General features: G+C 70.8%; 51 protein-coding genes, 1 tRNA gene and 2 pseudogenes (1 of these 54 running past the window's edge). 26 read left to right on the forward strand and 28 right to left on the reverse strand.

The window, feature by feature from the left end; translation table 11 throughout:
• The 4 genes and pseudogenes from F8566_RS37830 to egtD form a co-directional block, all read left to right on the forward strand.
• Positions 1 to 189: pseudogene (locus tag F8566_RS37830) on the forward strand (hypothetical protein); the annotation flags it as partial.
• Between the two features lie 149 nt (positions 190 to 338).
• Positions 339 to 1,646, forward strand: a complete 1,308-nt coding sequence (egtB, locus tag F8566_RS37835; protein WP_151567332.1) for an ergothioneine biosynthesis protein EgtB — start codon at positions 339 to 341, stop codon at positions 1,644 to 1,646.
• Positions 1,646 to 2,383 carry an ergothioneine biosynthesis protein EgtC gene (gene egtC, locus F8566_RS37840; RefSeq protein WP_151566988.1) on the forward strand — a complete coding sequence of 246 codons (738 nt, stop codon included), beginning with the start codon at positions 1,646 to 1,648 and terminating at the stop codon, positions 2,381 to 2,383. The genes egtB and egtC overlap by 1 nt, the downstream gene beginning before the upstream one ends.
• Before the next feature lie 9 nt (positions 2,384 to 2,392).
• Entirely contained in the window at positions 2,393 to 3,343 is a 951-nt protein-coding gene (egtD, locus tag F8566_RS37845) for an L-histidine N(alpha)-methyltransferase (protein ID WP_151566990.1), read from the forward strand.
• A 13-nt stretch (positions 3,344 to 3,356) separates the two neighbouring features.
• Here egtD and F8566_RS37850 read toward each other — a convergent pair whose 3' ends face one another.
• Positions 3,357 to 4,190: an SGNH/GDSL hydrolase family protein gene (locus tag F8566_RS37850; protein ID WP_151566992.1), complete on the reverse strand. Its 834-nt coding sequence runs from the start codon at positions 4,188 to 4,190 to the stop codon at positions 3,357 to 3,359.
• 248 nt (positions 4,191 to 4,438) lie between these two features.
• On the opposite strand from F8566_RS37850, the gene F8566_RS37855 reads away from it, so the two are divergent.
• Positions 4,439 to 5,152, forward strand: coding sequence for a TetR/AcrR family transcriptional regulator (locus tag F8566_RS37855; protein WP_151566994.1), 714 nt, complete (start codon positions 4,439 to 4,441; stop codon positions 5,150 to 5,152).
• On the opposite strand, the gene F8566_RS37860 is transcribed toward F8566_RS37855, so the two are convergent.
• The 3 genes from F8566_RS37860 to F8566_RS37870 all read right to left on the reverse strand — a co-directional run bounded on the left by F8566_RS37860 (position 5,073) and on the right by F8566_RS37870 (position 7,270).
• Entirely contained in the window at positions 5,073 to 5,714 is a 642-nt protein-coding gene (locus tag F8566_RS37860) for a hypothetical protein (RefSeq protein WP_151566996.1), read from the reverse strand. The two genes, F8566_RS37855 and F8566_RS37860, sit on opposite strands and share 80 nt — an antisense overlap.
• An 82-nt stretch (positions 5,715 to 5,796) precedes the next feature.
• Complete coding sequence (locus F8566_RS37865) at positions 5,797 to 6,360, reverse strand: cysteine dioxygenase (protein WP_151566998.1); 564 nt, start codon at positions 6,358 to 6,360, stop codon at positions 5,797 to 5,799.
• Positions 6,350 to 7,270, reverse strand: a complete 921-nt coding sequence (locus F8566_RS37870; protein WP_151567000.1) for an amidohydrolase family protein — start codon at positions 7,268 to 7,270, stop codon at positions 6,350 to 6,352. Before F8566_RS37870 ends, F8566_RS37865 begins: the two co-directional genes overlap by 11 nt.
• A 118-nt stretch (positions 7,271 to 7,388) precedes the next feature.
• On the opposite strand from F8566_RS37870, the gene F8566_RS37875 reads away from it, so the two are divergent.
• The gene (locus tag F8566_RS37875) at positions 7,389 to 8,384 is read left to right on the forward strand and encodes a LacI family DNA-binding transcriptional regulator (RefSeq protein WP_151567002.1); all 996 of its coding nucleotides are present in this window, start codon (positions 7,389 to 7,391) and stop codon (positions 8,382 to 8,384) included.
• Positions 8,385 to 8,418: 34 nt separating this feature from the next.
• On the opposite strand, the gene F8566_RS37880 is transcribed toward F8566_RS37875, so the two are convergent.
• Positions 8,419 to 9,882: an aromatic amino acid ammonia-lyase gene (locus F8566_RS37880; protein WP_151567004.1), complete on the reverse strand. Its 1,464-nt coding sequence runs from the start codon at positions 9,880 to 9,882 to the stop codon at positions 8,419 to 8,421.
• A 190-nt stretch (positions 9,883 to 10,072) separates the two neighbouring features.
• Here F8566_RS37880 and F8566_RS37885 point away from each other — a divergent pair.
• The 4 genes and pseudogenes from F8566_RS37885 to F8566_RS37900 all read left to right on the forward strand — a co-directional run.
• A pseudogene (locus tag F8566_RS37885) lies at positions 10,073 to 10,876 on the forward strand (ABC transporter ATP-binding protein); the annotation flags it as partial.
• A 56-nt stretch (positions 10,877 to 10,932) separates the two neighbouring features.
• Positions 10,933 to 11,655, forward strand: a complete 723-nt coding sequence (locus F8566_RS37890; RefSeq protein WP_192810070.1) for an ABC transporter permease — start codon at positions 10,933 to 10,935, stop codon at positions 11,653 to 11,655.
• On the forward strand, positions 11,652 to 12,350 hold the full coding sequence (locus F8566_RS37895; RefSeq protein WP_192810071.1) for an ABC transporter permease: 699 nt from the start codon (positions 11,652 to 11,654) through the stop codon (positions 12,348 to 12,350). Before F8566_RS37890 ends, F8566_RS37895 begins: the two co-directional genes overlap by 4 nt.
• A gap of 49 nt (positions 12,351 to 12,399) precedes the next feature.
• Positions 12,400 to 13,314 (forward strand): ABC transporter substrate-binding protein, encoded by a 915-nt coding sequence (locus F8566_RS37900; RefSeq protein WP_151567008.1) that lies wholly within the window; start codon positions 12,400 to 12,402, stop codon positions 13,312 to 13,314.
• 68 nt (positions 13,315 to 13,382) lie between these two features.
• Here F8566_RS37900 and F8566_RS37905 read toward each other — a convergent pair whose 3' ends face one another.
• Entirely contained in the window at positions 13,383 to 14,147 is a 765-nt protein-coding gene (locus tag F8566_RS37905) for an IclR family transcriptional regulator (protein ID WP_151567010.1), read from the reverse strand.
• A gap of 99 nt (positions 14,148 to 14,246) precedes the next feature.
• On the opposite strand from F8566_RS37905, the gene hutH reads away from it, so the two are divergent.
• Genes hutH through F8566_RS37925 form a run of 4 tightly spaced genes read left to right on the forward strand, consistent with a single transcriptional unit; the run spans position 14,247 to position 20,155 of the window.
• Positions 14,247 to 15,803 (forward strand): histidine ammonia-lyase, encoded by a 1,557-nt coding sequence (gene hutH / locus F8566_RS37910; protein WP_404800383.1) that lies wholly within the window; start codon positions 14,247 to 14,249, stop codon positions 15,801 to 15,803.
• 44 nt (positions 15,804 to 15,847) lie between these two features.
• Positions 15,848 to 17,506, forward strand: a complete 1,659-nt coding sequence (gene hutU / locus F8566_RS37915) for a urocanate hydratase (protein ID WP_151567012.1) — start codon at positions 15,848 to 15,850, stop codon at positions 17,504 to 17,506.
• Positions 17,507 to 17,556: 50 nt separating this feature from the next.
• On the forward strand, positions 17,557 to 18,759 hold the full coding sequence (locus tag F8566_RS37920; protein WP_225993876.1) for an allantoate amidohydrolase: 1,203 nt from the start codon (positions 17,557 to 17,559) through the stop codon (positions 18,757 to 18,759).
• A gap of 10 nt (positions 18,760 to 18,769) precedes the next feature.
• The gene (locus tag F8566_RS37925; protein WP_151567014.1) at positions 18,770 to 20,155 is read left to right on the forward strand and encodes a formimidoylglutamate deiminase; all 1,386 of its coding nucleotides are present in this window, start codon (positions 18,770 to 18,772) and stop codon (positions 20,153 to 20,155) included.
• Here F8566_RS37925 and aztA read toward each other — a convergent pair whose 3' ends face one another.
• Positions 20,156 to 20,833, reverse strand: coding sequence for a zinc ABC transporter ATP-binding protein AztA (gene aztA, locus F8566_RS37930; protein WP_225993877.1), 678 nt, complete (start codon positions 20,831 to 20,833; stop codon positions 20,156 to 20,158).
• A 56-nt stretch (positions 20,834 to 20,889) separates the two neighbouring features.
• On the opposite strand from aztA, the gene aztB reads away from it, so the two are divergent.
• The 4 genes from aztB to aztD are packed head-to-tail and all read left to right on the forward strand — an operon-like array spanning position 20,890 to position 24,984.
• Complete coding sequence (gene aztB, locus F8566_RS37935) at positions 20,890 to 21,762, forward strand: zinc ABC transporter permease AztB (protein ID WP_151567018.1); 873 nt, start codon at positions 20,890 to 20,892, stop codon at positions 21,760 to 21,762.
• The gene (locus tag F8566_RS37940) at positions 21,759 to 22,922 is read left to right on the forward strand and encodes a hypothetical protein (protein WP_151567020.1); all 1,164 of its coding nucleotides are present in this window, start codon (positions 21,759 to 21,761) and stop codon (positions 22,920 to 22,922) included. The genes aztB and F8566_RS37940 overlap by 4 nt, the downstream gene beginning before the upstream one ends.
• Positions 22,916 to 23,839 (forward strand): zinc ABC transporter substrate-binding protein AztC, encoded by a 924-nt coding sequence (gene aztC, locus F8566_RS37945; protein WP_151567022.1) that lies wholly within the window; start codon positions 22,916 to 22,918, stop codon positions 23,837 to 23,839. Before F8566_RS37940 ends, aztC begins: the two co-directional genes overlap by 7 nt.
• Positions 23,836 to 24,984, forward strand: coding sequence for a zinc metallochaperone AztD (gene aztD, locus F8566_RS37950; protein WP_151567024.1), 1,149 nt, complete (start codon positions 23,836 to 23,838; stop codon positions 24,982 to 24,984). Before aztC ends, aztD begins: the two co-directional genes overlap by 4 nt.
• Here the strand turns inward: aztD and F8566_RS37955 are convergent.
• A complete protein-coding gene (locus tag F8566_RS37955) occupies positions 24,971 to 26,077 on the reverse strand; it encodes an NAD(P)/FAD-dependent oxidoreductase (RefSeq protein ID WP_151567026.1) in 1,107 nt (368 codons plus the stop codon). The genes aztD and F8566_RS37955 overlap by 14 nt on opposite strands.
• A 103-nt stretch (positions 26,078 to 26,180) precedes the next feature.
• Positions 26,181 to 26,276, reverse strand: a tRNA-Sec gene (locus F8566_RS37960).
• A 97-nt stretch (positions 26,277 to 26,373) separates the two neighbouring features.
• Between F8566_RS37960 and hutI the strand changes: the two genes are divergently transcribed.
• The gene (gene hutI, locus F8566_RS37965) at positions 26,374 to 27,537 is read left to right on the forward strand and encodes an imidazolonepropionase (RefSeq protein WP_151567028.1); all 1,164 of its coding nucleotides are present in this window, start codon (positions 26,374 to 26,376) and stop codon (positions 27,535 to 27,537) included.
• 3 nt (positions 27,538 to 27,540) lie between these two features.
• Entirely contained in the window at positions 27,541 to 28,098 is a 558-nt protein-coding gene (locus F8566_RS37970) for a hypothetical protein (RefSeq protein WP_151567030.1), read from the forward strand.
• Here the strand turns inward: F8566_RS37970 and F8566_RS37975 are convergent.
• From F8566_RS37975 to F8566_RS37985, 3 genes are read right to left on the reverse strand one after another with little or no spacing between them, the layout of a single operon-like run.
• Positions 28,083 to 28,565 (reverse strand): flavin reductase family protein, encoded by a 483-nt coding sequence (locus F8566_RS37975; protein ID WP_151567342.1) that lies wholly within the window; start codon positions 28,563 to 28,565, stop codon positions 28,083 to 28,085. The two genes, F8566_RS37970 and F8566_RS37975, sit on opposite strands and share 16 nt — an antisense overlap.
• A gap of 8 nt (positions 28,566 to 28,573) precedes the next feature.
• Positions 28,574 to 30,277, reverse strand: coding sequence for a signal peptide peptidase SppA (gene sppA / locus F8566_RS37980; protein ID WP_151567032.1), 1,704 nt, complete (start codon positions 30,275 to 30,277; stop codon positions 28,574 to 28,576).
• Positions 30,278 to 30,294: 17 nt separating this feature from the next.
• Complete coding sequence (locus F8566_RS37985; protein WP_225993878.1) at positions 30,295 to 30,765, reverse strand: PaaI family thioesterase; 471 nt, start codon at positions 30,763 to 30,765, stop codon at positions 30,295 to 30,297.
• Positions 30,766 to 30,930: 165 nt separating this feature from the next.
• Between F8566_RS37985 and F8566_RS37990 the strand changes: the two genes are divergently transcribed.
• Entirely contained in the window at positions 30,931 to 31,806 is an 876-nt protein-coding gene (locus tag F8566_RS37990; RefSeq protein WP_151567035.1) for an NUDIX domain-containing protein, read from the forward strand.
• Between the two features lie 16 nt (positions 31,807 to 31,822).
• Here the strand turns inward: F8566_RS37990 and F8566_RS37995 are convergent, their stop codons facing one another.
• Both F8566_RS37995 and glgB read right to left on the reverse strand, forming a co-directional pair.
• A complete protein-coding gene (locus F8566_RS37995; RefSeq protein WP_151567037.1) occupies positions 31,823 to 32,203 on the reverse strand; it encodes an ACT domain-containing protein in 381 nt (126 codons plus the stop codon).
• Complete coding sequence (gene glgB / locus F8566_RS38000) at positions 32,200 to 34,755, reverse strand: 1,4-alpha-glucan branching protein GlgB (RefSeq protein ID WP_151567039.1); 2,556 nt, start codon at positions 34,753 to 34,755, stop codon at positions 32,200 to 32,202. Before glgB ends, F8566_RS37995 begins: the two co-directional genes overlap by 4 nt.
• A 167-nt stretch (positions 34,756 to 34,922) precedes the next feature.
• Here glgB and F8566_RS38005 point away from each other — a divergent pair, with 167 nt between their 5' ends.
• On the forward strand, positions 34,923 to 35,405 hold the full coding sequence (locus tag F8566_RS38005; protein WP_151567041.1) for a SigE family RNA polymerase sigma factor: 483 nt from the start codon (positions 34,923 to 34,925) through the stop codon (positions 35,403 to 35,405).
• On the forward strand, positions 35,402 to 36,565 hold the full coding sequence (locus F8566_RS38010) for an NHL repeat-containing protein (RefSeq protein WP_151567043.1): 1,164 nt from the start codon (positions 35,402 to 35,404) through the stop codon (positions 36,563 to 36,565). The genes F8566_RS38005 and F8566_RS38010 overlap by 4 nt, the downstream gene beginning before the upstream one ends.
• Here the strand turns inward: F8566_RS38010 and F8566_RS38015 are convergent.
• The 4 genes from F8566_RS38015 to F8566_RS38030 all read right to left on the reverse strand — a co-directional run bounded on the left by F8566_RS38015 (position 36,562) and on the right by F8566_RS38030 (position 41,180).
• The gene (locus F8566_RS38015; RefSeq protein ID WP_151567045.1) at positions 36,562 to 37,725 is read right to left on the reverse strand and encodes a GNAT family N-acetyltransferase; all 1,164 of its coding nucleotides are present in this window, start codon (positions 37,723 to 37,725) and stop codon (positions 36,562 to 36,564) included. The two genes, F8566_RS38010 and F8566_RS38015, sit on opposite strands and share 4 nt — an antisense overlap.
• Positions 37,726 to 37,758: 33 nt before the next feature.
• On the reverse strand, positions 37,759 to 39,039 hold the full coding sequence (locus F8566_RS38020) for a cytochrome P450 (protein ID WP_151567047.1): 1,281 nt from the start codon (positions 39,037 to 39,039) through the stop codon (positions 37,759 to 37,761).
• The gene (locus F8566_RS38025; RefSeq protein ID WP_151567049.1) at positions 39,036 to 40,415 is read right to left on the reverse strand and encodes a glycoside hydrolase family protein; all 1,380 of its coding nucleotides are present in this window, start codon (positions 40,413 to 40,415) and stop codon (positions 39,036 to 39,038) included. The genes F8566_RS38020 and F8566_RS38025 overlap by 4 nt, the downstream gene beginning before the upstream one ends.
• A 546-nt stretch (positions 40,416 to 40,961) precedes the next feature.
• Positions 40,962 to 41,180 (reverse strand): hypothetical protein, encoded by a 219-nt coding sequence (locus tag F8566_RS38030; protein ID WP_151567051.1) that lies wholly within the window; start codon positions 41,178 to 41,180, stop codon positions 40,962 to 40,964.
• Between the two features lie 148 nt (positions 41,181 to 41,328).
• On the opposite strand from F8566_RS38030, the gene F8566_RS38035 reads away from it, so the two are divergent.
• Positions 41,329 to 42,087 (forward strand): GntR family transcriptional regulator, encoded by a 759-nt coding sequence (locus F8566_RS38035; RefSeq protein WP_151567053.1) that lies wholly within the window; start codon positions 41,329 to 41,331, stop codon positions 42,085 to 42,087.
• A 24-nt stretch (positions 42,088 to 42,111) separates the two neighbouring features.
• On the opposite strand, the gene F8566_RS38040 is transcribed toward F8566_RS38035, so the two are convergent.
• The 10 genes from F8566_RS38040 to F8566_RS38085 form a co-directional block, all read right to left on the reverse strand.
• Entirely contained in the window at positions 42,112 to 42,495 is a 384-nt protein-coding gene (locus F8566_RS38040) for a hypothetical protein (RefSeq protein WP_151567055.1), read from the reverse strand.
• Entirely contained in the window at positions 42,492 to 44,690 is a 2,199-nt protein-coding gene (locus F8566_RS38045; RefSeq protein ID WP_151567057.1) for a hypothetical protein, read from the reverse strand. Before F8566_RS38045 ends, F8566_RS38040 begins: the two co-directional genes overlap by 4 nt.
• A 7-nt stretch (positions 44,691 to 44,697) precedes the next feature.
• Positions 44,698 to 46,056 (reverse strand): lipopolysaccharide biosynthesis protein, encoded by a 1,359-nt coding sequence (locus F8566_RS38050; RefSeq protein WP_151567059.1) that lies wholly within the window; start codon positions 46,054 to 46,056, stop codon positions 44,698 to 44,700.
• Positions 46,049 to 46,885, reverse strand: coding sequence for a polysaccharide deacetylase family protein (locus tag F8566_RS38055; protein WP_151567062.1), 837 nt, complete (start codon positions 46,883 to 46,885; stop codon positions 46,049 to 46,051). The genes F8566_RS38050 and F8566_RS38055 overlap by 8 nt, the downstream gene beginning before the upstream one ends.
• Complete coding sequence (locus F8566_RS38060; RefSeq protein WP_225993879.1) at positions 46,885 to 47,985, reverse strand: glycosyltransferase family 2 protein; 1,101 nt, start codon at positions 47,983 to 47,985, stop codon at positions 46,885 to 46,887. The genes F8566_RS38055 and F8566_RS38060 overlap by 1 nt, the downstream gene beginning before the upstream one ends.
• Complete coding sequence (locus tag F8566_RS38065) at positions 47,982 to 49,076, reverse strand: GNAT family N-acetyltransferase (RefSeq protein WP_151567064.1); 1,095 nt, start codon at positions 49,074 to 49,076, stop codon at positions 47,982 to 47,984. Before F8566_RS38065 ends, F8566_RS38060 begins: the two co-directional genes overlap by 4 nt.
• 14 nt (positions 49,077 to 49,090) lie before the next feature.
• On the reverse strand, positions 49,091 to 49,972 hold the full coding sequence (locus F8566_RS38070; RefSeq protein WP_151567066.1) for a glycosyltransferase family 2 protein: 882 nt from the start codon (positions 49,970 to 49,972) through the stop codon (positions 49,091 to 49,093).
• A 501-nt stretch (positions 49,973 to 50,473) separates the two neighbouring features.
• Entirely contained in the window at positions 50,474 to 51,892 is a 1,419-nt protein-coding gene (locus F8566_RS38075) for a maltokinase N-terminal cap-like domain-containing protein (protein WP_151567068.1), read from the reverse strand.
• Positions 51,893 to 51,894: 2 nt separating this feature from the next.
• Complete coding sequence (treS, locus tag F8566_RS38080) at positions 51,895 to 53,634, reverse strand: maltose alpha-D-glucosyltransferase (protein ID WP_151567070.1); 1,740 nt, start codon at positions 53,632 to 53,634, stop codon at positions 51,895 to 51,897.
• A gap of 74 nt (positions 53,635 to 53,708) precedes the next feature.
• The gene (locus F8566_RS38085) at positions 53,709 to 55,715 is read right to left on the reverse strand and encodes an alpha-1,4-glucan--maltose-1-phosphate maltosyltransferase (protein WP_151567072.1); all 2,007 of its coding nucleotides are present in this window, start codon (positions 55,713 to 55,715) and stop codon (positions 53,709 to 53,711) included.
• 190 nt (positions 55,716 to 55,905) lie between these two features.
• Between F8566_RS38085 and F8566_RS38090 the strand changes: the two genes are divergently transcribed.
• Complete coding sequence (locus F8566_RS38090) at positions 55,906 to 56,463, forward strand: VanZ family protein (protein ID WP_151567074.1); 558 nt, start codon at positions 55,906 to 55,908, stop codon at positions 56,461 to 56,463.
• 69 nt (positions 56,464 to 56,532) lie between these two features.
• A protein-coding gene (gene glgP, locus F8566_RS38095) for an alpha-glucan family phosphorylase (protein WP_151567076.1) crosses the window boundary here: on the forward strand, positions 56,533 to 57,047 show its start. Its footprint extends 2,080 nt past the window's final position; the window shows 515 of its 2,595 coding nt (coding positions 1-515); the start codon lies at positions 56,533 to 56,535; its stop codon lies off the right edge, out of view.

Raw genomic sequence — 57,047 nt, forward strand, 5'->3', positions numbered from 1 at the left:
CGGGCCGCCCGCGCGTGCGTCGCCGCCGCGCTGGAGGCGCTGCCCCGGCTGGGCGCGGCCGGGCTGGTCCCGCTGGTGGGCGCGTACGCCGACCGCTACGTCGACCAGGGCCGCACCCCCGCCGACGATCACATGTCCCGAGCGGATGACATTTCCCGAGCCAAGGAGAACCTGACGTGGCCCCGATGAAGCCACTGGACACCACGCCACCGGACACCACGCCACCGGACACCGTGCCACCGGACACCGTGCCACCGGACACCGTGCCACCGGACACCGTGCCACCGGACACCGTGCCACCGGACACCGTGCCACCGGACACCGTGCCACCGGACGCCATGGACGAGCACGCGCTCAAGGAGCTGATCGCCGACGAGCTGGGGCGGGTCCGGGACCGCAGCCTGGGACTGACCACCGAGGTGCTGGACGAGGCCGAGCTGACCAGCCAGGTCTCGCCGCTGATGTCGCCGCTGGTGTGGGACTTGGCGCACGTCGGCAACTACGAGGAGCTGTGGTTGCTGCGCGAGGCCGCGGGCATCGAGCCGATGCGGCCCGAGATCGACACGCTGTACGACGCGTTCGAGCACCCGCGCGCGGAACGCCCTTCGCTCCCGCTGCTGCCGCCGGGCGAGGCGCGCGCGTACATCGAGACCGTGCGCGCCAAGGTGCTCGACTCCCTGTCGTCGGTGCGCTTCGACACCGACGCGCCGCTCACGTCGGGCGGTTTCGTGTACGGGATGGTCGTCCAGCACGAGCACATGCACGACGAGACCATGCTCGCCACCCATCAGCTCCGCAAGGGCGCCCCGGCCCTGCTCGAACCACCCGGCGAGGCAGTGCGGACATCGCCCGCCGGGGGTGAGGTGCTGATCGAGGCAGGACCGTTCCAGATGGGCACCTCCGGCGACCCCTGGGCCTACGACAACGAACGCCCTGGGCACATCGTCGATCTGCCGTCGTACTACATCGACGCCGAGCCGGTGACGAACGCCGCGTACCTCGCCTTCATGGAGGCGGGCGGCTACGACGACCCGCGCTGGTGGGACCCGAAGGGCTGGGAGTGGCGGACCGCCGGAGGCAAGCAGGCCCCCGCGTTCTGGACCCGCGAGGGGACGGGATGGGTGCGGCGCCGCTTCGGCCGTACCGAGCCGGTGCCGCAGGCTGAGCCGGTTCAGCACGTGTCCTGGTACGAGGCGGACGCGTACGCCCGGTGGGCGGGCAAGCGCCTGCCGACCGAGGCCGAGTGGGAGAAGGCGGCGCGCTGGGATCCTGCCGCCGGCCGTTCCCGCCGCTACCCGTGGGGCGACGTGTACGAGGACGGCCGGGCCAACCTCGGGCAGCGCATGCTCAGGCCGTCGGAGGCCGGCTCGTACGAGAAGGGCGCCTCCGCGTACGGCGTCCGGCAGATGATCGGCGACGTGTGGGAGTGGACGTCCTCGGACTTCCACGGCTACCCGGGGTTCCGCTCGTTCCCGTACAAGGAGTACTCGGAGGTCTTCTTCGGCCCTGACTACAAGGTGCTGCGCGGCGGGTCGTGGGCGACCCATCCGCTGGCCGTCCGGGGCACGTTCCGCAACTGGGACTATCCGATCCGGCGGCAGATCTTCACGGGCTTCCGCTGTGCCCGGTCGGCGGGTGGGAGCTGATGTGCCGTCACCTTGGTTACCTCGGACCGGCACGCACGCTGGCCTCGCTCCTCTACGAGGGGGAGCACTCGATGGAGCGCCAGTCGTACGCGCCGCGCATGACCCAGGGCAACCTGCTCAACGCCGACGGCTACGGCATCGGCTGGTACGAGGGCGACGGCGGGGCCAGGAGATTCCGGAGGGCGCAGCCCATCTGGACGGACGTCTCGTTCCGCGAGGTCGCCGGGGTCGTCCGGGCGAGCTGCGCGATGGCCGCGCTCCGGTCGGCGACCACGGGGTTCCCGGTGGACGAGTCGTGCGCCCAGCCGTTCCGGGCCGGGGCACGGCTGTTCAGCCACAACGGCAAGGTCGAGGGATTCGCCGGAGTCGAGAGCAAGCTCCGGGAACTGGCGGGTGATCTCGCGGAGGTGCCCGACGCGCGGGCGCCGGTCGACTCGGCGCTGCTGTTCGCCTTCGCCGCCCGGCTGTGGCGCGAGGGCGCGTCCCTCGGCGACGGCATCGCCGACGTGGTCCGTTCGGTGTCCGGGCTGGCCCCGGGCCGCTACAACCTGCTCGCCTCCGACGGCACCGCGCTGGCGGCCACCACCTGGGGCGACTCGCTGTTCGTCAGGACGGCCGGAGAGGCGATCTGGCTCGCCTCCGAACCCGTCACCGAGGAGCCCGGCTGGGAGGCCGTGCCCGAACGTTCGCTCGTGACCGCCGACCTCGCGTCCGGCGTGCATGTCTACCCGCTCTGAGAGGGATTCGTGGATCAGTATCTGACCGCTGACGACCTTGCCAAGACGCTTCGCCAGGACGTACGGGAAGGCCTCACCGGCACGCCGAAGACGCTGCCGCCCAAGTGGTTCTACGACGAACGGGGCAGCGCGCTCTTCGAGGAGATCACCCGGCTCGGCGAGTACTACCCGACCAGGCGCGAGCGCGAGATCCTCATCACGCGGGCACCGGAGATCGCCGCAGTGACGGGCGCGGAGACGCTGCTGGAGCTGGGCGCGGGCTCTGGGGAGAAGACCCGGCTGCTCCTGGCCGCGCTGAGTCCCACGCTCCGCTCGTACGTGCCGGTGGACGTGAGCGGGGACTTCCTGACCGAGGCCGCCGGGCAGATCGCCGCCGACCATCCGGGGCTGACCGTCCGGCCCGTCGTCGCCGACTACGAGCAGCACCTGCATCTGCTGCCCGGAGGAGACCGGCGGCTGATCGCGTTCCTGGGCGGCACGATCGGCAACATGGCGCCGGCGACCCGGATCGGGTTCCTCGGCGGCGTGCGCGCCACGATGGGGCCGGACGACGCGCTGCTGCTCGGCGCCGACCTGGTCAAGGACGAGGAACGGCTCGTCCGCGCCTACGACGACGCGGCGGGGGTCACCGCCGAGTTCAACCGCAACGTGCTGCGCGTGATCAACCGTGAGCTCGACGCCGACTTCGTGCCGGAGTCCTTCGAGCACGTCGCGCTCTGGAACGCCGGCGACGAGTGGATCGAGATGCGGCTCCGCGCCACGCGAGACCAGACCGTCCGGGTGGGCGGGCTCGACCTGGAGGTCGCGTTCGCCGCCGGGGAGGAGATGCGGACGGAGATCTCCGCGAAGTTCCGTCCCGAACGCCTGGAGGCCGAGCTGGACGCGGCCGGGCTCAAGCTCGCCGAGCTGTGGACCGACGACGCCGGGGACTTCTCGCTCTCCCTCGCCCGTCCCGCCTAGGGCGCCTTGCGAGTCAGCCCTTACGCACGGGGTGCTCCAGGCCGAGGCGCTTGATGTCGGCCACCAGCCGGGTGGCCAGGTAACGATGGCCCTCGATGGTCGGATGCACCCCGTCCGGGCGGATGTAGCCCGGCGCGTTGCCCGTGCCGGTGGCGCGGTTGCCGGTGATCCAGCGTTCGGCGATCGGGTCGATGAACGGGATCTTCAGCTCCTGGGCCACGCCGCGCAGGACGTCGCGGATGGCGAGGGTGGTCGGCAGGGGCGTGTCGTTCCCCCAGATGGGGCCGATCAGCACGATCGGCGTGCCCGGCCAGCGCTGCTTGGCCCGGGTGAGCAGCTCCCGGGCGGCCTGGCCGGTCTGCACGGCGGGGTACTTGCGGTCGTTGTGGCCGCCGGAGACGATCAGCAGATCGGGGGCCGGGCGCCAGCCGAGCTGGCTCTCGAACAGGCCCATGAACGTCTGGCCCGCGGTCCTGGCCCCGCCCTGGGTGGTGCTGCGGCGGCGCGTGCCGGTGGCGACGAAGCCGGTGCCGGCCTTGCCCGCCGCGACGACCTGCCAGCCCAGCAGCCGTGCCGCCGCCGGGGCATAGGTGGTCTCCGGCTGGCTGCCGCGTTCGCCGACCGTGTAGCTGTCGCCGAGGATCATCACGACCGGGGCGGCCGCGGCGGCGGGCGCGCCCGCGCCGGCCCCGTCCCGCGCCTGCCCGTTGCGTGCCTGGCCCTTCTGCGCCTGGGACGCCTCCCGCCTGACGGCGTCGCCGCCGAACTCGCCGCACGCGGTCGCCGGGAGGAGACCGAGGCACAGCGACAGGATCGCCGCGCCGCGGCGGGCGCGGCGAGATGACATGGAAGGACCACCAAATGATTCCGGGAAGGCGTCGCCGCATCTTACCGAGGAGCCGCATAACGCGGGCCTAACGTTGCGAGCGCGGACCCAGGAAACCTTGCCGGTGGCGTCGTCGTCAAAGAACGTTCGCCTGCCGCGTTCACCGACTCGTAAGCGGCCATACCCGGACTTTCCGGTGGTGGTGGCCTGGTCCGGTCGCGGATGACCGGCGTACTGCCTGGTCCCCGTCATAGGCTGGATCGAGGCCCATGATGAACCACCCACCGGAGGCCGCCATAGCGGATGTGATGCTGCCCGGGTCCCGTTCGGCCCGTGAACCCGACCGGGGCATCAAGCGAGGCCGTCATGGCCTGGCGCCGGAGACGGTGGCGGAGAACCAGCGCGACCGGCTGGTCGACGCCTTCGTGGAGGTCGTGGCGGAGCACGGCTACCCCCAGGCCACCATCAGCCGGATCACCCACGCGGCCGGGGTGACCAAGAAGGCGTTCTACGACCATTTCGCGGACCGGGAGGAGTGCTTCCGCACCGCCTACGAACAGGGCACCGACCTGATCGTGGCCCGGGTGGAGGAGGCCCGGAAGGGGGCCGCGTCGTGGACCGAGGGCGTGCTGGCGGCGATGCGGACGTTGCTGGAGATGCTGGCCGGGCAGCCGCGGTTCGCACGGGTGTCGGTGGTCGAGATCAACTCGGCGCCGCCCGGGGTGCGGCGCGGGCGCACGCGCTCCCTGGAGGGCTTCCGCGCCCTGCTGACCGCTCCCGAGCCTGGCGTGGCGGGGGTCCCTGACGCGGTGGCGGACGCGGTCGTCGGCGGGGTCTACAGCGCCATCTACCTGAAGGTCGACGCGGGCCGGGCGGCGGAGCTGCCGGAGCTGGTCTCCTCCCTCACCTATTTCGTGCTGCTTCCCCTGCTGGGGAAGGAAGGGGCCGCTCGGGAGCTGGCGCGGATGGGCCGAGCTCCCTGAGGGCCTCCCCGTGGTCGGTGTAGGGGAGCAGCGTGAAGTAGGTCATCGCCGGGAGCAGTTCGGGCAGCTCCGTGGTCCGGCCGGCTTCCACGTAGTCGTAGATCGTTCCGTAGACCCCGCCGATGATCGCGTCGCGGACCGCGTCCGGGATGCGCGGATGCCCCGGGCAGGCCAGGAACGCCCGGTAACCCGACATCACCCGGAGCCGGGCACGCCGGACCCGGGGGCCGGCCGAGGTGGCCTCGACCACGGACATCCGCGTGAACGCAGGGGCGTCCGCCATGACCTCGAACATGACCCGCAGGCCGGCCCGGATCCCGTCGGGCCAGGACGGCTCCGCCTGGTAGGCGCGGCTGACGCGGGTGTGGAGGACGCCGCAGCCGTGCTCGTACGCCGCGAGGAAGCAGTCCTCCACGTCGGTGAAGCAAGCGTGGAAGTCCTCCTCGGGGAGCCGCGCCTCGGCCGCCACGGCGGCGGCGGTGGTCCGGGCGAAACCCTGCTCGGCGGCCACCTCCACGAAGGCGTTGATGAGGCGAACGCGCCGGTCCGGCTCTTCCGGCATCCGGGCCTCCCGTCTGGCCGACCCCCAGTCCGATCATCCCGCCTACTCAAGCTAGCGGTCGGTGCTCGGTTGTGGCCAGGCGCTAGGCGGGCTCCGGTTCCGCCAGGGGACGCAGTTCGTCGGCGTAGCTGACCGACACGCGGCGCATCACGCCGTCGTCGTCGATCGAGTACTGCCCGAGCCGCCAGAGCGGCGGCGAGTAGGCGTGGATCGAGACGCTCGCCGCGTCCAGGCCGACGAGCCGGTGGATGTGGTCGGCGCTGAACGAGAAGGACGTCCCTGCGGGGATGACCGTCTTGACGTGGGCGCCGCCGATCCGCGGGTTGCACTCCTCAAGCGCGCCCGCGACGACCCGTACGGCTCCCGAGGAGATGTCGTGGTCGTGCCAGCCGGTGTCGTTCTCCGGCGTCCAGCAGAGCAACCACACGTCCACGTACTCGTCGCGGTGCAGTGAGGCGTAGTGCCGCTGCCCGTCGGAGAAGGCGACGTGCTGCCGCCAGAGTTCGGGTTGTTCGGCAAGCCTGTCGACGAGGGCGCGCAGCTCGCGGCGGTCGAGCGGGCGGTCGGGCAGATCGTCGATGCCCGAGCCGGAATCGTCGAGACGCGGGGCGGTGCCCTGGACGCAGGTCGTGACCTCAGGCGGCATTGGTCGGCTCCTTTCCTGTGAGCAGACGGTGTGGGTTGGTCACGCGGAACGCGTGGTGTGCGGCCTCGCCGAGCGCGAGGTCGGTGGGACCGGCGTACGGCCGGTCGGTGCCATGGACGATCACGTCGATGCCGAGCGCGCGGACGGCGGCGTCGACGGCGCGCGGCCCGTATGACGAGGTCTCGACGAACGCGCCGGGGTCGACCTCGCCACGGCCGCCGCCCCGGGCCGCCAGGCGCTCGCCATGCAGGGGCGCGAGCCCGGCGAGCAGCGCGAAGCACACGCGCAGGCGTGGATGGCGCGGCCGGCCGAACGCGCGGAACGCGAACCAGGCGGCGTGCATCTGCTGGACGTACGGCACCAGGGCCGGCCACCATGCCGGGCCGCCGCCTCCAGACGGAACATCGAGGCCGGATGCGGGGCCGGGGTGGACGAAGAGGGGCAGACCGCGCTCGTCGAGGAGGTCGAGCAGCGGGCCGCAACGTTCGTATCCGGCGGCGTCGGCCAGCGCGGCGGCGGGCAACTGGAGCCCGGCGAACCCCTCGTCGAGGACCTCGGCGAGGTGCCCGGCGTCGATGTCCCGTACGGAGGCGGCGGCCCAGGACCCGAACGGGTCGGGCAGCGTCAGGGCCCCGGCGTGGTAGGCGTCCAGCAGCGGCCGGGCCTCGGCGGCGGGGAGCCATTCGATGCCGAGCGGCGACGAGAGCGAGACCAGCGCGAGGTCGAGCCCGTCGGCCTCGGCCTGCCCGGCCCGGACGGCGACGTCATGGTCCAGCGGATCGACCTCGTAGGGCGGCTCTCCCGCCAGGTGCAGCGTCCACCCGTCGAGGTACGGAGGCGTGCGGCGATCGCGGAGGGCCTCGACGAAGGGGGCGCTCCACAGATGCTGGTGCACGTCGACGTGTCGCATATTTCCTGGAAGTGGGTACTGAACCGCATCAGTTAACCGTTTCAGTGAACCGGTTCAGCCGTCGCCGCGTCAAGTCGGATACCGTGGAATCGTCGGCCCGACCCCCTAGGGTTGTGGGGTGCCGAACAGGCGCAAGCGCGCGACGATCAGGGAAGTGGCGCAGGCGACGGGGCTGTCGCCTGCGGCCGTGTCATACGCGCTGCGCGGCATCCAGACCTCCGAGGAGACCCAGGAACGGGTCCGCGCGGCGGCCGAGGAGCTCGGCTACGAGGCACACCCGATCGCCCGGGCCCTCGCCAGCGGGCGCACCGGCATGGTGGGCCTGCTCTGCGGCTCGCTGGGCGACTACTGGCAGCAGTCGCTGGCCGTGGGCATCGGCCGCGAGCTCCTCGCCCGCGACCGCTACGCGCTGATCGTCGACGCGGGCAACGACCCCGGCCGCGAGCTGGCCCTGGCCCGCCAGCTGCGCGACCAGCGGGTGGACGGGCTGATCGTGCAGCCGCTCGACCCGTCCGCCGAGCTCTGGGCCGAGCTGGCCGAGTCGACCCCGGTCGTGTCGATCGGCGACGCGCTCCGCGGCGACCACTCCCAGGGCGAGGTCGTCTTCGACAACCGGCGGGGTGTCACGCTCGCCCTGGAGCACCTCCACTCACTCGGCCACCGCCGCGTCGCCGTGTTCAGCCCCACCCTCGCCGGCACCCCCGACCGCCCCGCCGACGTGCACGTGAACGCCGAGGCCGAACGGCTGGGCCTGGAGGTCGACCTCATCGTCGCCCCGCAGAGCCTGCCGGAGGCGACCGAGGTGGCGACCCGGGTGCTGGCCGACCGCGACCGGCCCTCCGCGGTCTTCTGCTTCTCCGACTCGATCGCCTACGGGGTCTACGCGGCGACCCGCGAGCTCGGTCTGGCCGTTCCCGGCGACGTGGCGGTCTGCGGTTACGACAACCATCCGATGTCGGCCCTGCTCACACCGCCGCTCACCACCGTCGACTGGGACATCGACGGCATCGTGGCCGCCGCCGTCCGGCTGGTCGTCGAGGTCATCGACGGCACCCCGCGCCGCCGCCGGGTCGTCCGCGAGCCCAACCTCCGCGTCCGCGCCTCCACCGGCTGATCACCGCGCCGGGGCCTAGGCGCTGGACGAGGGCCTAGGCGAGGAGCCGGGCCAGGTGGGGGAGAAGGTCGGCGGCCATGGCGATGTCGGCGTCCAGCGGGCGGTCCTCCATCCGCGGATCGAGGATTCCGGTGGCCAGGTCGTGGGCCGCCTTCAACGGCCCTCCCGAGGGGATCCTGCCCTGCATGCGCAAGGCACGGGTGGCGGCGACGAGTTCGCAGCCAAGCCCGATGCGGTACGCGGCGAGCGCGTCGGTCGTGGCGCGGGCCGACTGGGTGGAGAAACCCGCGTGCTCCTCCACGCCCCGCGACAGCACGGCGCCGCCGAGGGCGGCCGGGGTCGCGTAGCGGCGGACGTCGGCCAGGGCCGAGTGCGCCACGTACTCCAGGACCATGATCCCGGAGGAGGCCTCGGTGGCCGCCTGGAAGGGCGGCAGGCCGGTGAAGGACGGCTCGGTGAGGGTGCCGAGGCGTGCCGTGGAGAGCGCCATGGTCTGGAAGAGCGCCGCGCGGGACGAGTCGAGCGCCAGGCCGACGTAGGCGGTGTGGAAGTTGCCGTTGTGCCAGACCGTGCGGCCCGCCCGGTCGATCAGGGGGTTCTCCGCCGCGGCGTTGATCTCGCGGGTGATCACGTCCTCGGCGTACAGGGCGCTCTCCCGGGCCGGGCCGTGGACCTGGGGGAACGCGCGGTAGCCGTACGGGTCCTGGATCCGGGCGGGTTCGGCGTGGTCGAAGGCCAGCAGCATGCGCATCGTCGCGGCCACCTCGGCCTGGCCCGGATGCGGGCACGCCTCGTGCACGTACGGCGCGTACGGCTCCTCCGACCCGCGTACGGCGAACAGTGAGAGCGCCGCGACGACCGTCGAGGCGTCGAGCAGCATGCGCAGGTCGGTCGCCGCCAGCGCCGCCTCGCCCAGCGTGGCCGCGTTCGAGCTGATGAACGCCAGCGCGTCGGCCGACCGGAGCCGGAACCCCGGCCCGCGTTCCTGCCCGCCGTCCGGGCCGGACAGCCAGGAGCGCTCGCCGAGCAGGCACAGCGCGGTGGAGGCGAGCGCGGTGAGGTCGCCGGTGCCGATCGCCCCGTAGACGGGGACGGGCGGCAGCAGCCCGAGGTTGAGCACGTCCGCCAGCGGCTGGAGGACGCCGGGGTCCACGCCGGAGCCGCCGGCCGAGATCTGGTTGAGCCTGATGAGCACCATCGCCCGGACGATCTCGGGCGAGACCAGGGGGCCCGCGCCCGCGGCGTGGCTGCGGAGCAGGCGGAGGCCGTGCGCGTCGGCGTCCTCCCACTCGACGTCGACGACGCGGTTGGCGCCGACGCCGGTGGTCCGGCCGTACACGGGGCGCGCCTCGGCCACCTCACCGGCGATCCGCCAGGCCTCCCGCGCGCGCTCGACGCCCTCGGTGGCCACGGCGACCGTCACGTCGCCGCGCGCGACACGGGCCACCGTGGGGCAGGTCAGGGTGGTGCCGTCGATAACGATTCGGCTGTCGTCCACGGACAAACGTTACTTTCCGTAGTAATCAGATCGATATGCTTTGGAAGCGATGTCCGGGCACGGACGGGGCATTGGGCCGAGGATAACGATTGACTACTGTGGGGTACGAGGCCGAACCCGATCTTCTTGCATCCCTGACCACGAGCGGAATGACGGCGTTGCACCGACGCCCGGCGAGGACGTGAACCGTTTGATCACCTTTGAGGGCGTGACCAAGCGCTATCCGGACGGCACCGTCGCCGTCGACACCCTGGACCTGGAGATCCCCGCCGGGCGGATCACCGTGCTGGTCGGCCCGTCCGGCTGTGGCAAGACCACCTCCCTCCGCATGATCAACCGGATGGTCGACGCCACCGAGGGCGTCGTCGCCGTGGACGGGAAGAACGTGCGCGAGATCGACCCGCCCACGCTCCGCCGCGGTATCGGCTACGTCATCCAGCAGGCCGGGCTCTTCCCGCACCGCACGATCGTCGACAACATTGCGACCGTGCCGTTCCTGCTCGGCTGGGACAAGAAGAAGGCCCGCGCCAGGTCGCACGAGCTGATGGAGCGCGTCGGGCTCGATCCCAAACTGGCCAAGCGCTATCCGGCCCAGCTGTCGGGCGGGCAGCAGCAACGCGTCGGCGTGGCCCGGGCCCTCGCGGCCGACCCGCCGATCATGCTGATGGACGAGCCGTTCAGCGCGGTCGACCCGATCGTGCGGGCCAGCCTCCAGGACGAGTTCCTCCGGCTGCAGAACGATCTGGAGAAGACGATCGTCTTCGTCACCCACGACATCGACGAGGCGATCAAGCTCGGGCACAAGATCGCGGTCTTCCAGGTGGGCGGCAAGCTCGCGCAGTACGCCACCCCGGAGGAGATCCTGGACGCCCCGGCGGACGATTTCGTCAGGGACTTCCTCGGCGGCGAGCGCGGCATCAAGCGGCTGCGTTTCTTCCAGGAACTGGACGCCGAGGAGGCCGCCGAGCAGGCTACGGAGCAGGCCGCTGAGCAGCGTGCCGCTGCCGACCGGCCCGAGGCGGGCTCGACGGCGGCGGAGCGGTGAGCCCGATGTACGCGGCCCTGGCGATCGGGGACGGCGAGCCGCTGATCCGGTGGGACTGGATCGCGCGCAACTGGGACGACGACATCCTCGAGTCGCTCAAGGAACACCTGATCCTGTCGTTCACGCCCATCCTGCTCGGCTTTCTCATCGCGCTCCCGCTGGGCATCGCGTGCGCCCGGTGGCGGCGGTTCTACCCGCCGGTGCTGGCGGTCACCAGCGTGCTGTACGCGCTGCCCGCGATCGCGCTCTTCGTGGTGCTGGTCGCGTTCACCGGGCTGACGTACACGACGGTGATCATCCCGCTGACCCTCTACACCCTGTCGGTGCTGGTGCCGAGCGTCGTGGACGGCCTCGGCTCGGTGCCCGACCACGTGCGCAAGTCCGCCACCGCCATGGGCTTCGGCGAGACGCGCCGGATGGTGCAGGTCGAGCTGCCGATCGCCGTGCCGGTCGTGATGGCCGGGCTGCGGGTGGCCACGGTCTCCAACATCAGCCTGGTCAGCGTCGGGGCGATGATCGGGATCGGCGGGCTGGGTGAGCTGTTCACCGACGGCCTGCGGCGCGACTTCCCGACGCCGCTCGTCGTGGGGATCGTGCTCATCATCGCGCTGGCGTTCGTCTCCGACATGGTGCTCCTGCTGATCCAGCGCCTGCTCACCCCATGGGAACGCACCCGCGGCGCGAGCAAACGGGAGAAGGAAGTGCTCGCGACAGGAGGTGCCGCGTGAACGCGATCCTCAACGCGCTGGAGTGGTTCGGCCGGTCCGAGCAGTGGAGCGGCGTCGACGGCATCCCGAACCGGCTGCTCGAACACCTCTGGTACTCGCTGCTCGCGTTCGCCCTCACCGTCCTGATCGCGCTGCCGCTCGGCCTGCTGCTGGGCCACGTGCGCCAGGGCCGGCTGGCGGCGGTCAGCGGCTTCGTGGTGACCTCCTCGGCCAACGCGGCGCGGGCCCTGCCCACGCTCGGCCTGCTCATCCTGGCGGTGATCCTCACCTCCGCGGGCGATCTGGTCCCCATCCTGATCCCGCTGGTCGTGCTGGCGGTCCCACCGGTCCTGGTGAACGCCTACGCGGGCGTCCAGCAGGTCGAACCCGGGCTGCGCGACGCGGCGGAGGGCATGGGCATGACCGCGCCGCAGGTCATCCTGCGGCTGGAGCTGCCGGTGGCGCTCCCGCTCGTCCTGCTGGGGCTGCGCACGGCCGCGATCCAGATCGTCTCCACCGCCACGCTGGCGGCGTACGTCGGCCTGGGCGGCTTCGGCCGCTACATCGTCGACGGCTACGCCCGCCAGGAGTACGACCGAATGGCCGGCGGCGCCATCCTGGTCGCCGTGCTCGCGGTGGTCATCCAGCTCGTCTTCACGGCGCTACGCCGCTTCGTCGTCTCGCCGGGGACCCGGCTCCAGTACGCCGGGTCCTGACCACGGCATCGAACGGGCTCTCCACAGGCCCTTGAGGAAGGAACGAGATATGTCCCGGTTCATTCGAGGCGCCGCGCTCGCGCTGGCCGCCACGCTGGCGCTCGCCGCGTGCGGCGGCGACGACGGCGGCGATCCGCTCAAGGGCGGCGACAAGGGCGGTGCCGGGGGGACCATCACGGTCGGCTCCGCCGACTTCGCCGAGAGCGAGGTCATCATGGAGATCTACGCGCAGGCCATGGAGGCCAAGGGCATCAAGGTCGAGCGCAAGCCCAAGATCGGTGCCCGTGAGGTCTACTACGGCCAGGTCGAGAGCGGCGCGATCCAGGTCTTCCCCGAGTACAACGGCGCGCTCCTGGCGCGGGTCGACAAGACCAGCACCGCCTCCACGACGCAGGAGGTGGACGCCGCGCTCAAGGCCAAGCTGCCGGCCGCGCTGGAGATCCTCCCCGCGTCCAAGGCGGAGGACAAGGACGCCCTCGTGGTGACCTCGGACACCGCGACCAAGAACAACCTCAAGACCATCGAGGACCTCAAGGCGGTCGCCAAGGACATGGTCGTCGGCGGCCCGCCGGAGTTCAAGACGCGCCAGCAGGGCATGGTCGGGCTGGAGAAGGTCTACGGCCTGAAGTTCAAGGAGTTCAAGTCCCTGGACACCGGGCCGATCACCCTGTCCAACCTGACCAAGGGGCAGATCCAGGCCGCCAACCTCTTCACGACCAACCCGGCGATCGCCAAGGAGAAGCTGGTCGCGCTGGAGGACCCCAAGAACGTCTTCGGCGCCCAGAACGTCCTGCCGCTCGTCTACAAGTCCAAGGTGAACGAGACCGCCCGTGCCGCGCTCAACGCGGTCTCGGCCAAGCTCACCACCCAGGACCTCATCGACATGAACGGCAAGATGAAGACCGAGAAGGCCGACCCCGAGGACGTCGCCAAGGAGTGGCTCCAGAAGTCGGGCCTCGTCTGATCCTCGGTCTGATCCTGGCAACACTCGCAGCGCCCTGAACGGCCGTGCTCCACCGGGAGCGCGGCCGTTCATCTTTCGGGGATGTGACCGCCGAGGCGGGTGGTGAGGTCGGCGGCGGCGGCGCGTACGTGGGTGGCGAGCTGGGGCCAGGTGTCCTGGGGGCGCTTCTCCCGGCGGAACGTGACCGTGATGGCCGCGGTGGGGTGACCGGTGTGGTCGAACGAGCAGGCGGCGATGCTCGCGAAGCCCTCGGTGACGTAGCCGTCCTCGATCGACCAGCCGCGCCGGGCTTCTTCGGCCAGTTCACGGCGAAGCTCCCGCAGGGATGAGGGTCCATGGCCCGTCCGGTCGACGAACGGGCCCGGGAAGATCGCGCGGACCTGGGCCGCCGGCAGGTGGGCCAGCATCGAGCGGCCGCTCGCCGTGAGCTGCGCGGGGATCCGGACCCCGACGTCCGTCACGAGGGTGGCGTGCCGCCGCGGTTGTTCCTTCAGCAGGTAGAGGGTCTCGGCGCCGTGCAGGACGCCGAGCTGGGCGATCTCCCCGACGCGGTCGACCAGCCGCCGCAGCAGGGGGCGTGCGAGGCGTTCGAGCGGGCCGTGCCGCAGGTAGGCCGAGCCGATCTCGAACGCGCCGACGCCCAGGCCCCAGCGGCGTTCCTCCGGCAGGTAGGCCACGAAGCCGTCCTCGGCCATGGCCGTGAGCAGGTGATACGTGCTCGACCGGGGCAGGTCGAGGGACCGCGCGATCGTCGAGGCGGGGAGAGGACCGGCGGAGCCGGCCAGCAGCCGCAGCACGGCGAGGGCACGGCGGGCGGCAGGAACCTGACCCATGCTCCCCTCCTTCCGTATTCAACCCATTGTCTCGTATTTCAGACACAACGGCCGCCCGAGGTCTACGGCGGAGCCGCTCTGGGCGATCCAATGGTGGGTATGAGTTTCGGCATGGTGGACACGAACATCGAGGTCGGACCGGAACCTCTGACCTTCGATCAGGTCGTCGCGGTGGCCCGCGACGGCGCAACGATCACGCTCACCGGTGAGGCGCTCAAGGGGATGGCGGCCACCCGGGCGCACATCGACGAGCTGTCCGCCCGGCCGACGCCCGTCTACGGCGTCTCCACCGGCTTCGGCGCGCTGGCGACCCGGCACATCGCCCCCGAGCTGCGCGCCAAGCTGCAGCTCAACATCGTCCGCTCGCACGCGGCGGGATCGGGTCCGGAGGTCGAGCGCGAGGTCGTCCGGGCGATGATGTTGCTGCGCCTGCGCACGCTGGCGTCCGGCCGGACCGGCGTGCAGCCGGTGACCGCGCAGACCCTCGCGGCGCTGCTGAACGCGGGCATCACGCCGGTCGTCCACGAGCACGGCAGCCTGGGCTGCTCCGGTGACCTGGCGCCGCTCGCGCACGTCGCGCTGGCGCTGATCGGCGAGGGGTTCGTCCGGGACGCCGCGGGTGAGCTGAAGCCCACGGCCGACGCCCTGGCCGAGGCCGGGATCTCGCCGGTCGCGCTCGGCGAGAAGGAGGGGCTCGCGCTCCTCAACGGCACCGACGGCATGCTCGGCATGCTGGTGCTGGCGATCCGCGACCTGCACCGGCTGCTCACCGCCGCCGACGTGGCGGCCGCGATGACCGTCGAGGCCCTGCTGGGCACCGACCGGGTCTTCGCCGCCGACCTGCAGGACCTGCGCCCCCACCCGGGCCAGGCCACCTCGGCCGCCAACCTGCGTGCTCTGCTCGACGACTCGGAGATCATGGAGTCGCACCGCGGCCCGGACTGCACCCGCGTCCAGGACGCGTACTCGCTGCGCTGCTCCCCCCAGGTCAACGGCGCCGCCCGCGACACCCTCGCGCACGCCGAGCTGGTCGCCTCCCGCGAGCTGGCCTCCGCCGTGGACAACCCGGTCGTGCTCCCCGACGGCCGCGTGGAGTCCAACGGCAACTTCCACGGCGCCCCCGTGGCGTACGTGCTGGACTTCCTGGCCATCCCGGCGGCCGACGTGGCGTCGATGTCCGAGCGCCGCACCGACCGCATGCTCGACAAGGCCCGCTCGTTCGGGCTGCCGCCGTTCCTGGCCGACGACCCGGGCGTAGACTCCGGCCACATGATCGCCCAGTACACGCAGGCCGCGATCGTCTCGGAGCTGAAGCGTTTGGCCGCTCCCGCCAGCGCGGACTCGATCCCCAGCTCGGCCATGCAGGAGGACCACGTCTCGATGGGCTGGAACGCGGCGCGCAAGCTGCGCAGGACCGTGGACGGGCTCGCCCAGGTCGTTGCCATCGAGATCCTCACCGCCGCCCGCGCCCTCGACCTGCGGACGCCGCTGCGGCCCGGCCCGGCCACCGGCGCGGTGGTCGCCAAGCTGCGCGAACGGGTCCCCGGCCCCGGCCCCGACCGTTACCTGGCGCCGGAGATCGCGGCCGCCACCGAACTCGTCCGGAACGGCGATCTTGTCGCCGCCGCCGAAAGCGTCATCGGCCCGCTCTCCTGAGTCGGCCTCTTCACCCTGAGCCTCCATCTGAGAAGGAGCACCCCATGTCTGGTCCCCGCCCCGTGCGCGCGCCACGCGGCACCTCGCTGACCGCCGCGAAGGGCTGGCCGCAGGAGGCCGCGCTGCGAATGATCCAGAACAACCTCGATCCCGAGGTGGCCGAGCATCCCGACGAGCTCGTCGTCTACGGCGGGACCGGCAAGGCGGCCCGCAACTGGGACTCGTTCGACGGCATCGTCCGTTCGCTGAGCGGCCTGGAGGGCGACGAGACGCTGCTCGTCCAGTCCGGCAAGCCGGTCGGGATCTTCCGTACGCACGAGTGGGCGCCGCGCGTGCTCATCGCCAACTCCAACGTGGTGCCGCAGTGGGCGAGCTGGGAGGAGTTCCGGCGGCTGGAGTCGCTCGGGCTCACGATGTACGGCCAGATGACCGCCGGGTCGTGGATCTACATCGGCACCCAGGGCATCCTGCAGGGCACGTACGAGACGTTCGCCGCGGTGGCCGAGAAGCGCTTCGGCGGCTCCCTCGCCGGGACGATCACGTTGACCGCCGGGCTCGGCGGCATGGGCGGCGCCCAGCCGCTCGCCGTCACCATGAACGGCGGCGTCGCGATCTGCATCGAGTGCGACCCGTCCCGCATCGACCGCCGCGTCGCGCACCGCTACTGCGACGTCCGCGCCGACTCGCTGGACGAAGCACTCCGCCTGGCCGAGGAGGCCAAGGCGGCCCGCCGCCCGCTCTCGATCGGCGTGCTCGGCAACGCCGCCGACCTCGTGCCGGAGCTGCTGCGCCGGGGTGCCCCGATCGACATCGTCACCGACCAGACCAGCGCGCACGACCCGCTGATGTACCTGCCGCGCGGGGTGGCGTTCGAGGACATGGCGGCCGAACGCGACAAGGACCGCGAGGGCTTCATCGCCAAGGCCCGCGAGTCGATGGCCGCGCACGTCGAGGCCATGGTCGGCTTCCAGGACGCGGGCGCCGAGGTCTTCGACTACGGCAACTCGATCCGCGGCGAGGCACAGCTCCACGGCTACAGCCGGGCCTTCGACTTCCCGGGCTTCGTACCCGCGTACATCCGGCCGTTGTTCTGCGAGGGCAAGGGCCCGTTCCGCTGGGCCGCCCTGTCCGGCGACCCCAAGGACATCGCCCGCACCGACCAGGCGATCCTCGACCTGTTCCCGGACAACGAGCCGCTGACCCGGTGGATCAAGATGGCGGGGGAGCGGGTGCACTTCCAGGGCCTGCCGTCCCGTATCTGCTGGCTCGGCTACGGCGAGCGCGACAAGGCGGGCGCCCTCTTCAACGACCTCGTCGCGCGCGGCGAGATCAGCGCGCCGATCGTGCTCGGCCGCGACCACCTCGACACCGGCTCGGTCGCCTCGCCCTACCGCGAGACCGAAGGCATGCTCGACGGCTCCGACGCGATCGCCGACTGGCCGCTGCTGAACGCGATGCTGAACACCTCGTCCGGCGCCACGTGGGTGTCGATCCACCACGGGGGCGGCGTCGGCATCGGCCGTTCCATCCACTCCGGGCAGGTCTGCGTCGCCGACGGCACGGCGCTGGCGGGCGAGAAGCTCCAGCGCGTCCTGACCAACGACCCGGGCTCCGGCGTCATGCGGCACGCCGACGCGGGCTACGAGCGGGCGAACGAGGTCGCGGCCGAACGCGGCGTCCGCATCCCGATGTCCGAGCGCTGATCGACGCAGGAATCTGATCGACGCAGGAATCTGATCCAGCAGGGAGAGCCGTGGGCTTCGAGGAGATGTGGGCGTCGCTGCTGCCGGTCGGGCGCGATCCCGAGAGCGGGGGTTACCGCAGGTTCGTGTGGACCGCGCCCGAACTGGAGTGCCGTGCCTGGTTCCTCGACGAGGCGCGGCGGCGTGACCTGGAGGTCGAACGCGACCGCAACGGGAACCTCTTCGCGTGGTGGTATCCGGAGGGCATCGACCCGTCGGTGAAGGGCGTGCTGACGGGCAGCCATCTGGATTCGGTGCCGGGCGGGGGCGCGTTCGACGGCCCGCTCGGCGTCGTGTCCGCGTTCGCCGCGATCGACCTGCTGCGCGAACGCCGCGTACGGCCGGACCGGCCGATCGGGATCGGGGCCTTCGCTGAAGAGGAGGGCGCCCGGTTCGGCGTCGCCTGCCTTGGCTCGCGGCTCCTCAGCGGTGCCATCGACCCCGGCCGTGCCCGGGGACTCACCGATGGGGACGGCCGGTCGTTCGCCGAGGTGGCGGCCGAGAACGGCATCGACCCGGACACGATCGGGCCGGACGAGGAGTTGCTGGGCCGGATCGGCTGCTACGTCGAGCTCCACGTCGAGCAGGGACGGGCCCTGACCGATCCGGTCGGGGTGGCGAGCTCGATCGTGCCGCACGGGCGATGGCGGTTCGACTTCGCCGGGGAGGGCAACCACGCGGGCACGACCCGGCTGGCCGACCGGCGCGACCCGATGCTCGCGTTCGCCCGGATGGTGCTCGCCGCCCGCGAGGCCGCCGAGCGCAACGAGACCGTGGCGACGGTCGGGAAGGTGCACGTGACGCCGGGCGGGGTGAACGCCATCCCGTCCAGCGTCGCCGCCTGGCTCGACAGCCGGGGCCCCGTCGATGACGCCGTCCGGCGCACGGTGGCGGAGATCCACGAGGCCGCGCGGGCCGGCGCCGGGGCGCACGGGGTGACCGTCGACCTGGCCGAGGAGTCCTACACCGAGGTCGTCGACTTCAATCTCGATCTCCGCGACCGGGTGGTCAAGGCGCTCGGCGGCGTGCCCGTCCTGCCGACCGGCGCCGGTCACGACGCGGGCATCCTCGCCTCCCGCATGCCGACCGCGATGGTGTTCGTGCGCAATCCGACCGGCGTCTCGCATGCCCCCTCGGAGTTCGCGGAAGAGGACGACTGCCTGGCCGGAGTTGAGGCCCTCGCGACCGTACTCAACGACCTTGCTTGCGGGTAGGTGTCTCAGTATGCGATGGCATGCCGAGTTCGCCTGGCTCGGAGACGGAGTGGCCGCCGATGTGCTCATCGAGGCCGACGGAGAACGTTTCACCAGCGTCACGCCTGGTGTCCCGGCCCCGCCGGACGCCGCACGGCTCCCCGGCCTGACCCTCCCGGGCCTGGCCAACGCCCATTCACACGCCTTCCACCGCGCGCTCCGCGGCCGCGTTCAGGCCGATCGGGGCACGTTCTGGACCTGGCGCGAGCAGATGTACAAGATCGCGGAACGGCTCGATCCCGTGTCGTACCGTGCCCTGGCCACCGCCGTGTACGCGGAGATGGCGCTCGCCGGGATCAGCTGTGTCGGCGAGTTCCACTACTTGCACCACGGCCCCGGCGGTGAGCCCTACGGCGAGCCGAACGCCATGGGCGAGGCGCTGATCGCCGCCGCCGCCGACGCGGGCATCCGGATCACGCTCCTGGACGCCTGCTACCTGGCGGGCGGGATCGGGCAGCCGCTCAAGGGGCCTCAACTGCGCTTCGGCGACGGCACGGCCGGCAACTGGGCGAGCCGCGTCGACAGCCTCTATGAGTCGACCGGCAAGACCGCACGACCGCACGCCCGGGTGGGCGCCGCGATCCACTCCGTGCGCGCCGTGCCGCGCGAGCAGATCGCCGCGGTCGCGAGCTGGGCCAAGGAGCACCGGGCGCCGCTGCACGTCCACCTCTCTGAGCAGCCCGCGGAGAACGAGGAGTGCCTGGCGGAGTACGAGATGACGCCGACCCGCCTGCTCGCCGACTGCGGCGCGCTCGGCGCCCTCACCGTCGCGGTGCACGCCACCCATCTCACCGAGGAGGACATCGGGCTGCTCGGCACCACGACGACGGGCGTGTGCATGTGCCCGACGACCGAGCGGGACCTCGCCGACGGCATCGGGCCCGCCCGTGACCTCTGCGACGCGGGTTCGCCGATCTGCCTTGGCTCGGACCAGCACGCGGTGATCGATCTCTTCGAGGAGGCGCGCGCGGTCGAGCTGGACGAACGGCTGCGCACGCGGCAGCGCGGGCACTGGAGCTCCGGCGAGCTTCTCGCCGCCGCCACGTCCAGCGGCCACTACGGCCTGGGCTGGCCGGAGGCGGGGCGTTTGGAGCCCGGCGCCTACGCCGACCTCGTCGCGGTCGGGCTGGACTCCGTGCGCACGGCGGGGCCGGGGCCGCAGTTCGCCGCCGAGACCGCGGTGTTCGCCGCGACCGCCGCCGATGTCCGGCATGTGGTGGTCTCCGGACGCGAGATCGTCCGCGACGGACGCCATCTCCTCGTTGACGACGTCCCGGCCGCCCTGGCCGCCGCGATCGCCGAGGTCACCGCCGAACCTGATCCCGAATCCACCCCCGCCCCCGACACCGAATCCTGATCACGTCCGGAGGGAGGCCGCCGCCAGCACCTCCTCCGGACGTCCTTCGGCCCGGACCCGCCCGCGTTCGAGGAGCAGGCAGTGGCCGGCGCGGCGCGCCGCGTCGTCGTCGTGCGTGGCGTGCACCACGGTCGTGCCCGTCGCGGTGATCTCGTCGATGATGGCGAGGACGCGCTCCCGCGCGGCGGTGTCCAGCCCGGCGGCGGGCTCGTCGAGCAGCAGCACGCCGGACTCCTGTGCCAGGCCCTGCGCGATGAGGACGCGCTGACGCTGCCCGCCCGACAGTTCGGCGAACTGCCGGCGGGCCAGGTCGGCGGCGCCCACCCGTTCGAGGCAGTCCCGGACGACGGCATGGTCGCGGGCGGTCGTCCGGCGCCACCAGCCGAGGCGTTCCCACCGTCCCATCGCGACCGCGTCCCGCACCGACAGGGGCAGGGCCACGCTGACGGCGGTGTGCTGGAGGACGAGCGCCGGGCGTCGTTCCCCGTCGTGCCGCACGCTCCCCGCCGAGGGCGCGTGCAGGCCCGCGAGGACGCCGAGGAGCGTCGACTTCCCTGACCCGTTGTGGCCGAGCAGGGCGGTGACCCTGCCCCGGGGCAGCTCGGCGCAGATTCCCTTCAGTACCCGTTCCCCGCCGTAACCTGCGTCGATTCCGTCCAGCACGATCGCCGTCCCCACAGGCACCTCCCTTCCATGGTTGCAAACGATAACGGTTTTCATTGTATGGTGCCGTCATGGAGTGGTTGTTCGCCCCTTTTGGGGTGTCTTTCGTTGAACGCGCCTTGTGGGGCGGTTTGCTGGTATCAGGCATCTGCGCCCTCGCGGGGACGTGGGTCGTCCTGCGCGGCATGGCCTTCCTCGGCGACGCGATGTCGCACGGGATGCTCCCGGGTGTGGCCCTGGCCTCGCTGCTGGGCGGCAACCTGTTCGCCGGGGCGCTCGCCAGCGCGGTCGCGATGGCGTTCGGCGTCACCGCGCTGTCGCGGTCGCGGCGCCTGACGGACGACACCGCCATCGGGCTGCTGTTCGTGGGGATGCTCGCGCTCGGTGTGATCATCGTCTCGCGCTCGGAGAGCTTCGCGGTGGATCTGACCGCCTTCCTGTTCGGCGACGTGCTCGCCGTCCGCCCGCGTGATCTGGTGCTGCTGGCCGCCGCCCTCGGGGTCGCGGCCGTCATCGCCCTGCTGGGGCACCGCGCGTTCCTCGCGCTCGCCTTCGACCCGCGCAAGGCCGCCACCCTCGGGCTGCGTCCCCGGCTGGCGCACGGGATGCTGCTCGCCCTGCTGACGCTCGCGATCACCGCCTCCTTCCATGTGGTCGGCACCCTCCTGGTCTTCGGCCTGCTGATCGCGCCACCGGCCGCCGCCGTGTTGTGGGCGCGCAGCGTTCCCCTGGTCATGGCCGGCGCCGCGCTGGCGGGCGCCGCGTCCACGGTGATCGGGCTGCTGCTCTCCTGGCATCTGCGCACGGCGGCCGGCGCGACGATCGCGGTCACGGCCGTCGCCCTGTTCTTCCTGTCCGCCGCGGCGGCCCGGCTCCGCGACCGCTGGGCCCCGGCGACCGCCCGGCCCGTACGCGGCCTCATCGAGCCGGAGCACGCCTCATGACCCCCCGCCTGCCGTACCGCCCCGCCACCGCCGTCGCGGTGGCCGGGCTCCTGGCCACCGCCTGCGGTGGCGGGGACAGCCGTCCGAGCTCCGCCGCCGAGAAACCGCACGGGTACGTGGCGGGAGCCGAAGAGGCATCCGAGGCGCAGTGGCGGCTCGTCCTCGCAGGCGACGACCGCGTCCGCCTCCTGGATCCCGCGACCGAGAAGGTCACCGACGTGGCGGCGGCGCCCGGCGTCACCGGCGTGCGCAGCGACGGGCGCTTCGCCTACCTGACCACGTCCGCAGGAATGCGCACGGTGGACAGCGGGGTCTGGACCGTCGACCACGGCGACCATGTTCACTACTACAAGGCCGCCGTCCGCGACGTCGGGACCGTCCCCGGCACACCCGGCGCCATCACCGGCGACCAGGCGGTCACCGCGGTGTCCGGCGGGCCGGCCGTCCGCGTCCTGGACCGCAAGGCACTGGAGGGCGGCAAGATCCCGGCCGCCCGCGGGATCCCGGGACGCGCGGCCGTCGCGTACGCCGAGCACCTCGTCATCGCCGCCGACGACGGGACGGTACGCGTGCACGATCGCCAGGGCGCCGAGACCGCCCGGCTCACCGAGCCGTGCCCGCAGGCGCGTGGACAGGCGGTGACCAAACGCGGCGCCGTGCTGGGCTGTGCGGACGGCGCGCTGCTGGTGACCGGGAAGGACGGCCGGCTGACCGGGACCAAGATCGCCTATCCCGGCCGCGTCCGAGCCGCGGAAAGAGCCACGGAGTTCCACCACCGCCCGGGCACCCCGGTCCTGGCCGCCAAGGCCGGCGACCGCGGGCTGTGGATCCTCAATCTGGCCGCCAAATCCTGGAATCGCGCGGGCTCGGCTCCGCTGACCGCCGTGAGCGGCACAGGTGAGGACGCACCGGTGCTCGCCCTCGACACCGGCGGCACGTTGCGGTCCTACGACCCCAAGACCGGCAAGCAAGGCGACAAGACCAACATCCTGAAGAAGCCCAATGCCGCATCGGTGATCCAGGTGGACACCGCCCGCGCCTACGTCAACGACCCCGCGGGCCGCCGGGTCGTCGAGATCGACTACCGCGACGGCCTCCGCGTCGCCCGCACCTTCGACCTGGCGTTCAGCCCCCAGCACATGGTGGAGACGGGATGGTGACCCGCGCCACGGCAGCCGCCGTCCTGCTGATCCTGGCCCTCACCGGATGCTCGGCGCTCGGCGGCGCCGACCGGACGGGCATCGTCGTCACCACCAACATCCTCGGCGACGTCACCCGCGCGATCGCCGGTGACGAGACCACGGTCACGGTGCTGATGAAGCCGGGCGCCGACCCCCACTCGTTCGGCGTCTCCGCCCAGGACGCGGCGCGGATGGAGAACGCGGCGCTGCTGGTCCACAACGGCCTCGGCCTGGAGGAGGGCGTGGCCCGCAACGTCGAGACGGCCCGTTCATCCGGCGTACCGACCCTGGACGTAGGAGCGGGCATCGGCCCCCTCGCCTACAAGTCCGGCGAGAACGCCCAGCGACCCGACCCGCACTTCTGGACCGACCCCGCCCGGATGCTCAAGGCCGTCGATCTGATCACGTCGCGGATCATCAAACACCTTCCCGGCGCCGACGCCGCCAAGATCCGCGCCAACGCCGCCGCGTACCGGGCGCACCTCCTCGACCTCGACCGCTGGATGACCGCGCGCTTCGCCGCCCTCCCCGCCGACCGCCGCAACCTGGTCACCAACCATCACGTCTTCGGCTACCTGGCCGAACGGTTCGGCTTCACCGTGATCGGCGCGGTCATCCCCAGTGGCACGACACTGGCCTCGCCCAGCGGCGCGGACCTGAAGTCGCTGGCCGACGCCGTCCGCCGCGCCGGCGTCCCGACGGTCTTCGCCGACTCCTCCCAGCCCGACCGGCTCGCCCGCGTCATGGCGGCCGAGACGGGCCTGCGGATCAAGGTCACGCCGCTGTACTCCGAATCGCTCACCGCCGCCGACGGCGGCGCCCCCACCTACCTGCGGATGATGCGCGCCAACACCGACGCCATCGTCGCCGGCCTCACACAGGAAAGAGATCGATGAAGTCCCTGCTTGTGACCCTCCCGCTCACGGCGCTCGCCCTCACCGCCTGCGGCGGTGCCGACACCAGGAACTCCACGGCCGCCGCCGCGAAGGCACAGGTCAAGGTCGCCGACCCGCTCGTCACGACCTACGACGGTGGCCTCCAGATCCTGGACCGGACGACGCTCAAGGTCGTCCAGGACATCCCGCTGCCCGGCTTCAACCGGGTCAACGCCGCCGGCGACGGCCGCCACGTGCTGGTCTCGACCGCCACCGGGTTCCGCGTCCTCGACGCGGCCGGGGCCACCCTGCGCACCGAGGAGTTCGCCGCCCCCAAGCCCGGCCACGTGGTCCGGCACGCGGGTAGGACCGTGCTGTTCTCCGACGGCACCGGCAAGATCACAACGTTCGACCCCCGGGAACTCGGCACCGCCCTGCCGAAGGTCACCACCCACGACAGCGAGCACCCCCACCACGGCGTCGCCATCCAGCTCAAGAACGGCGAACTGGTCGCCACGCTGGGCACCGAGGACAAGCGCACCGGCATCCGCGTCCTGAGCCCGGACGGCAAGGAGATCACCCGCAACGAGCAGTGCCCCGGCGTCCACGGCGAGGCCACGGCCAAGGACGAGGCCGTGGTCATCGGCTGCGAGACCGGCGTGCTCATCTACGCCGGAGGGAAGATCACCAAGGTCGAGTCCCCGGACGAGTACGGCCGCATCGGCAACCAGGCGGGCCACGAGGAGTCCCCGATCGTGCTCGGCGACTACAAGGTCGACGCCGACGCCGAACTCGAACGCCCGGAGCGGATCTCGCTGATCGACACGACCACCGGCAAGCTCCGCCTGGTCGACCTCGGCGCCAGCTATACGTTCCGCTCCCTGGGCCGCGGCCCGCACGGCGAGGCCCTCGTTCTCGGCACCGACGGCGCGCTGCGCGTCATCGACCCCGAATCCGCCAAGGTCACCAAGAAGATCAAGATCCAGGCCCCCTGGAAGGAGCCCATCGAGTGGCAGGAGGCCCGCCCGGCCCTCTACGTCAACGGTGACACCGCCTACGTCACCGACCCGGCCACCAAGAAGCTCCACGCGGTCAACATCGAGACCGGCAAGATCAAGATCACTGCCGACCTGCCCCACACCCCCAACGAGATCACGGGAGTCTGAGCCGCTCGAAGCGGAACGGCGCCAGCGCGCCGTCCTGGTCGCCGCCGAGCACCTCGGCGGCGACCAGGTCACCGGCGTGCAGGCTCAGCGTGGCGCCGCTGTGCGAGACGGCGAAAAAGAAGTTGGGCAGCTCGGCCACCCGCCCCAGCACCGGCAGGCCGTCACCGGGGATGGGCCGTTCACCCACCCGGACGTCCTGCACGGTCGCCGCCCGGAGCCCGGGGTACAGCGAGCGTCCCGCCTCCAAGACTTCGTCCACCGCCTGCTGCTCAACGGTGCCGGACGCTCCGACCGCGCCATCGATGTCAGGGGTGTGCAGCAGCAGACGCCCGGCGCCGTCCGGGCGCAAATGAACGCGCGGGGCGTGTACGACACGAGACACCGACACCGCGACCGGCGACGTGTACACCAGGACTCCGGGCATATTGCGCATCGGCAGGGCCAGCCCGGCGAGCTCGGCGATCTGGCCGGCCTGCGGGCCCGCACAGTTGACGACCGCGTCCGCGACGAGCCGCCGTCCCGAGGCGAGCCGGACGGTGCGCACCATGCCGCCGGCCACCTCCAGGCCGGTGACGGCGTCGTTCTGTATCACCTCGGCACCACGGCCGACCGCGGTCGAGACCAGATGAGCGATCAGAGGAGCCGGCTCGATCCAGCCCTCGCGCGGAAAGTAGGCGATCTCGTCCGGCGGGAGCTCGGCGGGGTCGATGTCGGGTTCGAGCCGTAGCACTTCCGCACGGCTGAGCCAGCGCGCGTCGTAGCCGTATTGCAGAACGCCGTCGACCTTCCTGCGCAGCTGCTCGCGTTCGGCGTCGTCGTCGGCCCACTCCAGGTTGCCGCTCTCGTGGTACCAGCGGCCATGGGGCACCTCGGCCGCCAGCCTCCGATGGGCCTCCATGCCGGCGACGCTGAGATCGTGGTACGACCGTGGCTGCTTGCCGCAGGAGTTGGTCCAGGAGAACGTCGCCCCGGAGGTGCCGCTCGCCGGCGCACCGGCGTCCACGACGGCGACACACGCACCCCGCCGTGCGAGCGACGCGGCCACCGCCGCGCCGTAGACTCCGGCCCCGACCACGACCACGTTCTCGACCATGCAGACCACTGTGTCCCACCGGCCCGAGCCGCCGTAAGACCCCACATGACGTGCAGCCCCGAGCCGGACGTTTCGCGGTCCTGCTCACCGGCTTAAGAAGGGGTGCGGAGGCGAACGGGAATCGAACCCGCCGACCCGAGATGCTCGGATCCCTACGGTTTTGAAGACCGGGAGGGCCACCAGGCACCCAATCGCCTCCGGGGCGGACCCTACACGGTCCCCAGGTGTCTCGGATCCGAGACGGATCGGGTAGGGCCGCCGCCCGGAACGGCCGGCGTGGATGCGATCCTGACCGGGTGAGCACTCTGATCAGCAACATCGGGGAACTGGTCACCAACGAGCCGGGGATCGGGGAGGGGCCGCTCGGCCTGCTCCACGACGCGGCGCTGGTCGTCGAGGGCGGCCGCGTCGCGTGGGTGGGTCCCGGCTCCGGGGCTCCCGCCGCCGACGAGGTCTTCGACGCGGGCGGCCGGGCGGTGTTGCCGGGGTTCGTCGACTCCCACGCGCACCTGGTGTTCGCGGGTGAACGCGCGGAGGAGTTCGCCGCCCGGATGAGCGGGCAGCCGTACAAGGCGGGTGGCATCCGGACGACGGTGGCGCGGACGCGGGCGGCCTCGGACGAGGAGCTGCGGGCGAACGTGCGGCGGCTCGTGGACGAGATGGCGCGCCAGGGCACCACGACCGTGGAGTGCAAGTCCGGGTACGGGCTGACGGTCGAACACGAGCAGCGGGCTCTCCAGATCGCGGGGGAGTTCACCGACGAGGTGACGTTCCTCGGCGCTCACGTCGTGCCCTCGGAGTACGGTGACGACACGCCGGGCTACGTGCGGCTCGTGTCGGGCGAGATGATGGCGGCCTGCGCGCCCCACGCCCGCTGGGTCGACGTCTTCTGCGAGCGCGGCGCGTTCGACGCCGACCAGACCCGGGAGGTGCTGGAGGCCGGGATCAAGGCCGGCCTGACACCGCGGCTGCACGCCAACCAGCTGGGCCACGGACCCGGCGTCCAGCTGGCGGTGGAGTTGGGCGCCGCAGCAGCCGACCACTGCACCTTCCTCAGCGACGAGGACGTGTCCGCACTGGCCGACTCGGAGACCGTGGCCACGTTGCTGCCAGGCGTGGAGTTCTCAACGAGGCAGCCCTATCCCGACGCCCGGCGGCTGATAGATGCCGGAGCCACGGTCGCCCTGGCCACCGACTGCAACCCCGGCTCCTGCTACAGCTCCAGCATGGCGTTCTGCATCGCAGTCGGCGTCCGCGACATGCACCTGACACCCGCCGAGGCGGTCTGGAGCGCCACAGCCGGAGGAGCGAAGGCGCTGCGGCGGATCGACGTGGGCCACCTGAATGTGGGTGCTCGCGGAGACGTGCTGGTGCTGGACGCACCCTCCTACATCCACCTGGCCTACCGTCCAGGCGTCCCGCAGGTGGCAGCCGTGTTCAAGGCAGGACGCCAGGTCTGAATCATGGCGATCGGGTTCGCGCGGTTCGAGTTCCAACTGGTGCTCATGTGGCGAATGCTGGACCTCGCGCCCGGACGGGTCGAGGACGCGCTCAAAGAGCTCGGGGCCACCAGGGCACAGATGCGTGAGGCGCACCGTCGCTGGGTGTCGATGCCCTACTCGAAGACGGCGCCAAAGGGGATCGCCCGCTATCGCATGGTGCTGGGACCGCCCGGCGAGACAGGCCCACGCACGTTCGGCGACCTGGACTGCACATACAGCCTGTGGGAACTGCCCCTGTGGCCGGACCTCCGCTTCGAGGTACTGACCGCACCAGACGGGTCCACGTGGCACCACTGGCTGGTCCGCGCGGAGGGCTCACCGACCCCCAAGCTGAACGGCCTGGACGACCTGACGCCCTGGTCCTGCGTCATCTCCGACCTAGGCGAACGCTTCGAGAACGCCCGGCACGTAGAGGGCGACGCACCAGGCCACTGGGGCGTCGAGTTCTCCACCGAGGGCCACGACTACCAAGCAAGATTCGTCCACGGCCTCCTGCAACTAGTTCAAGGGCCGAGGTAACGGCGGTTTACGCGGATCAGGGGCTTTTCGCGGCGGGCTATGTAGTCGGCGGAGAGGACTTCGGCGACGAAGAGGTGGTGGTCGCCGGCCTCGATGCGCTGGCGGGTCTCGCATTCGAGGGCGGCGAGGCCGTCGTCGAGGATCAGTGCGTCGGACAGGGGGCCGCGGTGGTGGGGCTCGCCGGCCAGGAGCAGGCGGGCGCTCGGCCTGCCTTCGGCCGCGAAGCGGCCGGCCAGGGCGCGCTGGCCGGCGCTCAGCACGGTCGCGGCCCAGCGGTCCTGACGGCTCAGTACCTCGCTGAGGTACGAGGTGGAGGCCACTCCGGCCAGCACCATCGGCGGCTCCAAGGACACCGACATGAACGAGGTGACGGTGGTGCCGAGGTCGTCGCGCCCGTCCCGCACGGTCAGCACGACCACGCCGGTGGCGAACCCCGCGATCGCCTCGGTGTAGTCCGCGGCGTTCATCTCCAAGTTCAGCGGATCTCCCAGGTGCCGGGCAGGGTGAGCGGGCCCGCGGCGGGCAGGCCGAGGCGGGCCGCCAGGCCGCCGAGCGACCCCCAGCCGTCGAAGCGGGCGTTCGCGGCGGTGCGGTCCTCGCTGGACTCCGGCGGGCGCAGCCGTTCGAACGGCGAGGTGTGCGGGTAGGAGCGGACCGGCGCGTCGGCGGCCAGCCCGCCCTTCTTGCGGGCCAGGTCGAGCGCCAGGTCGAGGCCGCCCAGCTCGTCCACCAGGCCGTGCTCCTTGGCGTCGGCGCCGGTCCAGACCCGGCCGCGCGCCAGCTCGTGCACGCGCTCGCGGGACAGCTCGCGGCCCTCGGCCACCTTGCGGGTGAAGTCGTCGTAGATCTGGTCGAGTGAGGCGTTGACCCGTTCCCACTCGGACTCGCTGAAGTCCTTGGTCGAGCTGAACATGCGGGCGTGCTCGCCCTCGGCGACGGTGCCGAGGCCCACGCCGACCCGGTCGAGCAGGCCGTTGACGACGGCCTTGCCGACGACCACGCCGATCGAGCCGGTGATGGTCCCGGGCTGCGCGACGATCGTGTCGGCGGCCATCGAGACGTAGTAGCCGCCGGACGCGGCCACGTTGCCCATCGAGACGATGACCGGTTTGCCCGCCTTGCGGGCCAGGACGACCTCGCGCCAGATCGCGTCGGAGGCCACGGCCGAGCCGCCGGGGCTGTTGACGCGGAACACGATCGCCTTGACCCGGTCGTCCTTCACGGCGGCGCGCAGGGCGGCGCCGATGGTGTCCGAGCCCATCGCCGTGCCCTGGGTGGGCAGCGGGCCGCCCCGGCCGCTACGGCCGAGCCGGATCGGGCCGTGCCCGCTGATCAGGGCGACGACCTCCTGCTTGCCCGGCTGGGGCAGCCGCCGGGGGAGCGAGTGTGTGCGGTTGTAGCGCGCCACGTACCGCAGCATCGCGTTCTCGCCGACCTGCTCACGCAGCTCGGCGTAGACCTCGTCGCGGTAGCCGAGCCGGTCGACGAGCCCCGCCTCCAGAGCCTCCGCGGCCAGCAGCGGACCGCGGTCGGTCAGCTCGCGGACCCGGTCGGCCGGAAGGTCGCGGGCCGCGGCGATCCCGGCGGTGATCTGCTCGCCGAGCGAGGCGACCAGGCGCTGCGAGGATTCCTCGTGCTCGGGGGTGTAGGCCTTCTCCATGAAGGTGTTGGCCATGGTCTTGTACTCGTGGCGCTTGGCGAACTGGGGCTGGACCCTGAGCTTCTCCAGGGCGCCCGCGAAGAACGGCTCCTCCAGCGCGATGCCGGTGAGGCCGACCTCGCCCGTCGGCTGCAGGTAGACCTTGTCGAACGCACTGGCCAGGTAGTACGGGACGGTGCCGCGGCCGCCCTCGCCGAACGTCTCGGCCCACGCGACGGTGAGCTTGCCCGCCTCGCGGACGGCCGTCACCGCCTCGCGCAGCTCCTGCGCCATGGCCAGCCCGATACCACCGGTGATCTTGACCACGAGGGCGCGCACCCGGCTGTCGGAGCGGGCGCGGCGCAACCCGTCGAGCACGTCGCGCAGGTGCGTGCGCCGCATGGAGAGGATGGCCGCGACCGGGTCGGCCGGCGGCGTCTCCACGACGCCGTCGGTGAGGTCGAGCTCCAGGACCAGCGGCGCCGTCCGCCGGTCCCGGGCCTGCTTGAGTGCGCTGACGACTGAACCGGGATCCACCATGGGCCAAGCCTATGCGGTCAGCGCGCGAAGGCCTGGTTGGGCACCGTGCTGCCGCTCGCCTGCGCCATCGGACGGCCCTGGGGGTCGGTGATGAGCGCGGTCGAGACCAGCCGTGTCCGGCCCGGCTTCAGGCAGGTGCTGACGACCGTGTACGTCTCGCCCGCCTGGACGCCGCGCAGGTAGTCGATGGTGAGGTTGAGCGTGAGCTGCGGAACGAAGTGCGCGCCGGTGCTCGCGCTCGCAAAGCACACGGCGTTGTCGAGGATCATCGCGATGTAGCCGCCGTGCACGCCGCCCGCCGGGTTGCAGAGGTGCTCCCCGGGCGTCCAGGCGAGCTCGACGCGGCCCGGCTCGGCGGCGACGACGCGCTGGCCGATGTGCGCGCTGACGTCGCTCAGCTCGGGGAACCGGCCCTCGCCCATGGCCTGGATCAGCTCAGCCCCGGACAGCGAGTTCCACAGATCGGCGCTTCTTTCCTCGATGCTCAACAGGTCGCTCCAGATGATCAGTCACTCTCGAACGCAAGAGTAAGTGCACATTTGCACATCCGGACTGTGCCCTTGGTCACCGGGTCGGCCGGACCTGGCGAGCGTCCCGGTTCCCGCGCGTCTCCATGATCTCCTGCCTGGCCCGCGGTGCCCTATCGTCACCGTATGGGAGACGGCGACGGCTGGGGCCGCTGCGAGCTGGGGCACACGCACTGGGGCCGGTACGGGGCGGCGGGGCTGCTGCCGTTCCACCGCGGCACCGACGGCGTGGTCCGGGTGCTGCTCCAGCAGCGGGCGTGGTGGGGGCTGGGCGGCGGTACGTGGGGGATGTTCGGGGGTGCCCGGCACAGCCATGAGGATCCGGTGACCGCCGCGCTGCGCGAGACGTCCGAGGAGTGCACCCTCGACACCCGGGTAGTACGGGTGCATGGCGTCAGCACCGAAGATCACGGTGGCTGGGATTTCGTGTCCGTGGTCGGCTCGGTCCCGCGCATGGTGGCCGTCAGGCCCGCCTCGATGGAGACCCGGAAGGCCGCCTGGGTGCCGGTCGAGGAGGTCACCGGCAAGCGCCTCTTCGAGCCGTTCGCCCGCTCCTGGCCCCGGTTGCGGTACGCCATGAGCCGGCTCGTCCTGGTCGTGGACGCCGCCAACGTCGTGGGTTCTCGCGCCGACGGATGGTGGAAGGACCGGGCAGGCGCCAACAGCCGGCTGCGCGACGAGCTGATGGTGCTGAACGAGGGCGTCTCGGGCCTGCCCGGCGGCCTGGCAGATCTCCTGCCCCTCGACCGTGTCTTCCCCGAGGTGGTCCTGGTGGTCGAGGGCGCCGCCAAGGGCGTCGAGAGCGTCGAGGGCGTCCGGGTCGTGGCCGCGCCGCGCAGCGGTGACGACCAGATCGTCGAGCTGGTGACCGACCCGGAGCCGGACACCACCTACCTGGTGGTGACGGCCGACCGGGAGCTGCGGTCCCGCGTAGCCGAGCAGGGCGCGGCCGTCACCGGCCCCAGCTGGCTGCTCGACCGGATCAAGCCTGCGCGCAAGTGAACTTCCCGTAACCGACTCAGACCTGCCCGGAACTCACCTGGTGGCCCGCCTCCCTGAGGACGGCCGTCGCCGCCGTCAGCCGGTGCTCGGGCACCAGCACCAGATCGGCGTGGTAGGTGGAGGCCACGAAGACCGAGATCCCGGCGTCGCCCAGCGGCCCCACGATCGCGGCCAGCATCCCCGGCACGTCCAGGCCGTGCGCGGTCGCGCCGCCGTAGAGGCCGACCCAGCGCGCGGCGTCCACGTACGGCGGCGCCTCCCGGATCACCGTCAGGCCCTCGGGTGCCCGCACCAGGGCGATCCACTCGTCGTCCTCGGGGAACGTCGCGTTCGGCACGTGCTCCACCAGGAACTGGGAGGGCACGACGTGCAGCTTCTGGGCGGTAGGAGAGGTCACTCGGGCAGTCTAGGTGCGGCCTTGCCGTCCGAATCGCCGTCCGCCTCCGAGACCTGCGCCTCTGAAACCTCTGACTCTGAGACCTCCGCCGCGCCACCCGCCAGGTCGCCCACGGTGGCACCGACCGGCATGTCGACCGGCCCGCCCGCCGTGCCTCCTGCCGGGACGCTCGCCGGTTCGTCCCCCGGAGGGTCGGAAGGGGCGCCGGCAGGCTCGACGGGGGTGCCCGACCGCACGCCGGACGGCCCCGGCGGGAAGTCGTTCTCGACGGCCGCCTCGATCTCGGCCGGGGCGACGTCGATGATGTCCTCGATGGGCTCGTCCGGGACGAGCCAGACGGCGCCCATCGGGGGAACGCGCAGGACGGCCGAGGCGGGCTGGGCGTGCCAGGGCTCCTCGACGGCCTCGACCATGCCCAGGTTGCCGACGCCGCTGCCGCCGTACTCGAAGGCGTCGGTGTTGAGCACCTCACGCCACGGCCCGGCCTGCGGCAGGCCCAGCCGGTAGTTCTCATGCGGGTTGCCGGAGAAGTTGATCACGCAGGCCACCACCGGCGCACGTTCGTCTACGGCCGCCGCCGTGCCTTGGCGCAGGAACGACAGCACGTTGCCGGCCGCGTCGTTGGCGTCGATCCAGTGGAAGCCCTCCGGCTCGTTGTCCCTCGTCCACAGCGCGGGATGGGCCCGGTAGGCGCGGTTGAGGTCACGGACGAGCCGCTGCACGCCGATATGGGCGGCGCCCTCGGCGGCGTTGTCCAGCAGCCACCAGTCGAGCGGGCGCTCCTCGGCCCACTCGGCGCCCTGGCCGAACTCGCCGCCCATGAAGAGCAGCTGCTTGCCCGGATGCGACCACATGTAGGCCAGCAGCACCCGCAGCCCGGCGAACTTCTGCCAGCTGTCCCCGGGCATCTTGCCCAGCAGCGACCCCTTCAGATGGACGACCTCGTCATGCGACAGAGGGAGCACGTAGTTCTCGGAGAACGCGTACACCAGCGAGAACGTGATCTCCCCGTGGTGGTAGTGCCGGAAGACCGGCTCGTGCCGCAGGTACTCCAGGGTGTCGTGCATCCACCCCATGTTCCACTTGAACCCGAAGCCGAGCCCGCCGAGATGGGTGGGCCGGGTGACGCCGGGCCAGGCGGTCGACTCCTCGGCGATCGTCATGATCCCCGGATTGCGCTTGTAGGCCGTCGCGTTCATCTCCTGGAGGAACGAGATGGCCTCCAGGTTCTCCCGGCCGCCGTAGATGTTGGGCGTCCACTGGCCCTCCTCGCGCGAGTAGTCGAGGTAGAGCATCGAGGCCACGGCGTCCACCCGCAGCCCGTCGACGTGGAACTCCTCCAGCCAGTAGCACGCGTTGGCCACCAGGAAGTTGCGCACCTCGGCACGGCCGAAGTTGAAGACCAGCGTGCCCCAGTCGGGGTGCTCTCCGCGGCCGGGGTCGGCGTGCTCGTACAGCGCCGTCCCGTCGAAGCGCGCCAGCGCCCACTCGTCCTTGGGGAAGTGCGCGGGCACCCAGTCGACGATGACGCCGATGCCCGCCTGGTGCAGCCGGTCGACCAGGTGCCGGAAGCCGTCGGGGTCCCCGAAGCGCGAGGTGGGCGCGTAGTAGGAGGTGACCTGGTAACCCCAGGACGGGCCGTACGGGTGCTCGGCGACGGGCAGGAACTCCACGTGCGTGAAGCCCATGTCGCGCACGTACTCGGTGAGCTCGTCGGCCAGCTCCCGGTAGCCGAGGCCGGGACGCCACGAGCCGAGATGCACCTCGTACGCGCTCGTCGGCTCGGAGATCCAGGAACGCTCCTTGCGCCGGTCCATCCAGTCGCCGTCGCCCCACTCGTACGACGAGGTGAAGACGCGCGACCCGGTGGCCGGGGGCGTCTCGGTGGCCTGCGCCATCGGGTCGGCCTTGGCCCGCCACACCCCGTCCGCGCCGAGGATCTCGTACTTGTAGACGGCGCCGTCGGCGACCTCGGGGACGAAGATCTCCCATACCCCCGTCGACCCCAGCGACCGCATCGGATGGGCCCGTCCGTCCCAGTGGTTGAAGTCGCCTATCACCCGGATGCCCCGCGCGGTGGGGGCCCAGACCGAGAACCCGGTGCCTGTCACGGCCCCGAACGCGGAGGCGTAGGTGCGGACGCGCGCGCCCAGCGCCCGCCACAGCTCCTCGTGCCGCCCCTCGCTGATCAGGTGCAGATCCAGCTCACCGAGGGTGGGCACGTGGCGGTACGGATCGTCCTGGACGATCTCGGGCCCGCTCGCGTACCGGACCGCGAGCCGGTAGTCGGGGACGGCGAGCGGCGGCGCCTCCTGTCCGGATCCGGACAGTGAGGCCTCCGGAGGGAGTGTGACGACGAACACACCCTCGTGGAAATGGCGCATCGGATACCGGTCGCCGTCAGGCAGGACCACCTCGACGTTCTCCGCCATCGGGCGCAGCGCCCGGACCGTCACGCCGTCCCGGCCTGGATGGGCACCCAGGATGCCGTGTGGGTCGTGGTGGTCTCCGCCGACGAGCCGGTCGATCTCAGCGCGCGTCACCCGTGCCATGGATCCATGGCCTCCTCACCGCAGGGCATCAGACTTCGAAGGTAGGACTGCCCCGAGATCGCCGTCTCTCACTTCCCGGACCGGTCTGGTTTCGGAAGGCAACCTCCGTTCCTCTTCATGTGTCCCTAGAGGACAGAGCGCTGAAACGTGAGTGATCGAGGTGCGGAGTGGATGCGGAATTCCGGGACTGGGCGGGTGTGCGGCTGCCTGCCCTGTTGCGGTACGCACATCTGCTGACCGGTGATCCCCACCGGGCCGAGGACGTCGTGCAGACCGCCCTCACCAGGACGTTGCTGGGCTGGTCGCGCGTGCACCGCAAGGACGACCCCGAGGGCTACGTGCGCCGGACGATCCTCCGGCTGGTGATCAACGATCGGCGCCGCTCCTGGCGGGAGCATCTCACCGCGTCGCCGCCGGAGCCTCCGCCGCCACCACTGGCCGAGCCGGAGGAACGCTGGGCGATGCGGGCGGCGCTGGCGACGTTGCCGCCGCGGCAGCGGGCCGTGCTGGTGCTGCGCTACTACGAGGACATGTCGGAGGCGCAGATCGCCGAGGCGCTCGGATGTTCGCAGGGCACGGTCAAGAGCCAGGCCAGCAAGGCGCTGGCCAAGCTGCGCGCCCACCTGAACGAGACGGAGGTGACGAAATGAGCGACTTCGACGAGAGGCTGCGTGCGACCCTTGCGGACGAGCGCTGGGCCCTTCCCGCCGACCTGGCCCTGCTGGACGGCGCCGAGGCCGGCGCCCGCCGTGTCCGCCGACGCAGGGCGGCCGGAGCCGTGCTGGGCACACTGGCCGCCGCCACCGCGGCCGTCCTCGCCTTCACGCTGGTCAGGGCCCCGGAGAGGGAGCCGCGCCCGCCGCGCCCAGTGACATCCATCACGCTGCCGGTGCCTGGCGGCGTCGCGCGGGAACTGGTCCTCACCCGAGACTCGCTCTACGTACTGGGCAAGTCCCACATCTATCGCATCGACCGGGCCACCCGCCGCGTCGCTGCGACCTCGCGGAAAGTGTCGGTGGCCGCACTGGACCTGGTCATGGTGGAGGGGACCCTGTGGGTCAGCGAGCGCCAGATAACGGGGAAGAGAGCTCGCAAGGACACCTTCAGCTTCCTCCACCGGCTCGACGCCCGGACCCTCCAATTTGGAGAGGCCATCCCCGTCCCGGGTGGGATGGCCAGGACCACGGCCGTCGCCGGAACCCTCTGGTCGCGAAGCGTCGACCGCTTTGGACGATGGACGTTCACCCAGCGCGACCCGCGCGACGGCCGGGTCCTGGGAACCCTTCGGCCCCCGTGGAACTGCGGAAGCAACGCCGAGATCGCCGACATCGACCGCAAGGCCGGAACGGCACTGATCTCGTGCTGGAAACCGGACGGGCAGGTGATCGCGACCCTCGACCTGACGACCGGCGGCGCGCGGGCCCAGCTCGGGGTGCAGGACGGCACTCACGGCCTGACCCTGGGGACGAAGGGCATGGTCTGGTATCTGACCGACCACCTCACGCATGTGCGGATCCATCAGGTGGACGTCGCCACGATGCGGCAGCGGCCGGGAGGAGACCTGGCCGCCGTTCGCCCCGCGCCGCCCGACCTGCTGACCGGCGTCGGCGGCAGGCTGTGGCTCCGGTCGCCGAAGCAGGGTGCGCTGACCTGTTACGACGGGGCCACCGGCCGGAGGCTGGCCTCCTACGCGATGCCTCGGAACGCCGGGAGCCTGCCGGTGGCAGGTGACGAGGGCACGTTCGTCCACGCGAGCGGCGGCACGATCACGATCATGTCCGGCACGGACGGGTGCCTGGCCGGCGGTTAGACGAGGAAGGAGAACGCGGCGGCGGTCTCGGAGACCTCGCCACCGGCCGGCAGGGCGGCGACGCCGAGCATGCCGCGGCGTTTCCGCGATCGCCATTCGCCGATGCGCCGCATGGTGCGGTCGGCCATCCCGTACAGCGTCTTGTTGTTGAGGATCATGTCGCGCGCGCGGGCGACCGGCTCGTGGCGGAGCCAGTGGGCCGCGCCGGCGGCCGACGGGCGGCGGACGACGCCCTCGGAGACCTCGTGCGACCGGGTCTGCAGCTCCTGCTTGTAGCGCCAGCCGATGGAGGGGCCCATGTCGATCTGCTGGACGCCGAGGGCGGCGGCCTCCTCGGCCATGTGCAGGTGAAGTATCAGGCCCGGGGAGTATTTGGCGAACTCCGGGTCGTACACCGGGAACCACGTGACGAGCGTGTGATCGCTGCGCAGCCCGAAGTGCCCCGCGACGGGACGCCCGTCGGCGTACACCATGGAGAGCGAACCGGCGAAGTGCTCGTCGTGGGTCTGGTGCAGGCGCTCGACGAGCTCGGTGACCCACGGCTTGGCGAAACGGTCGGCGCGGCCCATCGCGCGGTACTGGTCGGACTTCCACGCGCGGACGAGCGCCAGCGAGGACTCGTCGCGCACATCGAAGGCGAACGAGACCTCGCCGATGTCGCGGCCGAGCTTGCGCTCCTTGTACCGCGTCTGCTTGACGACCTTGGAACCCTTCGCCTTCAGGTCGCCCGTGAAGCCGTCGAAGCCGCCGCTGAGGTCCATCACGGCCGACTCGAGCCGCTTGGTGGCGTAGGGGGCGAACCACGGCTGGTCACCGACGAGCGTGCCGAACTCCCAGGCGGCGAGGCCGCAGTCCTGAAGCAGCCGCCGAGCGTCCAGCTTCAGGCCGGGAACGTGCACCAGGCCCTGGCCGAGGGACAGCCAGCCGCCGATCGCGCCCGCGGTGGTGCGGCCGTGCATTTCGAACGGGAAGAAGCCGACGATGTCGGAGCCGTCGCGGAGCACGGCCACGCGGGCGCCGTCGATGACGTGGTCGACCGCGAGCGAATAGCCCGCCGACAGGAACGGGTTGGCCAGATGCGGCAGGTCCATCTGCATCTTGCGCCAGGCGGTGAGCTCGGTGTCGCCGAGCTCTCGCGGACGGATGACGGATACGTCCATTGGGTCTCCTGTTAGCGGCCGTGACGAGAGCCGTTATCGGGAAAAGGTGAAGGGAAGGCGCGTGATGCCGTTGTCGAAGTTCGACAGCAGGTAGTCGGGCTCTCCGGCGGCGCGCAGGCCGGGCAGCCGGGTGAACAGCTCGCGGAACATGATCTTGAGCTCCATGCGGGCGAGGTTCGCGCCGAGGCACAGGTGCGGGCCCGGGCCGCCGAACGCGACGTGCTTGTTGGGCTCGCGGGTGATGTCGAAGACATCGGGGTCCTTGAACGCCGCCGGATCGCGGTTGGCGGCCGGATAGAACAGCACGACCTTGTCACCGGCCCGGAACGGGTGGCCGCCGAGCTCGTAGTCCGTGGTCACCGTCCGCCGGAACTGGATGATCGGTGACACGTAGCGGACGAGCTCCTCGATCGCGCCGCCGATGTGGGTGTCGTAGTCGGCCAGGAGCAGGTCGCGCTGGTCCGGATGGTCGGTGAAGAGCTTCAAGCCGTGCGTGAGCGTGTTGCGGGTGGTCTCGTTGCCCGCCACCAGCAGCAGGTCGAAGAACGAGCCGAGCTCGCGGATCGACAGCCGTTCGCCGTCGGGATTGGCGTTGACCAGCGCCGACACCAGGTCGTCGGCGGGACGCTCGCGCCGGATCCGGCCGAGCCTGGCGACCAGCCGGTGCAGGTCGACGATGGCCGTGAGGTTGCCGTAGAGCAGCCGGAGCGTGCGGGGGCTGGCCAGCGAGCCGCGGACGCCCGAGTACTCGGTCATGGCGTCCACGCGCGACAGCACGTACGGCCGGGTCTTCTCGGGGATGCCCATCATCGCGCAGATGACCGCGAGCTGGAACGGAGCGGAGACCTGCCCGACGAAGTCCCGCGGCCCCTCCTCGACCACCCGGTCGACGATGCGGGTCGCGATCGCCTGGACCTCGTCCTCGATCTTGGCCAGCGTCCGGGGGGTGAAAGCGCGGAACACGATCCGCCGGAGCCGGGCGTGCGCCGGGTCGTCCATGTTGATCATCGGAGTGCCGAACAGCTTGGCCAGCCAGGGCGGCGGTTCGGGCGAGGTGGCCGCCGGCTCGCTGGAGAAGACCTTGGCGTTCCGGCTGGCCTCGACGACGTCGGCGTGCCTGACCAGGGCGTGGAAGCCCTTGCCGGCGCGGATGAACGGGACCCGCGGCTCGGCGAAGTAGACGGGCGTCTCGAGTGCCCGGAGCCGGGCGAAGTCGGCCAGCCGCGCCTCGTGCGGCCGGTCCCAGAACGCCATGTCCACCAGGTCGATGCCGAGCTCGCGCGCCTTGGCGGTTGACGGGGGCTGGACGGTCATCTGCTGATCCACTTCACCTCGTACGGGCCGAGGGCGAGCGGGCTGCCCTCAAGCTGGGTCTGCGCGGGCTGCGCGGTGGTGTTGACAGCGACGATCTGCCGCTGCTGCGCCAGGACGCGTACCGCCGGGTTGGTCGACTTGACGTCGGTGAGCGCGGTGCCGGGCGGGAACCAGCGGGCGAAGTTCTGCAACATCCCGAGCGTCGGGGTGGCGGCGCCGCCGCCGGCGGTGCCCGACCACAGGCAGCCGGCGCAGTCGGCGGTGGTCGCGGTCTGCGGGCTCCAGTAGTAGGCGCTGGCCGCGCCTCCGCGGACGAACTCCATCATGGCCGCCGTGTGCACCGCGCCGCGGCGCTCGTCGGTCCAGTCGGACGGCACCGGCTCGACGTACCACTCGGCCCACCACACGGGCAGGCCCTTGCCGAGGGCCCGCAACCATCTGGTCACCTCGGAGAACTTCGACAGCACCTGGAACTCGTTCAGGCGGATCTCCTTCTGGACGGGCATGCTGTGCCCGTCGACCACGAGGAAGTCGGCGCCCTTCTTGTGCTTCATCCAGTATTTGATCGCGTCGAGATCGCGCTGATCCATGCTTCCCCAGGAGCCGGTCACCTCTGAAGGGCCGGTTTGGCGGCCGGGGGCGTTGCTGTTCAGGACCATGTACGGCCCGCCCACCTTGATATCTTTATTAACCTTTTTTAGAGCGGCATAGACCTTGTTGTAGAGCTTGGTGTAACCCTCGTAGTCCCACCGATTGCGGCGTGGGTTCCAGAATCCCTTGAACTCGTTCCAGACCGCGTAGTAGCGCACGTCTGGATAACGCTTGGCGACCGCCGCCGCGAGCTTGGCGAAGTCGTCGAAACGCTTGGGCTCAACGGCCAGTTCGAGCCGGCTCCAGTCGGTCTTGCCCGCCGGGCCGCCCTTCATCCAGTCGGGGGCGCAGCAGAGCGTGATGATCGGGGTCCCCTTCGTCTGCCGGATGGTCGCCATGCGCCGGTCGAGAGAGTTCCAGTTGAACTCACCCGGGCGCGGCAGCGGGTTGTCGACGCCCCAGCCCATGATGGGTGTGACCTGCGGCATCGGCTGCGCGGTCAGATCGACGAGCGCCTGCTGCGGGCCCTGCTGATAGTCCACGGTGTTCTGCGTGTGGGTGAACCCCCAGGCGGGCCATCCGCTGGAGGCCCCGGCGCCGACCCTGGTCGCCGGCTCGGCGGGCGCGCTCACCGCGGGCTCGTCTCCGCCCGGTCGCCATCCGGTCACCACGAGAAAGATCGTCGAGGTCAGCAGGCCGGCGAGGGCGGCGACGAGCGCGATGAGGATCAGGCGCCGCCGGGGGCCGCCATGGCGGCTGTGGCGACCGTGACGATTGCGGAGCAACGCCGGACGGTCTGAGGCGCGGCTCAGTCTCGTCTGCGGGTGGACATCCAAAGGGCCCTCCTGGAAAGGGGCGGCCTGGGGTGCACCGGCAAGCAATCCGGCACAACTGTTAGAACGCCAGAAAGAGGTTGTGAGTTCACGAGCTCAGCGAAGTTTCCCGTGATATCTGCCTTACCTCTGGAGTTCCGTGCGAACAACCGCCGAAGCATAAAGATCTCTCACAGAGAGTGGCCGGAAGGGGACAAGTGCCACATTGGGGGTTTCGGACCGCGCCACCCGGCTCGCGCCCTTAAAAGAAAATGTGACGGCCGTAAGCCCGTGCCGGGATCGGCGACCGCACGGGCGGCACGACACTGTGTCGGGGGCCGCGCCAAGTGCCGTCCGTGCGGTCACGTCCTGCTGGCCGGGTGGGTGACATCAACCCCACCGACCAGGCCTCCACTCCTGTGTCACCTCAGCGACACAGGTCCCTTCCGTACCGGAAACGACCGCGGCCCGGTCCGCCCCCGTCGACGGACCGGGCCGTCCGGCCTCCCGATCCCCGCATCAGTTCCCCTCACGGTCCTTGCGCGTCTGTTCGGCGAGGAGCTCGCGCAGCCCCTCGGAGTCGTCGGCGGCGACCGTCATCGCGTATCCCGCCTGGAGTTGGGCGTCCGTGAGGTCTCCACTGCGCGTGGCGTACCAGCGACCGGCGTCGCTGCGCCAGACCAGCCACCCGGGATGGTCCGACTCGATGGCCGCCTTCAACTCGTCGAAGTCGCCCATCAAGGTCGTCCTTTCCCCGAGCTGGATGTTTCGTATACACAAGTCTTACTCGGTTATAAGTGGTGTCAAGCTATCCGTAAGCGGACCGTCCCCCCAGGGATAGCGGGGAGATGCGGTCCCGGCGGCGCGACGAGGGGAGGTGGCGCCCGTGCCTGACCGTCCGGCCTATCTCCGGATCGCCGACACGCTGCGCGACCAGATCCGGGCCGGTACCTACCCGCAGGGCTCACGGTTGCCGACCATGACCGAACTGTGCGCGAGCCACGGTGTCTCAGAGATCGTGGTCAGGCAGGCCATCGCGCTCCTGCGCGGGGAGGGGCTCATCGAGACCCGCCGCGGTGGCGGCACCATAGTCAAGGTCTCGCCGCCCGCACGCCGGGTGGCGATGGACCGCTACCGCGCGGTCACCCGGCCGCTCGCGGTGCCCGCCACCACGTTCACCCACGACCAGCGGATCGGCTGGAGCGACTACCGCCTCGACCGCCGCTACACCCGTACGAACGCCGACGCAGAGCTGGCGTCCCTCTTCGAGCTCCCCACCGGCGTCGAGCTCCTCCGGCGCCGCTTCGTCTTCTTCGCCCGCGGCGAGCCGCAGCAGATCTCGGTCAACTACCTGCCTTGGGACGTCGTCGGGGACACCCCCGTGGCCGACCCCGAACGCGAGCCCTGGCCCGGCGGCACCCTCGCCCAGCTCGAATACCTGGGGCATCCGCCGACCCGGGTCGAGGAGGCCGTCAGATCCCGCATGCCGACCCCTGAGGAGGCCGACACCCTGCACATCTCGTCCGGCGTCCCCGTGCTCGCGATCACCCGCCGCATGATCTCCCTGGCCCGGGTCATGGAGGTCTGCCGGGAGATCGTCATCCCCGCCGACCGCGTCGTGCTCGACTACTCGATCGACCTCTGACGATCAGTCATCGATCTCTGCCGATCAGTCCCGGTAGAGCCAGTCCTCCTCGTCCTCGTCACGGCGGCGAACGGGGAGGTCGCGCCGGGTGACATTCGCACCCGATCGAACCGCGGCTCCGGCCGCGGGCCGGGACGGCGGCCGGGGGATGTGCAGATGAGCGAGGCGCCGAGGCCGGTGCATACGGGCCAGACCGGCCACCAGACCGCTCAGGAGCAGGACGGCGACCAGACCCGAGCCGGGGGACCAGAAACCCGCCATGAGGAGGATCTGGGCCGCCCCCGCGACCGTGACGATGCTCGCCGCGATGGAGACGACCAGCCGGCCGACCGGGTCGAAGCCGCGCATGAGGGACCAGAACGCCGCACCCGGGACGGAGAAGAGCAGCAGTGCCAGCACGATCGTCACGAGATGATCACGAACCTCTCGATGATGACCGCGACCACACTGATCAGCAGGGGGATCGCGAGGACGGTGAGCGGGCGGAGGCGGCGCAGCTCGTTCGGCGGCAGCCGCAGGCGGCGCAGCTCGCGCGTCAGCAGGACGCCGAGCAGGACGGGCAGGTAGATGAGGCCCGCCGGCGTCCAGGGCGAGTTGCGCATGCCGAGCCCCGCGGGCTCGGGCACCGTGGGCCGCGGCTCGGCGGGCGGGTTCTTGAGGCGGTAGACGGCGGCGTCCGTGTCGGCGAAGACCGTCGTGAGCTCGGGCGAGGCGGCCAGCGCGCGGCGCATCTTGATCGCGTAGTCGGAGGCCAGGCCGCCGGACAGCACCTGGTAGTCCTCATGGCTGCGGGTGGTGACGAAGAAGCCACCGGGCCCCTGCTCCTTGAGGCGCTGGACGATCTGCGAGATGTCGGCCGGGTTGTTGCGGTTGGCGACCACGGGGGTGCGGGTGAACCGCTCCCAGCTCCGGTACGACCAGGGCATCACGGGCTCGCCGCCGACGAGCTCGGGGTTCTCGGCGCTCAGCCACACCACCCCCACCGCGCCGTCCGTCGAGCGCAGCATGACGTCGAAGGCCTTCACGTCGCTCCTGCGCACCTGCTCGTACTTCTCGTTGCCGTAGCGGACCGACAGGAAGCCGCCGGTGAGCAGCAGGGCGAAGACGGAGGCGGCCGCGACGGCGGGCCAGTGCCGCCGGGAGCCCGTGCGCAGGTGGCCCAGCCAGATCTTGACCTTCGGATCTCGCACGCGCGGGGCGTCGAAGGGCGCCGGGAAGAAGAGATAGGCGATCAGCAGGCAGGCGGCCGGCAGCATGAAGAAGTAGATGCGCAGCGCCAGCTCACCGCCGTAGTTCTGCAGGCCGAACGAGGAGAACGGGACCAGCAGGAGGACGAGCGCCACACGGTCGTCAATGCCGCGGGACCGCCGCCGCATGAGGCCGGCCACGGCGAGGCCCACGACCGTGACGGCGATGACGATGCGGAGCATCTGGATGTCCTGGGTGGCGCCCGAGGCGGTGCCGAGCCGGCCGCCCGTGCTCTGCTGGACGTTGGTGAACACTTTGCCCAGCCCGCCGAAGAGCTCGCCCTTGCGGCTGGACCAGTAGCCCACGGTCATGAAGCTGATCCACGCCGCGTACACCACCCCGGCGATGAACGGCAGGCCGCGCAGGTTGCAGCGGCGCACCAGCACCAGCCCGGCGCAGGACGCCGTCATCAGGAACGGGGTGAGCTGGTGGGCGGCGGTGCCCACCAGGATCAGGATGAACAGCAGGATGAGGAGGATCGACTGCTCGCGCACGCCCACTGGCTTGGCGGGCAGCTCACCGGGGTCCTTGGCCCCGAACAGCCAGTTGTAGATCCGCCAGAACCCGCCCGTCCGCTCGCGGGTGTCACCGCTACGGCGGCGTCCCGAGCCTGTCGTCCTCTCATCGTGGTGCCGGAACCAGTTGACCAGGATCGCCACGAAGAAGAGATAGAGCAGGTAGGCGAACGCCTGGGGTGACAGGTAGTCCTGGCCCACCCAGTTGGCGGCGATGAACAGCCACGCCGCGAACCACTTGGCCCGCCAGGTCGCCCGCAGCACCCGCAGGATCAGGATGTAGGGGATCAGATAGAGCAGGTTGGTGACGGTGGGCGCCCAGCGCAGCAGCGGCTCGATGTCGTTCTGGCCGACCGCCTTCATGACGAACGCGATGAACGCGAAGAAACCGGGGGTCGAGAAGCGGGCGTCCAGATCCCAGCTGACCGTGTGGTTGCGCGTCACGTACTCGATGAAGCCACCGGTCTGCCACGCGGTGGGGAAGCGCGCGATGGGCTCCAGCGCCAGCGTCACGCCGTGCAGCGTGATGATCAGTAGCAGTATCTGCGCGGCCAGCAGCAGCTGGTGCGGCCGGGCCAGGGCCAGCGTCGCCATGAACGTGAGCACGAGCACCACCGCGCCGAGCAGGGTGGCGATCGGCAGCACGCCGATGAGCCCGTAGCCGTCCATGGCTTCGAGGTCGACGCCGCGCAGCGGCAACCAGAACAACATGAGCCCCAGCGTCACCATCGCGCCCAGGGCGATCAGCACCGGCCGCGGGGTCTGCGGCGCCGGCGGCTGGACGGCCTGCTGCGCGCGAGGAGCACCCCCACCGCTCTGCGAGGCCTGGCGAACCGTCACACGCGCTTCACCCCCCATGACTATGACCCCCACCTCCCTCAGAGATATCCCGCCCTTCGTGGGCGTGGGAAGGCTTTGCCTTGGCCGCCTTCAGCAATCCGGGCAAAATCGCCGCGGCCACCACGACGTTCACGCCGACGACGATCAGGCCGATGGTGGCCAGATGCTCGGCGTCGAAGAGCACCATGATCAGCGCCAGCGTCCCCGCGAAGCGGATCGCCTGCAGGAGCGCGATCAGGCGGGTGCGGTTCTCCACGCGCAGCACGCCGATGTAGAGCTCGATCAGCGCCTTGGGCAACACCGCGAGGGCCAGGATCTGCAGCAGCGGCGCGCCCTTCTCGCTGTACTGGTGGCCGAAGAACTCCAGCGCGAACGGCGCCGCGACGATCACGACGACCACGACCGGCGTCATCAGCATCAGCGTGCGGCGCAGGGCCGCCTTGGTCGACTCCGCGAGCTTCTCAAGTTCGAACGAACCCTCGACCGTCAGCGACATCGACAGCGTGAGCGCCAGCAGGTCGAGCATCATGCCGAGCGCCCAGGCCATCTGGAAGTAGGCGTTGGTGGTCTGGCTGATCTGTGCGGCGACCACGACCGGGATGAGGCTGATCGAGGCGTACTGGAACGCGCCGCCCACATAGGCGCCGCCCAGGTACCGGCCGATCTCGCGGTGCGTGGGTCGCGGCCCGCGGCCGAAGTTCTCCCGGCTGTGCACCGGGATCATGCGGCCGAAGATCAGGAAGCTGACCGGGATCAGGGCGATCATCACCGGCACGAACCATGACAGCGTGATGCCGTCGTCGGGGAACGCCGCCGCCAGTGCCACCAGCATGACCAGCTTGACCGCGCCGAAGGCGGCGTTGACGACCGGCACCCAGCCGGCGTGCCGCAGGCCGGTGAAGACGCCCTCCTGCTGGTTCCACAGGTTCCAGGCGACGGCCATCGCGAGGAACCACGCGGCCGCCTTCCAGTCGGTCAGGTGCCGGAAGGACGGCCCCCAGAGGTCCAGCGTCGCGATGAAGCCCAGCGCCAGCAGGCTCGCGGCGGCCGCCCCGGTGCCGTAGCAGACGAGCACCAGGGAGCGGGTGTTCCGCGCGGTCTGCGGGATGAACCGGATCAGCAGGAAGTTGAGCATCGTCACGCTGCCGACGAACATGATCGCCTGGATGACGGCCCAGTTCCGGCCGACGTCGTCGGGGGCGTAGAACTTGGCGCCCAGCGCCCAGTAGGCCAGCCCCAGGAGCCCGGTGAGCCCGCCGTTGGCGACCAGCGCGTAGGCGTTGCGGAACAGCGGGTTGGACAGCTCACGGCGCAGCCAGCCTGGCTCTCCCGGTGGTTGCGGTGCGAGGACCCCGGGATCAGACACGGCGGCTCACCCGCCGTGCCGCGTACCGCGTCCGGCGCACGACGGCGTACCCCCGGGTGAGGGCGCGGTCCTTGAGATAGATCAGGGGGATGCCCCTTCCGTCCACGACCCGTCCGAACGTGTCGAGCGAGGTGGACATGCGTACGGTCAGACGGGGGATCGCGAGCCTGTCCGGATCGGTGCCCTGAGGGACGCTGCTTTGTGGGACATGGCCGAGCCTGTTCTCGACCGAACACGCAGCGTCATACCCCGCGGCCCGGACGGCACGCCGGACCCGCACGCTGGAGTATCCATACGGATAGGCCATCGTGGTCACCGCCCGGCCGAGCCGATCTTCGAGCAGGCCACGGTTGCGGGTGAGCTCCGAGCGCAGGTCGGCGTCGCCGAGCTGGTCGAGCTGGGGGTGGCTGTGGCTGTGCCCGCCGATCTCGATGCCGTGCGCGGCGGCCTCGCGGACCTGTTCCCACGCCAGCATGCGGTCGAGCGGGCGCCCGGCCGCGTCGTCCCCGGCGTCGGCCAGCCAGCCGGTGGTGACGAAGACCGTCGCGGTGAAGCCGTGCTCGTCGAGGACGGGCAGCGCGTGCTCGTGGAAGTCGGCGTACCCGTCGTCGAACGTGATGACCACCGGCTTGTCCGGCAGGCCGCCCTCCGGCGGCGTCGCCACCGCCGAGAACGGCACGGGCGTGAAGCCGCGTTCCCTCAGCAGCGCCATCTGGTCGGCGAACGCGCCGGGCCGTACCGCGAGCCCCGCCGTCTCGCGCGACGGCCGCTCGCTGATCGAGTGGTACATCAGGACGGGAACGCCGTTCGCCGTCTCGTGATCGCTCATCAGGCGACCCCTTCGCCGCCCGGTCGCCCTCGGGTCCGTCCCCGTGCCCGGTTCCGCCCTCGTGCCAGGGCCCGCCTCTCGCGGCGGGCCTGGAGGCGTGCGGCGCCGAGCCCCACCCCGTACCCCCACGCGGTCCACGCGAGCCCGACCGTGATGGCGGCGGCGCGGCCGATCCCGGCCGGCTCGCCGCGGAAGGCGTCGCCGAGGCCCTTCACCGCGCCGCGCGGCAGGGTCTTGAGCGCGTGGGCACGCTCGCTGGCGAGGCCGTCCTGGCTGCCGACGCTCTGCGTGACCAGGGCCTTGGACAGGCCCTCGGCGTAGCAGCGCTCGCGGAAGTAGGAGAAGCGCGCACGCTCGGGCGGCACGCGGTGCCAGATCACCGCCTGGTCGTCGTAGACCAGCTCCGACTTCGGGCTGCGCTGCCGCAACCGGATGCAGAACTCGGTCTCCTCGCAACCGAGCGGCCGCTTGTGGAAGCTGCGGCCGATCCCGGTGCTGAAGCCGCCCGCGACCGGGAACATCTCCCGGCGGAACGAGGCGTTGCCGCCCATGAGGTTGCGGATCGGGCCGGGCCGCATGCCGCGGTAGGTGCATCCGACGGTCCAGTCGAACTCCTCAGGGAACCAGCCCGGCCGCGTCCCGGTCGTCTCCGGCACGGGAGCCGAGATGAGCTCGCTGGACGGGGTGGAGCCCGGCCACATCGGCAGGGTCAGACCGCCGACCCCGGCCACCGCCGGGTCGTCGTAGTGCCGCGCGAACGCCTCCAGCCAGCCGGGCGCGGCGACCGCGTCGTCGTCGAGGAAGGCCACCACGTCACCGCGTGCGACCGCGACGCCGGTGTTCTTGCCGCCGGACAGGCCGCGGCCCTCGCGGTTCTCCACCACCGTGACGCCGGTGAGGGACCGCTGGAGCCGGGCGTACAGCGCCGGGTTGTGGTCGACGACCACGATGATCTCCGCGGGCGCGTGCCGCTGGTTGCGAACGGAGGCCACCGCCGCGTGCACGTCGTCCCAGCGCTTCTCGGTGTAGGCGCAGATCACGACGGAGAATCCGACATCGTTCACCTGGCCGTTCATCCGGCCGTTCACCTGGCCGCTCACTTGCTCCGCCCCCTCAGCCGCGCGTAGGTCTTGAGCACCCGGTCGGCGCGCTTGTAGAGCGCGGGATTGTCCAGGACGGCGCCACGCGCCTTGTTGAGCGGGGTCGTGCGGATCCAGTGCAGCCCGGCGCCGGGGGTGAGCCGGGCGGCCCTGCCCTCGGCGATCGGGATCTCGCGGCTCGTGAAGCCCTCCTTGAACTCCTTGCCGCCGCGGCCCATCGCGATCTCGGTGATGCCGTTCTCGGCGCATCCCTGAGCCAGGTGAATGTGGCCGATCATGCCGGGCGAGTACTTGCCGAACCGGGTGTCGTACGCCGGGAACCAGCCCGCCATGACGTGCCCGTTGCGCAGTCCGAAGTGGGACGAGACCGGCTCGTCGCCCGCGTACAGCACGCTGAGCACGCCGAACCCGGTCTCGTGGAAGTGCTGGACGAGCCTGACGATCCACGGCTTGGCGAACCGGTCGGTGCGGCCCGTGCGGGTGTACTGGTCGGACTTCCACTCCATCAGCCGGCGCAGGTCGGCGCGGTCATCAGAGGAGAAGACATAGCGCACCTCGCCCACGTCACGGCTGAGCTTGCGCTCCTTGTACCGGATGGTCTTGTGGGTCTTGGGCGCGGCCTGCCGGGCCTTTTCGACGAACGCGTCGAAGCCGCCGCTCAGATCCATCACCGGCTCCACCCGCCGGACGGTGTGGAACGGGGCGAACATCTGCTGGCGGGCCAGCAGGTGGTCGAAGTCCCAGACGCCGAGGCCGCAGGCGCGCAGCAGGGCGCGCGCGTCCAGCCGCAGATCGGGCGCGGCGATGATGCCCTGTAGGTCGGTCAGGCCGAACCCGACCGGATGGCCGATGCCCAGCGGGCCGCGTTCGTACGGGAAGAACGCGACGATCCCGGTGTCGTCCTCAACGACCGCGACCCGGACTCTGCCGCGCGCCCTGCCACTGGGGTCGTCGCGGTATCGGTCGACGCCGATGGTGAACTCCGGCGCGAGGAACGGGCTCGACAGGTCGGGGTCGGTCAGCTGGAGGTCGCGCCATCGCTTGACCTCGGCCTCGCCGAGGTCGCGCGGGCGGACGATGGAGATCTTCACCGCGGGGGTGTCCCTTACTCGGTCCCGGTCCGGCTGAACGCCGCCGTCTGGAAATGCAACGGAAGGGGCTCGAGGGGGAGATGCTCGGGCCGGGTGTCCAGGCGGCGCTGGAAGCGCAGCCGGACCATCGTCTTGAGCACGCGCCAGCCGTCCCGCCAGGTGTTGAGATTGGACTCGCCGTGGCGGCGCTCGGTCTCGTGGCTGGCGACCTCGGCGATCCGCAGGCCGGCGCGCACCGCGTTGACGCACATCTCGGTCTCGATCTCGAAGCCGGTCGACTCCAGCTGGAGGCGCTCGACGGCGTCGCGGCGCATCGCCACGTAGCCGTAGCAGAGATCGGACCAGTTCTGCCGGTAGAGCCGGTTGGCCAGCCCGGTGAGCACGGAATTGCCGAGCCGGCGCAGCCCCGTCAGGTCGTCCGAGCCGCCCCCGCAGCTGTAACGCGTGCCCTTGACGAAGTCGTAGCCGCGGCAGAGCAGGGCCAGGAACGAGTCGAACTCGGCCGGGTCCATGCTGCCGTCGGCGTCCAGCATGATGATCATTTCTGAGGTAGCCGCGGCCATCCCCGTCCGCATGGCGGTGCCCTTACCGGTGGGAGGCTCGACGATGATGCGCGCGTCCGGCCGTACGGACAGCACGTACTCGACGGTCCCGTCGGTGGACTCGCCGTCGACGATCACGATCTCGTCGACCGCGGTCAGCCGCGGCATGAGCCATCGGAGGTTGGCGGCCTCGTTGAGCGTCGGGATGACCGCGGTGACGGTCGGCCAGCGCCGCGTTTGGCCCGAGGCGGACAGGATGTTGGCGGAACGCGCGTTGAGGGAGGCTGCCCTCGGCGCGGCGTCGACATCCCCCGAGCCGCGTCCCGTGGCGCGTACCGAGTCAGGAGTGTGCATCGGAGTCCCCGTAAGTGTTGGTGTCTTGAATGGTTAGATGGCGGGTCCGCTCATCATGTTCAGGCGGCTTCCCCGGGGACTCCCGTAAGTTGCGCAGGATCCACTACGCACCTGGTACGGCTCCAACTGGTAAGGGCGTCGTCACGCACCGCTCTACCGGTCAAATAGCCGAAATCGGATGAACGGAATGATCGTTTATTGTCCGGATGTGGCCAGCCCATGGAATCATGGTGATTCTGCCCATGTGAATGGCCGCCTGCCCACATATGGGGTGTTCCTGGCAGTCTGTTAGATCAGCCTATGCCGATCGGCGGTGCCGGTATACCTCCATGTCGCCTTAGGGGTAAGTTGATCTCACTAAGGCGAGGATGCGCACGCTGGCCCGTGACCCTGCAGGTGATGGCACGTGAAACTTGCAGGTGAGGCATGTGAGACGAGACCACGAATGAGGCTCAGGTGAAAACGGATCGCCGGCACGGCGCCGGCGATCCGTTTCCCTGTTCAGTCGCTGAGATGTGCGAGTGAACGCAGTGGCACATGGAGCCAGGACGGCCGGTTCCGGGCCTCATAGCGGACCTCGTACACCGCCTTGTCGAGCTCGAATGCGCGCACGATGATCGAATTCGCCGCGGGGTCGACGCCACCGGCCGCCGCATAGCCGCGGCAGAATGCCGAACGGTTCCGTTTCGCCCAGGTATGTGCGCGCATTTCCAGCTCGCGCGCGCCCTCGGCCGACGTGCCTTCCTCATCGGCGAGCAGGAATCGGGCCGCGTATTCGAAGGAGCGCAACATTCCCGCCACGTCCCGCAGCGGGTGCGAGACCGCGCGGCGTTCGCCCGGTGACCGCGCCGGCTCGCCCTCGAAGTCGAGCAGCACCCATCCGGAGTCGGTCCGCATGGCCTGGCCGAGATGGAAGTCGCCGTGGATCCGCTGGAACGGCGGCGACCCGGCCAGTCCGGCGAACTCGTCGAAGGCGGCCCTGATCGCCTTGGCGTACGGCACCAGCTCGGGCACGTCCCGGCACGCCTCGGCGAGCTGCTCTCGCATGCCCTCGGCCGCCGCACTGATCGCGGTGACCGGCTGCGCCGTCACCCCGAACGCCGCAGCCAGGTCCCGGTGCACCGCCGCCGTCGCGGCACCGAGCCGTTCCGACTCGGACGCGAAGTCGCCCCCGGCGATCGCCGGGTCCGGTTCGGTGCCCGGTGGCAGCGACCGCGCGAACCAGTCGCGCACGCTGGTGATGGCGAGCTGCCAGCCGTCGGTGCCGGTCCGCAGGAACTCCGACAGCAGGGCGAGCGTGGCGCCCTCGTCGTCGGCGAGTCCGGGGCCGCCGGACGGTTCGAGCTCGACCCAGCCGTACACGGCGGGGACGTGGGCGCAGCCCAGGTTGGTCAGCGCGAGATTCACCTCGAGGTCGGGGTTGACGCCGGGCGACAGGCGCCGGAAGAGCTTGCAGATATAGGAGTCGCCGAATATCACCGAGGTGTTGCTCTGCTCGGCGGTGCCGACCACGCCGTCCAGCCCGGTGTCGATCTCCATACCGGGCGCCTGGTGGAACTCGAGCGGCCCCACCACGGTCCCCTGCGCCATGTGTTCCAGGAGGATGCGGGTCGCCTGCGGATCGTGCGCGGCGTCGTAGAGCCACGTCCGGCTCGTCCCGGGCAGCAAGCCGATCTCGCCCGGCCGCAACCGTTCCGGCAGCCCGTCCCACATGCCGAGGAGCAACTGGTAACGGTCCAAGGTCTCGCCCTGCCGCACGGCGAGGACGAGGTGGTGCACCGCCGGATCCGAGGGCCGCAGCTCGGTCGCCGTCGCGATGGAGATCTCGTCGATCTCGCGGCCCTTGCCGGCGAACCACCGCTGCCGGGGCAGCCAGCCGGCGAGAAGGTCGGTGACGGGCTGGCCGGTGACGGGCTCCATTTCTACATCACCTCGTCTCCGTGAGCGTCATGCGGTGGTGGAAGCAGGAACCAGTAGAAGCCGTGGCCCGGCAGCGTCAGCAGGTACGGCAGCTCACCGATGGCCGGGAACTGCACACCGCCCATGCACTCGATCGGGGTGGACCCCTCGAACCGCCGCAGATCCAGCTCCACCGGCTGCGGGAACCGCGACAGGTTGTTGACGCAGAGAACGGTGTCCATGCCGCCCCAGCGGTTGACCTCCCCGCCGTTGATCTCCCGGACGAACGCCAGCACGCTCGGGTTGGAGGCGGAGAGCTCCACGTACGACCCGACCCCGAACACCGGATGCCGCTGCCGGATCTCGATCATCTTCCGGGTCCAGTGCAGCAGCGATCCGGGGTTGTTGCGCTGGGCCTCGACGTTGACGGCCTGGTAGCCGTAGATCGGGTCCATGATCACCGGCAGGTAGAGCCGGGCGGGGTCGCACTTGGAGAAGCCCGCGTTGCGGTCGGGTTCCCATTGCATGGGGGTACGGACGGCGTCGCGGTCGCCGAGCCAGATGTTGTCGCCCATGCCGATCTCGTCGCCGTAGTACATGACGGGCGAGCCGGGCAGCGACAGCAGCAGCGCGGTGAACAGCTCCAGCTGGTTGCGGTCGTTGTCGAGCAGCGGGGCGAGCCGCCGCCGGATCCCGATGTTGGCCTTCATCCGGGGATCCTTGGCGTACTCGGCGTACATGTAGTCGCGCTCTTCGTCGGTGACCATCTCGAGCGTGAGCTCGTCGTGGTTGCGCAGGAAGATGCCCCACTGGCAGTTCTCAGGGATCTTGGGCGTGGACGCCATGATCTCGGAGATGGGGTAGCGCTGCTCGCGCCGTACCGCCATGAAGATGCGCGGCATCACCGGGAAGTGGAAGGCCATGTGGCATTCGTCGCCGCCGACCCCTGGGTCGCCGAAGTACTCCACCACGTCCTCCGGCCACTGGTTGGCCTCGGCCAGCAGCACCCGGTCGGGATAGAGGCGGTCCACCTCGGCGCGGACCCGCTTGAGATAGGCGTGGGTCTCCGGAAGGTTCTCGCAGTTGGTGCCCTCCCGTTCGTACAGGTACGGCACCGCGTCCAGCCGGAAGCCGTCGATGCCCAGGTCGAGCCAGAAGCGCAGGACCTCCAGCATCGCGTCCTGCACCGCCGGGTTGTCGTAGTTGAGATCGGGCTGGTGCGAGAAGAACCGGTGCCAGTAGTTCTGGCCCCGCACCGGGTCGTAGGTCCAGTTGGAGGTCTCGGTGTCGACGAAGATGATCCGGGCGTCGGAGTAGGCCTCGTCGTTGTCGGACCAGACGTAGAAGTCGCCGAACGGCCCGTCGGGATCGGACCGGGACGCCTGGAACCACGGATGCTGGTCGGAGGTGTGGTTCATGACCAGGTCGGCGATCACACGGATGCCGCGCGCGTGCGCCTGATCGATCAGCTCCACGAAGTCGCCGAGCTCGCCGAACTCCGGAAGGATCTTGGTGAAGTCGCTGATGTCGTACCCGCCGTCGCGCAGCGGCGACTGGTACAGCGGCAGCAGCCACAAGCAGTCGACCCCCAGCCACTCCACGTAGTCGAGTCGCTGGATCAAGCCGCGCAGGTCACCGACCCCGTTGCCGTCGGAGTCGTGAAAGCTGCGCACCGCCACCTCGTAGAAGACGGCGGTCTTGTACCAGTGCGGGTCGCGGGGTGTCCCCGGGCTGAACGAGTCGGGGACGGGCTCGGAGGTCACAGGGACGGCTTCGGGCGGTAGCTCGGGGATCGGTTCGTCGCGGGGAATTGGCCCTGGTGAAGACTGCGGACTGCTCAACTCTCGTTACTCCGGAGCGTGAAAATGTGGGCCGGCTGGACGTGAGGGTCGAGGCGTACATAGTTCGCCTGCCGCCAGGTGTAGGTCTCGCCGGAGAGTTCGTCGGTCACGGCGAACTCCGCGTCAGGGGCGAGCCCGAGTGCGTGCAGGTCGAGATGGACCGTCGCCTCACGGACCTGATGGGGATTGAGGTTGACCACGGCCAGCACCACGTCGTCCAGGAGCTTCTTGGAGAAGCAGATGAACTCGTGCTGGTCGACGGAATGGAAGCGCAGGTTGCGCAGCCTGCGCAGGGCCGGATGTGCGCGCCGGAAACCGTTGAGCCGGCCGATGAGCGGCGCGATGCTCGCGCCCTCGCGTTCGGCCCGCTCCCAGTCACGCGGGCGGTACTGGTATTTCTCCGAGTCGCGGTACTCCTCACTGCCGGGACGGACGGGAACGTTCTCAATCAGCTCGTAGCCGGAGTAGACCCCCCAGGTGGGGGACAGCAGCGCGGCGAGGATCGCCCGGATCTCGAACGCCGGGCGGCCGCCGTGCACGAGGTACTCGTTGAGGATGTCAGGCGTGTTGACGAAGACGTTGGGCCGCATGTAGGCGGCGGCCGGGCCGGCCAGCTCGGTGAAGTACTGCTCCAGCTCCCACTGAGAGTTCTTCCAGGTGAAGTACGTGTAGGACTGGTGGAAGCCGATCTTGGCGAGGGTGTGCATCATGGCCGGCCGGGTGAACGCCTCGGCCAGGAAGATCACGTCGGGATCGGTCCCGGCGATCTCGGCCAGCAGCCGTTCCCAGAACGGCACCGGCTTGGTGTGCGGGTTGTCCACGCGGAAGATCCGCACGCCGTGGTCCATCCAGTGCCGCACCACCCGCAGGACCTCGCGGTAGATGCCTTCGGGGTCGTTGTCGAAGTTGAGCGGGTAGATGTCCTGGTACTTCTTGGGCGGATTCTCGGCGTAGGCGATGGAGCCGTCGGCCCGCTTGGTGAACCACTCGGGATGCTCGGTGACCCACGGGTGGTCGGGGGAGCACTGCAGGGCCAGGTCGAGCGCGACCTCCATGCCGAGGTCGGCCGTGGCCTCGACGAAGGCCTTGAAGTCGTCGAGCGTGCCCAGGTCGGGGTGGATCGCGTCGTGGCCGCCCTCCGCCGAGCCGATCGCCCATGGCGAGCCGGGGTCGTACGGCCCCGCTTCGAGCGTGTTGTTGGGGCCCTTGCGGAAGGTGGCGCCGATCGGGTGGATCGGCGGGAGGTAGACGACGTCGAAGCCCATGTCGGCGATCGCGGGCAGGCGCTTGGCCGCCGTGCGGAACGTGCCGGACATGGGGCCGCGGCGGCCGAGCGGGTCGAACGAGGCGCCCTCCGACCGCGGGAAGAACTCGTACCACGAGCCGATCAGCGCGCGCTCACGGTGCACGATGAGGGGGTACCACGCCGAGTCGGTCACCAGCTCGCGCAGCGGGTGCCGCTCCAGCAGTTCGACCACGTCGGGGCCGCACGCCGCGTCGAGGCGTTCGGCGGCGTCGGTGGTCACGTCGCCGAGCAGCTTGGCCAGCCGGACGAGGCGCGCACGGTCCTTGGCGGGCACGCCCTGCGCCGCGCGCTCGAAGAGCAGCGCCCCCTCGGCGAGCATGAGCTCGACGTCCTGCCCCCGCGGGATCTTGATGAGCGCGTCGTGCCGCCAGTGCGCGATCGGGTCGCCCCAGGCCTCGACGCGGTAGTGCCATTTCCCGGGCTCGGTCGGTGTCACCTCGGCGTGCAGCCGGTCGGTGCCGTCGTCGTGCCCGGCCAGCGTGACCGGCGGGAGCACGTCGCCGTCCGGTGTCCGCAGCACCACGGCGGCGCCGAGCATCTCGTGGCCTTCGCGGAACACCGTGGCCGAGACCGTGAAGGTCTCGCCGATCACGGCCTTGGCAGGCCAGTCACCGCAGCTGCGACCGGGTTCGACGTCCAGGATGGGGATGCGGCCGATCTTCGGCCCCACCGTCGGCGAATCGGGCTTGCCGGACATTCTGGACTCCACACGCATGCGCCACCTCTACCCGCTCGCGATTTCCAAAACCGTCCATGCCCGCGATCGGCCCCTTACCGTCCTGTAGCTTTCGATAACTTTGTGCGACTTGCCGAATGCCGACCGTAACGTGACCGTCTCCGGCCAGTGGTGCGCGAACCCTTTGACCCGATGGATCGTCTGTCCGGTTGTGCCGCACCACGTTCCGGTCGAGGCCCTCCGCGCGCTGTCCCTGTGGGCGCTGCTCGCCGCCGTGCTGCTCGTCCTCATCTGGCGGCCCTTTGCCCGGCGCGCCGGCTGGGCGCCGGTTCCGACGCTGGCGCTCCTCCTGTGGACGGGGCTCGTGCTGTCGATGACGCTGCCGATGAGCATCGGCCCGGACACGGGCGCGCGGGCGGCGCAGTGCCTGAGCGATCCAGCCGGGGACATGGCGTGGTCAGTGCGGATCTTCGGGACGCGGGGGATCGAGGACGTGATGAACGTCGCGTTGTGGGTGCCGTGCGGCTTCCTGGCGGTCCTGGCGACGCGCCGGGTCGTCGTCGCGCCCGCGATCATGGCGGGTGCGTTCGTGGTGGTGGAGTTTTTGCAGGTCCTTGACCCGGGCCGCGAGTGCGACCCCGGCGACTGGGCCTACAACTCGTTCGGCACCGCCGTAGGCGCCGCCGCGGCCGTTGCCGTGCGGCATTTGGCGGATTCCTCACATGGATCCAGCCGTGGCTCCGGACGCGGGCCGGCCGGTCTCACATAGATCCATCTGGTGACGTTGTCGTCATGCGGGGTCGCATTCTGGTGGGGTCACCACATAGCGTTGCCGTACGTGAAGGCAATCCGACGATTCACCGTACGTTCTGTCCTTCCTGCCCCGCTGCGCCAGCTTGAGCAGCTCGTGCTCAATCTGCGCTGGTCGTGGCACCACGAGACGCTCGACCTTTTCCGGGCGGTCGATCCCGACTTGTGGGAGACCGTCGGCCATGATCCGGTCCGGCTGCTCGGCGAGGTCTCGCCGGAGCGGTTGTCCCTGCTCGCGGTCGACCGGCGGTTCCTGCGCCGCCTGCAGGACGCGGCCGAAGAGCTGAACGAGTACCTGACCGCGCCGCACTGGTACCAGGACCTCGACGACGCACCCGAGGCCATCGCGTACTTCTCGCCGGAGTACGGGATCACCGCCGCGCTGCCGCAGTACTCGGGAGGCCTCGGCATCCTGGCCGGGGACCACCTCAAGACCGCCAGCGATCTCGGCGTGCCCCTCATCGGGGTCGGACTCCTCTACCGCCACGGCTACTTTTCGCAGTCACTGTCGCCGGACGGGTGGCAGCTGGAGCGCTATCCCAC

The organism is Actinomadura rudentiformis (genome assembly GCF_008923185.1).
GTDB lineage: Bacteria > Actinomycetota > Actinomycetes > Streptosporangiales > Streptosporangiaceae > Spirillospora > Spirillospora rudentiformis.

Bases quoted from the DNA above. Each gene is read 5' to 3' on its own strand.
- egtB (WP_151567332.1), top strand. From the start codon at position 339: ATGGACGAGCACGCGCTCAAGGAGCTGATCGCCGACGAGCTGGGGCGG.
- egtC (WP_151566988.1), top strand. From the start codon at position 1,646: ATGTGCCGTCACCTTGGTTACCTCGGACCGGCACGCACGCTGGCCTCG.
- F8566_RS37850 (WP_151566992.1), bottom strand. From the start codon at position 4,190: ATGTCATCTCGCCGCGCCCGCCGCGGCGCGGCGATCCTGTCGCTGTGC.
- F8566_RS37855 (WP_151566994.1), top strand. From the start codon at position 4,439: ATGATGAACCACCCACCGGAGGCCGCCATAGCGGATGTGATGCTGCCC.
- F8566_RS37860 (WP_151566996.1), bottom strand. From the start codon at position 5,714: ATGCCGGAAGAGCCGGACCGGCGCGTTCGCCTCATCAACGCCTTCGTG.
- F8566_RS37865 (WP_151566998.1), bottom strand. From the start codon at position 6,360: ATGCCGCCTGAGGTCACGACCTGCGTCCAGGGCACCGCCCCGCGTCTC.
- F8566_RS37870 (WP_151567000.1), bottom strand. From the start codon at position 7,270: ATGCGACACGTCGACGTGCACCAGCATCTGTGGAGCGCCCCCTTCGTC.
- F8566_RS37890 (WP_192810070.1), top strand. From the start codon at position 10,933: ATGTACGCGGCCCTGGCGATCGGGGACGGCGAGCCGCTGATCCGGTGG.
- F8566_RS37900 (WP_151567008.1), top strand. From the start codon at position 12,400: ATGTCCCGGTTCATTCGAGGCGCCGCGCTCGCGCTGGCCGCCACGCTG.
- F8566_RS37905 (WP_151567010.1), bottom strand. From the start codon at position 14,147: ATGGGTCAGGTTCCTGCCGCCCGCCGTGCCCTCGCCGTGCTGCGGCTG.
- hutH (WP_404800383.1), top strand. From the start codon at position 14,247: ATGAGTTTCGGCATGGTGGACACGAACATCGAGGTCGGACCGGAACCT.
- hutU (WP_151567012.1), top strand. From the start codon at position 15,848: ATGTCTGGTCCCCGCCCCGTGCGCGCGCCACGCGGCACCTCGCTGACC.
- F8566_RS37925 (WP_151567014.1), top strand. From the start codon at position 18,770: ATGCGATGGCATGCCGAGTTCGCCTGGCTCGGAGACGGAGTGGCCGCC.
- aztB (WP_151567018.1), top strand. From the start codon at position 20,890: ATGGAGTGGTTGTTCGCCCCTTTTGGGGTGTCTTTCGTTGAACGCGCC.
- F8566_RS37940 (WP_151567020.1), top strand. From the start codon at position 21,759: ATGACCCCCCGCCTGCCGTACCGCCCCGCCACCGCCGTCGCGGTGGCC.
- aztC (WP_151567022.1), top strand. From the start codon at position 22,916: ATGGTGACCCGCGCCACGGCAGCCGCCGTCCTGCTGATCCTGGCCCTC.
- aztD (WP_151567024.1), top strand. From the start codon at position 23,836: ATGAAGTCCCTGCTTGTGACCCTCCCGCTCACGGCGCTCGCCCTCACC.
- F8566_RS37955 (WP_151567026.1), bottom strand. From the start codon at position 26,077: ATGGTCGAGAACGTGGTCGTGGTCGGGGCCGGAGTCTACGGCGCGGCG.
- F8566_RS37970 (WP_151567030.1), top strand. From the start codon at position 27,541: ATGGCGATCGGGTTCGCGCGGTTCGAGTTCCAACTGGTGCTCATGTGG.
- F8566_RS37975 (WP_151567342.1), bottom strand. From the start codon at position 28,565: ATGAACGCCGCGGACTACACCGAGGCGATCGCGGGGTTCGCCACCGGC.
- sppA (WP_151567032.1), bottom strand. From the start codon at position 30,277: ATGGTGGATCCCGGTTCAGTCGTCAGCGCACTCAAGCAGGCCCGGGAC.
- F8566_RS37990 (WP_151567035.1), top strand. From the start codon at position 30,931: ATGGGAGACGGCGACGGCTGGGGCCGCTGCGAGCTGGGGCACACGCAC.
- glgB (WP_151567039.1), bottom strand. From the start codon at position 34,755: ATGGCACGGGTGACGCGCGCTGAGATCGACCGGCTCGTCGGCGGAGAC.
- F8566_RS38010 (WP_151567043.1), top strand. From the start codon at position 35,402: ATGAGCGACTTCGACGAGAGGCTGCGTGCGACCCTTGCGGACGAGCGC.
- F8566_RS38015 (WP_151567045.1), bottom strand. From the start codon at position 37,725: ATGGACGTATCCGTCATCCGTCCGCGAGAGCTCGGCGACACCGAGCTC.
- F8566_RS38020 (WP_151567047.1), bottom strand. From the start codon at position 39,039: ATGACCGTCCAGCCCCCGTCAACCGCCAAGGCGCGCGAGCTCGGCATC.
- F8566_RS38030 (WP_151567051.1), bottom strand. From the start codon at position 41,180: ATGGGCGACTTCGACGAGTTGAAGGCGGCCATCGAGTCGGACCATCCC.
- F8566_RS38055 (WP_151567062.1), bottom strand. From the start codon at position 46,885: ATGAGCGATCACGAGACGGCGAACGGCGTTCCCGTCCTGATGTACCAC.
- F8566_RS38070 (WP_151567066.1), bottom strand. From the start codon at position 49,972: ATGCACACTCCTGACTCGGTACGCGCCACGGGACGCGGCTCGGGGGAT.
- F8566_RS38075 (WP_151567068.1), bottom strand. From the start codon at position 51,892: ATGGAGCCCGTCACCGGCCAGCCCGTCACCGACCTTCTCGCCGGCTGG.
- F8566_RS38085 (WP_151567072.1), bottom strand. From the start codon at position 55,715: ATGTCCGGCAAGCCCGATTCGCCGACGGTGGGGCCGAAGATCGGCCGC.